The sequence below is a fragment of the Methanobacterium sp. genome (genome assembly GCA_030017655.1).
GTDB lineage: Archaea > Methanobacteriota > Methanobacteria > Methanobacteriales > Methanobacteriaceae > Methanobacterium_D.
This window is the reverse complement of record JASEIM010000005.1, coordinates 1-57,671: the sequence shown is the minus strand read 5'-3', so window position 1 is coordinate 57,671 and position 57,671 is coordinate 1. Positions and strand designations below refer to the sequence as shown.

Here is a 57,671-nt window from a genome sequence, read left to right as displayed (position 1 = left end):
GATCATAATCTCGGAGGTGGAAATGGAATGTACCCTTCCAGTATTGCAGATCTAAAGCAGGATTTAACATTTCAATTTCATTCGGGAAAAACCATGATGCATAAATGCCAGGCTCTGGTATAATGGGCCAGTACATATTATCAACAGTATTGTTGTTTGTTATATATGCAGGGTAAACGCCAAAAATCCCATTAGCAGCAACTTTGAAAGTAACTTCCTTTGTTTGTCCTGGTTGAATCTTCCATCCCCATTCACCGCCCAAATATGTGGGTGAATTTGATTTTATCATTCGCACTGCATCTGGTTCGGTCCAGAGAACTGTCCAATAAATGTTATCGCTCAATTGATTATTTGAATTGTATATCTGACTTATTTTGAAATATTGAACATGTTTATTGTTGTTTTTGATACGGAGATGGATGGTAGCAGTAAGGCCGGTCATACCCACATTACTTCTGGATCCATTAACCCATTGTTCTCCTGAAATTTCTCCTGATCCAGACCAGAGATCTCCCCCCGATCCAGACCAGATATCTGCACCATACACATTGTTAGTTTCGGAAGTGGTAAACGAAATTCCTAACAATGCCACTAAGAATATCATTCCAACACATACTTTATTTAGATCCATTGAAATCCCTTTTCCCCTTACTTATATTTTTATCCATATATGGCTTTAAGCTCTCTAATCATCCAATCTGGAGCTTGTTGGGTCGGGACAGTTAATATCACGTTATTCATGTTCCTTATAAGGAATATTGAATCTTCCCTTGGAACTTCTAGTAATAATAGGTACTGTGCATCAAGTTCTCCAAGATTTGAAGTTCTTTCGAAGTCAGATAATCTCCAACCATATTGTCTTAGATAGTTGCTTACCTCATTTTGATCCCAGTTTCTGGCAGATACTGCTCTTATGAGTTGCTCGACATCTTGATTGGCTGATTCACTCCGTGAATTACTTTGAATTAACTGATTGATGGCGATAGTTTGAGCATGTGTTTTATTGGCAGTTATGACACCACTATCTCTTGCCCTCAAGATTGCAAGAACGGTTGCGCCGCTTATTTGAGGTATACTCTCATTTGTTACCTGTGTTTCAGTCTGGTTAGTCTGGTTTTGAGTTTCTGGTTCTGTTGCATTCATTAGATATACATCAACACTATTACCAACATTAATCAGACCGCCTGCAGCTTGTAGTCTGGAAATAATTATTGGAATAGCAACTGTGTCTGGGGTTTTAATTACCATGTTGGACAGTACACTTGCATCTGCTTCATTTACAAGTTTTTGAGAATCAGCGACTTTTACTATTACGTTCTTTTTACCAGCAGCAGCGTAAGTTATCATAACTCTTCCATAGGGATCTTTTTTATCATTAATTTGTTGGTTTTGATATTCTCTCCAAGCCTGTGTTGCAGGACCCAATACATCAACTGCAAGTGCCTGATCTGGCGTAACTGCTCCATCTACTTCAGCTAAAAGTAATGTTTTCCGTGGATCTAATGCTAGAGGCCCAGTAAAATAGGTATTTACCTCATCAATCTTCATTTGTTTAGCATTTCCTAAAGCGTCCTGATAAGGTGCATAAACTAAGAAATAATACCCTGCGGCAACAATTATTATAAGTATAAGTCCAAAAACAGCTGCACCTATAAGTGTTCTTTGATCATCATCAGGAATTCTTCTTCCAAAGCCGCCTACCGCGGCACCCATTCCTGGCCTTTTACGTTCAGGTTTCTTTTCAGGAGGTCTTAGCCTTGGTTTACCCTCAACTTTAGGTGTGGGCTTAGGCATTGGTCGAGGCATTTTTCTTTCAGGGGGAGCTTTCTTATCTTCCTTTTCCGTATCTTTATCTTTTCTTACTCTACTTACCATGCCTTTAAGACGACCTTTAACTTCAGAATCGTCCTTTTTATTATTTTTACCCCTGAGGTCAGGAGTATCTTTATCATTTTTCTTTTTTCCACGTATTTTATCTAACATTTGGACCACTTCTAAAGAATCTGTTATATAATTCTATAATTGGTACAGCCAATAAGTATAGTAGCACGATAACAAATAAAAGCTTTACGGGAAAACTTGCAACATAGGATATAATTTTTTGAGGTAAAAGTGTTGCAATGAGTAATATACTACCCACTAAAAGTATTCTCATATCTCTAATTTTTGGATATTCGAATGTGCTTATCATTAGTAAAGATACAAGTATCATTATGAGCAGTGCCAAGTATTCTCTGAAAAAACCTGAAAGATAGAAAGTTCCAAGTATTAATGCAGCTGTAGGAATAGGTAAACCGATAAATTTATCTGTATATAAATCAGCTGTTACATTGAATCTAGATAGTCTCAATATCCCGCATATTACTACTAAAAGAGCTATAGCCATGTTAACATAGGTTATTCCGTATTGCATACATGATATGTAAAGCAGCATTCCGGGAGCGACTCCAAATGACACAATATCGGATAAAGAATCCATATTTCTTCCAAATCCAGATTCATCTTCTCTTTTTATTTTCCTTGCTACCCATCCATCAATAGAATCAAAAATGACTGCAATTAACATGAATTTAGCAGCTAAAACAAGATCACCCATTGAAGCCATAATAATAGATAAAAAACCGGAAGATGCATTTGCAATAGAAAATAAATCTGCAATTGAGGTATAAGATCTGATATTCATGTTATAACTCCAATTATCTAATGGATACTAAGTATTAAATATACTTTTAGTAAAAATAGCTTAATTAATTGCATATTATGGTGCTGCGTTCTTTATTCATTTTTCATCACAGCAATTATAGTTTCTGCAGCTTTTGGTTTATCTCCTTCTTTAACCAATAATTTACAATTTTTATGGGGTAATATCAGGTCTACGCGAGATCCAAATCTTATCATCCCTATTCTATCTCCTATCTGGACTTCATCGCCTACTTTAACATATTGCACTATACGTCTTGCCACAAAACCTGCAATTTGAATAACTCCAATTTTCCCATACTCTGAATCTATAACAATCAAATTCTTTTCATTCACGGTTTCTATGTCTCCAAGAGCCATTTTAAATTTTCCAGGACAATATTTTGTTTTTATAACTTTTCCAGAAACAGGAACTCTGTTGACATGGACATCAAATGGAGACATGAAGGTACTTACACGAATCCCTTTCTCACCTTTTTCAAGTAAATGTTCCATTAAAGGATCATCATGTTCAACAATCTCTATTTTGTCAATTTTTCCTTTCAATATTCTTCCATCTGCTGGAGCAACTATTACTCCCTTATCTTGAGGTACTTTTCTATTGGGGTCTCTAAAAAACTGCATAATAAAAGCAATAGCTGAAAATATTATGAAGCTAACTAGAGCATATCCAAATAGGAATGGTAAAACTGATAAGGTTAATAATATCCCTGCTTTTTTTAAAGTTCCTTTAACGAACATCCAATCACAATTTTAAATTTTAATAAATAGCTTGATTCTGTTTTAATAGTTTATATAATATATTTACTCAATATTATGGATTTTAATTAATTTTAAATATTTTATTATACATTAAAGATTTCATTAAGAAAATAAACCATTTAAACATATTTTTTTGTTAAATTAATCTATATAATATTTATTTTTGATTCATAATGAGATACATATTTTGAATTCCATATTAGCAATTTATAAAAGTTTATATAACTATCTATGTTAAATAATTGTCATAAATGTATAGATTTATTTCGATGTCTTTGTACAAAATTATATTATAATATATTGTATAAGACTTGAGATCAATATTAGAATAATTTGAAAAAAGGTAATCCTTAAATGTATCATGAAATGAAGACGTGTTACAGATGATAGAAAATAAAATTAAAACATTAAGAAAGGCTGCAAAAGTTTCAACAATGCAGGATTCAGACAAAATATGGTGTGTTATAGCAGGTAATGAAGATATGGTTAATACAATTGCATATGAATCCATATTAGATAAAGAAAGAGTAAAAATACTTTTTAGAGAGCATGTCACTTCAAGAGAATCATTTGTAACCAAAAAATTTGATTTTATAATGTTACACGGCGATACAGATAAAATACGAGATTTAAGCCTGATATCTAAAGAAAATGGTGGAGCTTACCTTAAAATAGCCCCTTATTATGCAAAAGAAGAATCAAATTTAATACTGGTTGTGGGGCCTGAAGATAATATTAAAAAGTTTTTGGGAGATGTTGAAAAAAGTACAGTTCAAGCATCCTTTATTTTAGAAGATAAAACTACTGGTTTTATAGAGTCTGATGTTTATATAACTAAATGGTTACCTATGTTTATCCGAAATATCACAGATCCATTGTTTAAAATGGCGGATGTTGCACTTTCTACGGTTTTATTATCCAGTGATGAAGAATATATGGAAAAAATCAAAGAAATTGCAGATTCAAATAAAATATTCGTAATAAGATTTAAAGATGTTATAAAGGAGGAATAAAATGCGTCTTTTTAGAAAAAAAGAAGAAGAAGAGGAAATTAGGAAGGAAGGAATTGCAAATACTTTAGGAATTGATTTAGGAACGCTTAACACTGTTGTAGCAAAACCATCCGGAGATAAATTTGATCTATACAAAATTCCATCTGTAGTGGCTGTAAAAAAAGAAGATCCATCTTATGTGCTCGCAGTTGGTGATGATGCAAAATCAATGCTTGGAAGAACTCCAGAAGATATTGTAGCAGTAAGGCCGCTAAGAAAGGGAGTTATTGAAAGTGTTGCACAGGCAGAAGCGCTTCTAATATATGCAATGGATAGAGGTTCAGGAGATTCAATGGATACTATTGATAGAATAGTTATTGGTATTCCTGGAGATGCATCAGAAGTTGAAAAGAATGCTGTTGAAGAAATAGGTAGAAAAGCAGGTGCAAGCTATGTTTTAGTTATAAGTGAAGGACTTGCAGCAGCAATAGGTGCAGGATTACCAATTGCAGAGGCATCAGGTACAATGGTAATCGATATTGGCGCTGGATCAAGTGATATTGTGGTTATATCTCTCGGTGGAATCACAGATATTGAGACGGTAAGACTCGGCGGGGATAATATTGATGATAACATTGTAGATAAAGTTAAAGAAATGTACAGTGTTGAAATAGGAATTCATGAGGCTGAAAAAGCTAAAATAGAAATTGGGATGGTTAATTCAGGTTCAGATATCGAGATTACAAAAACCACAGTAATTGGGAAAGATATGGAAACCAACAAACCAAAAGAAGTAGAGATTGATTCAAATCTGGTTGCAGAAGCTGCTGAACCAGTGGTAGCAAAACTTATTGAAGCACTGGCAGCTATACTTGAAAGAATGTCACCAGAACTTATTTCTGGTGTTTATAAGGAAACTGTAGTTGTGGGTGGAACTTCACAGCTAAAAGGCCTTAAAGAAAGAATATTCGATGAAGTAGGGATCCCTGTTGAAATTTCAGATGATCCCATGACTGTTGTTGCAAAGGGAGCTGCAATTGTTGCTGCAGAGCCAAGAGCACTTGAACCAGAAGTCCGTTTAAAAGCAATGAAATAAAATCTACTTATTTTTTAAAATAAGTAAACCAAATTCTTTTTTATTATATAAATCTTTTTTTTGAAACAATGAAAATTATAGGCATAGATGAGGCAGGGAGAGGGCCGGTAATTGGACCTCTTGTTGTATGCGGAGTTGCAATTGAAGAAGAAAGACTTGAAAAACTTGAAAAGCTTCAATTAAAAGATTCTAAACGTTTGACTCCCGGAAGAAGAAAAGTAATGGCAAGAAGAATAAATAAGATTGCTGAATGTCATACAGTTCATATTCAAGCCATCGACATAGATAATTTAAGGGCTAAAGATATTAATCTAAATGAAATTGAAAAAATAGCCATTAAAAAAGTAATTGGCATGTCCAATCCAGATACTGCATATATAGATTGTCTTGATGTTAAGCCTCAGAGATTTTGTGATGAAATGGAGAATTTCAGAAACGGTCTTAAGGTTATAGCAGAACATAAAGCTGAGGATAAATATCCAATTGTAGCCGCAGCCTCTATAGTTGCTAAAGTTGAGCGGGATATGGAAATTGAAAAAATAAGAAAGGAATACAGAGATGTAGGTTCTGGTTATCCTAGTGATCCTAAAACTATAGCATTTTTAAAACGTTTCTCTTATGAAAATTTGCCATACTTCGTTAGAAAATCATGGGCAACTGTAAAAAAGAATCAAAAATAATTTAATAATTAAACTGTAATCAATATATATTCAGATAAATATTATTTAAAGCAGTTAAAACAGTAAAAATATCAGATACTTATTGAGGTACCATGAACATTATAACCGCGAGGACTGATGCACAATGATATATGAGTTTCTAAGCAGTACTTTGGGCACTATACTGGAGATGTTTAAAAGCGGAGGAGTCATAACTTATATTATAGCTATTATAGGCATATATGGTTTCATAACTTCAATTGAGAAGATATTTTATTTACGAAAAATATCCAAAATTTCCCCTCCTCTTATTATGGGAACAGTAAATGATGCAATGGAAAAAGGAGGATCTCTTGAAGCCTTACGATCCATTGGTAAATATCATAATCCTATTTCTAAAATAATTTCAGAAGCCTTAAAAATCGGTTACAGAAACAAGATTGAAGTTGAAGATGCTATGGAACGTGTTTTCATTGTTGAAATAGGAAGCATGACCAAGGGTTTGGGCACCATAAAGATGATAATTGAAATAGCCCCGCTTTTAGGACTTATAGGAACAGTTCTCGGTATGTGGTACACATTTAAAGCGCTTGGTGTGGATGCAAGTCCCACTGCAATGGCGGGAGGGATTTATATTTCATTAATTACCACCATAGCAGGACTTACTGTGGCAATAATTTTACTTCCTCTTTATTCTAATATAACAAGCAGAATAGAAAATGAGATGGATAAAATAGAGATTGCCAAAAAAATGACCAACTGGAGAACTGCAGTAATGAGGATAAAAGTTGAAATTGAACCTGAAGGAGCAATTGATGCATTAAGGGAATCTGAAGGAATTGTAAAGGTTAAAGAAATTGATGATCCTGATGCAAATATATGGGTAGCTTTTAAACCCAGCATGCTTGAAAAAAGTATCTCCAATATTATTATGGAAAAATGCAATACCCGGGCGGAAATTATTGAAAGTAAATTGATGCAGTAAAGAAGTGATTCTATGACTCTTAATGTAAATAAATATAGGAGCAAATTACGCGAAAATAATCCCCGGTTCAACATGGTTCCATTTATTGATGTTGTTTTTACTATTTTAATATTTCTAATGGTTACAAGCAGTTTTTCTGCGACTGATTCATCCCAATCAGATTATGGAAAGCCCCAAATAACCGAAAGCAATGGGCCGACTGAATACTATTTAATCCCTGTAGCAGGGCTTAAAAAGGTCACGGTTAATGGACAGGATATGTCAGGCTACATAAAGGACGGGGCAATTGCAGTTCATACAGATGTAATTGATGGGGGCGAAATGATTATCAGACCAAAAAATGGAGAGATAATTATAACCACACCACTCGGATTTTCCCCAGATAAAGCTGTAAAAACTCCTGGTGACTAAAAATTTAAAATAAAGTTAGTTTAGCTCTTAGGTCATACAATGTTTTGAATCACTTTAATTAATATTATATTCAGAGGTGAAAAAATGTATCTTGGAAGAATATTAGCGGTAGGATGTACAGAAAAGGGAAATTTCGTTGCATACAGGGTTTCAAGCCGATCTTTCCCAAATAGGATGGTGAAAACTTTTGAAGATAGGGCAGCAATTGTACCTAAAGAAGGGCATGAGACTGATGTCTTTAAAAACCCTTATATTGCTTATAACTGTATAAGGATAGTTGATGATGTTGCAGTGGTCTCAAATGGGGCTCATACGGATATAATTGCAGAAAAAATTGCTTCTGGAATGGATATTAGGGATTCAATTGCATTAACATTACTTACTATGGATTATGAGAAAGATGATTTTAATACTCCTCGTATTGCCGGAGCAACAACTTTGGAAGGGGAGTCATATATAGGAATAGTTACTAAGGAAAGTGTCATTGTTGAGAAGGTTAATACTGGTGAATGCTCATATATCTCCACATATGAACATATAAAGCCCAATTATGTTGAATTTATTTGTAGCAATGCAGATGAGGCTGCTCAATTCATATTTGATGGTGGAGAATTTGAAAAATTCACCAACCCCGTTGATTCAGTGGCGGCATTTGCAGATAAAGAATGGAAGATTGCTTCCCTATAACTTTATCTTATCTTTTTAGGTGAATTAATGGAAATTAGACTTATTGGAATTAGAAGTATCCCTTTAATAAACGAAGGGGATGATATTGCAGATTTAATATTAAATGCAATAGATAAAGAGAATATTGAGATTGAAGACGGCGATGTTTTTGTAATAGCTGAAACTATAATTGCAAAAGCAGAAGGGAATATAGTTGATCTGGATTCCATTAAACCCAGTCTCAAAGCTAAGGAACTTGCAGATAAAACAGGAAAAGATCCACGCCTTGTTGAGGCTATAATTCAGGAATCAAACGAAATAATAAAAGTTGGGCCTGATTTTATAATTTCAGAAACAAAACATGGATTTGTATGTGCTAATGCAGGTATAGATGAATCAAATGTTGATGATGGGCTTGCAACTCCAATTCCTGCCGATCCTGATAGGAGTGCTGCTTTAACTAGGGAAAGTATAGAAAAAGCGACCAGTAAAGAGATTGTTGTTATAATATCTGATACTCAGGGAAGAGCCTTTAGAGAAGGAGCTATTGGAACTGCAGTTGGAATATCGGGCATGAATCCGTTATGGGATAGGAAAGGAGAAAAAGATCTTTATGGAAGAGAACTTCAAACAACAAGTATAGCAGTTGCAGATGAATTAGCGGGAGCAGCATCGATTTTAATGGGTCAGGCTGATGAGGGAATACCTGTTGTTTTAATAAAGGGTGTTGAATACACCAAAAGATTAAAAAATAATGAAGCCACTTCAAAGGATTTGGTAAGATCTAAAAAACACGACGTGTTTAGATAGCTTAATTTAATTAATATATTTAAGGGATTATATGATATCCATACTTTCTGGTGGAACAGGTACTCCAAAATTAATTCAGGGAATAATTAAGATCATTGATCCTGAAGATATTAATGTAATTGTAAATACTGTTGAAAATACATATATATCTGGAAATTACATAGCACCGGATATAGATACTGTGATGTATACCCTTGCAGGAATGATAAATGAAGAAACATGGTATGGCATCCATGATGATACATTCATAACACATGAAACATTAAAAAAAATTGGATATAATGAAATCTTAAGGATTGGAGATAAAGATAGGGCCTTTAAAATCCAAAAAACTTTATTAATGGATAAATATCCTCTTTCTAAGGTTGTAGATATCCAGAGAAAGAATTTAGGTATTAAATCGAAAATTATTCCCATGAGTGATGAGCAATCAAATATAAAGATCATTACAGATAAGGGCGAGATGAGTTTTCATAAATTTTTGGTTGAAGAAAAAGGAAATCCTGAAGTAGAAGATATTATATATAATGAAGTTGAACCATCAACTAATTTAATTAGAACAATTGAATCGTCAGATATGGTTATTATAGGGCCTTCTAATCCAATTACATCTATAGGGCCAATAATTTCAATGGAAGGAGTTAAAGAAGTCCTTAAAAAAGTATATGTTGTGGCGGTATCTCCTATTATTGGGAAGAATCCCGTAAGCGGTCCTGCTGCAAAATTTATGAATGCTAAGGGTTTTGAAGTATCCTGCACTGGAATTGCAAATATTTATCAGGAATTTATGGACAGGTTTATTATAGATAATGAAGATGAAGGATCCAAGAAAAAAATAGAAAAACTAATATCTGATGTTATGACAACAAACACAAACATGAAGACTATGGATGATAAAGTGATGTTAGCCAGAATTGTTTTGGGTGAAATTTTATGATACAGATGACTTTAATTCAGATTGATAATTATGGGCCCTGGACCGTTACTCCAACACCAAGGGCCGAAGCAGATTTACAGATTTTACAGGCAGAACTTTATGCAGATCTTCAGAGACAATTTGCAGCCAAAGGAGGACTAGTTTTTTTCACCCGCTTTGATAACATGCTTGCAATAACTAATAATGTCGAAATGGAAGATCACATGAGAATACAGCGTTCAATAGGTAATAGATATCCAATTACAGTAAGTATGGGTGTAGGGGCTGCTGAAACACCCTATGAAGCCCAAAGAGATGCTACAGCAGCACTTCAAAATTATGGTGGTGCACAATCCGAAGAACGTAGCGAGGTTCTGGCTATAGAGGGTCTTGTAAACAAAGAAGATAGCTTTGTTCAAATTGCACACATTGATATAAATGGAATTACTGATTCTTTAACTGACATTATTCCTGCTTATGATACTTCTTTTATTGTAAATAGAGTCCAGCACTTTTTAATGAAAAAATTAATAGAAAAAGGATCACTTCTCTTCTTTATAGGTGGAGATAATTTCATGTCCCCATGCAACGGACTTAAGCCTGAAGGACTTTTAAAAATAATTGAAGAAATTGAGGATGAAACAAACATAGCACTCAAAGCAGGGGTTGGAAAAGCTCCAACAGCCGAAAAAGCTGCTAATCTGGCAGATCTGGCTCTTGAAGAGATAAGGGGCGGGTTTACTTACGATCTTGTCCATGTTATGAAAGAATAAATATTTTACTTTATTTATATATAATTTCATAAACACTGATTTGAATTATTACCATTATTAAATATTTTAAGATCATGGGGTTGATTTATTGAAGTTTTAGCGCCAATGGCGGGAATAACAGACGGAACTTTTTGCAAAAAAATGAGCAAATACGGGTTTGATATGGTGACCATTGGGGGCTATAACGTAGATAAGGAAACTATAAATGCTGGTCAAAGTATTATTCGACGGGGCAGGCCGGAATTTGATATAAAAGAGGAAAATATCATTTCTACAATAAAAAGAGAATCGACTATTATTAAAGATGAATGGGAAGGGAAAGTTTCAGTAAATCTGCGTTCAACATCCCCAGATCAGGTCATTGAAATATCAAAAATTAATGAAATTGATGTGGTTGAAATAAATGCCCATTGTAGGCAGCCGGAAATAACAGATATAGGCTGTGGACAGGCTCTTTTACATGACATTGAAAAATTACATGATTTTACAAGAAATGTGGTTAAAAGAGCTCAAAGCAAAGTATCTGTTAAGATAAGAGCAAATATAGAAAATGTGGACGATATTGAAATTTCAAAGGTTATTGAAGAAGCTGGAGCAGATTATTTGCATGTAGATGCCATGAAGCCAGGATTTAACCATGCAGATCTTAATATTATCAAAAAGATTAAAGAAAACACGGAAATATTTTTAATAGGCAACAATTCTATCCGTGATCTTAAATCGGCGCAGGATATGATTTATGCAGGCGCAGATGGGATATCATTAGCCCGGGCTGCAATGAATGGTCGTCTTTCATTTGACCTATCCTTGGTGTAAATTATTTATAAAAATTTTTAATATAAAGGTCACGAACATATATAATTATAATATATTTATTTCAAAATAATTCCAAGGGTGATTTAATGTCTTTTATAGAATTAGAAAATGTCACTAAAACATTTAATGACGTAGCTGTTTTAAAAAATTTGAATATAACCATAAATGAAGGCAGTGTACTTGGTATTTTAGGTAGAAGCGGCGCTGGGAAATCCGTACTAATAAATATGCTCCGTGGAATGAAGGAATACAAGCCAGATAATGGTAAAGTAATTTATAATATTGCAATATGTCCAGAATGTGTTTTAGTTGACGCCCCATCAAAAGTAGGACAGAAATGTGCATGTGGGGGGGAATTCGAAGCAAAACGTGTTGATCTCTGGAATACAGATAGAAAAACATTTGCTGCAATTAGAAGAAGGATTTCTATCATGCTTCAACGGACATTTGCCCTCTATGAAGATGACAGCGTAATTGACAACGTTTTAAAGTCAATTGACCATCATGATGAAGAAGAAAGTATGTATATGGCTATAGATCTTCTTGAAATGACCCAGATGACCCATAGGATAACTCACATTGCAAGAGATTTGAGTGGTGGGGAAAAGCAAAGGGTGGTTCTAGCAAGACAAATAGCAAAAGAACCTATGATTTTTTTAGCAGATGAACCTACGGGTACTCTTGATCCTAAAACTGCAGAGCTTATACATCAGGCACTGCTAGAAGGTGTAAAAGAAAAAGGCACAACAATGATCATTACTTCTCACTGGCCAGAAGTTATGAGAAAACTTTCAGATTATGTAATTTGGTTAGAAAAAGGCGAAGTTATTGATGAAGGAGATCCAGAATCTGTTGTAAAAAGATTCTTAGATCAGGTACCTCTTCCTGAAAAAAGAAATGATTATCAGACAGGAGGGCCAATGATCAAGATGAACAATGTCAAAAAGCATTATTACTCCATAGAACGGGGTGTAGTGAAAGCTGTGGATGGCATAGACCTTTTAGTTGATGAAGGAGAGATTTTTGGTATTGTTGGTTTAAGTGGAGCTGGTAAAACAACTCTTTCAAGAATTCTTTATGGATTAACAGAACCAAGTACTGGTGATATAGTTGTAAAACTTGGGGATGATTGGGTGGATATGACAGAATCCGGTCCGTTTGGAAGAGGAAGAATTAAGCCTTATTTAGGCATTCTTCATCAAGAATACAGTCTTTATCCTCATAGAACTGTTCTGGGAAATTTAACTGAGGCAATAAGTTTAGAATTGCCTGCAGAATTTGCAAAAATGAAAGCAATATACGTACTTAGAGCGGTTGGTTTTGATGAAGAATATGCTGAAAGTCTTTTAACTAAATATCCTGATGAACTAAGTGGTGGAGAACGTCATAGAGTAGCTTTAGCTCAGGTTCTAATTAAAGAGCCAAATATAGTAATTCTTGATGAACCTACAGGAACAATGGACCCAATAACAAGAGTCCAGGTCACAGATTCCATAAGAAAGGCGAGAGACGAATTAAACCAGACTTTCCTTATAATATCACATGACATGGATTTTGTACTTGATGTTTGTGATAGGGCAGCCCTTATGAGAGGGGGGAAAATCTTAAAAGAAGGAGATCCAGAGTCTATAGTAGAAGATCTCACACCTACAGAGAAAAAAAAGATGCTTACTGAAGAATAAGACTCATCTTCAGTCATTTACAGTTATTTAAGTAATTCGGAGTTGAGAAAAATCGAAGCATAAAAAAAATCTTTGATTTTTGTTGCCTTCGAACATTTCATGTTTGGGGCAGAGAAAATCAGTTTCTCGTGCGTCAAAATTCTCTGAATTTTGACAGATTTTTTCGAAACCCAAATCGAACTGACAAAAACGAAGTTTTTGTCGGTTCAAAATTTTCAATTTTGAAAAATTTGGAGGTCTTCAAAACCAAAGGTTTTGGGACCACAAAAAATCAAAGATTTTTTGGAGGAATAAAATGGTATGGGAAGATTCACCATCACATGTATGCAGGGGAGGAGATAAAAGAGCCTTAACCTTTTGCTGTCCGCCAGTAAAACCCTGCCCAATTATTTACGCACTTGAAGAGGTAAATCTCAGTTCTCAAGAGTATATAGCTAAAAAAGAAGAGTTTGGAAAGAAAACAAGATTAGGTGAAGGGGAGGGAACATGTTTTGGTTCCCTGGTATGGTGCTGTAAGCCATCTAAACCATGCCCGTTGAGGGATATGGTCATGAGAAAAATAGGCATGAGTGTTGAAGAATATATGGAGCTTAAAAAGCAGTTATCTGAAGAACTGGTTGGATCAGCTCCTGCTGCTAATGAAGAGAGCGTAAAAGCGCTTGCAGATACATTTGATGTTCCAGAAGAAGAAGCAAAAGATGTTCTCCAGGAATGCGGTAATGATATAAGAATGGCCGCGAAAATTTTGAGGATGAAAGATCTGGAATCAAGCTAAATTTCATAAATCAATATAAAAGCTATTATTAGCTTTATTTTTATATTTTAAAATCATTATATTTTTAATAACAAGTATTTCAATAATTTATAAACAATGGAGCTTTAAAATGGGCTGGACACTTCTAATCCTGCAAATGAATAATAAGAATGTTTTAATTGTGGGTGCAGGGGAAGTTGGAGATAGAAGGGCCAGAAGATTTGCAGAAGCCGGAGCAAATGTTGTAATAATTGGAAGAAATATTTCAAAAGATCTTATTGAGCTTGGAGTAATTTCTAAGCCTCAAGAGGAAGTTAAAAAATGGGTAGATTGGTCAGATATTGTGATAGTGGCTACAAATAACCAGGAATTGAATGATCATGTTGCTGAGCTTGCTAAAGATAAACTTCTGAATCGGGCAGATTTTCCTGATAATGGTAATCTGATTGTTCCATCGTCATTTTCTATAGGGGATGTCCAAATATCCATTTTTACAGGTGGAAAGAGCCCTCTTATGGCAAAAGAGTTACGGAAAAGGATACAAAAGATAATAACTCTTGAAGATATCATGCAGCTGGAAATTCAGGATTTTACGAGGAATATTTTAAAAGAAAAAATTGAAGATCAAAAAAAACGTAGAACTTATCTATATGAAGTTCTAAATGATGAAATCATAGGGGAATATATAAAAGCGGGAAACATTGAGGATGCCAAAAAGCATGTCAGACAAAAATTAGATCTTTAGATTTTTCGCTGTAAATTCCTGGTTTTTGGAGTCTCTATATAATATTTGAGGGGATAATGTGATTCTAAATATCAGAATCGATCATACTACGGCCGATATCAGCAAAATAGAAAAGTCCACTCATGAAATGGACAAATTATTTGAAGATATTTCTAATAATCACCATATTCAGGAATATCTGGAGATAAAGACATGTAATCGGTCTGAATTATATCTAATTTTGAATGATTGTAATCTTGATGATTTTAATATTGAGAATTTTATAGTAGAAACTGACGACGATGCACTTAGACATCTTTTAAGGCTTTCTTGCGGATTAGAATCCATGATAATAGGTGAAGATCAAATATTGGGGCAGATAAAGGATGCTCGGAAAAAAAGTTTATCTGAAGGATATGCTGGGGATATTTTAAAAACCGTTTTTACAAAAGCCATTCATGTTGGTCAATCTGTAAGAAAAAGGACAAATATTAATAAAGGATCTATTTCTATAGGTTCTGCTGCTGTTGAACTTGCAGAATCAGTACATGGGGATTTAAAATGCAAAAAAGTCCTTGTGATAGGTGCGGGAAAAATGGGAACTCTCGTTGCAAAAGCACTGGTTGAAAAACACCTTAAAGCAATAGTTGTAGCGAACAGAACATATGATAGGGCAACATGTCTTGCAAGAGAACTTGGAGGGTCTGCAATACATTTTGACAGGCTCGATGAAGCTATGGCTGATGCAGACGTCATAATAAGTGCTACAGGTGCGCCTCACCACATTTTAACCTATGAAAAAGTGAAGAAGTCAGTTTCCCCCCAAAAATGTAATAAGATGGTGATGGTGGATATTGCAAATCCAAGGGATATTGAGGAAAATGTTAAGGAATTAGGAATTAAATTATTTAATATAGATGATTTAAGGGGTATAGCCGATAAAAATAGGAAAATGAGAGAATCTGAAGCTAAAGAAGCTGAAAAAATCATTGAGGAAGAATTGTTACTTTTAAAAAAATCATTGAAGCATCTTGAAGTCGAATCTCTTATTTCTGATATAAGGCAAAATGCTGAGAAAATAAGGGTACAGGAAACTGAAAAGGCAGTTAGAATGCTTGGAGACATGAACGGTAAAGAGAAAATCATTGATGACCTTACAAATGTAGTTGTTGATAAAATATTCTCTGATGTTATAAGAAATATTAAAAATGCAGCGGAAAATGATGATAAAAAATTGATTGAAACTGCAGAGTGCCTTTTTGCAAGAGAAAAAAGTAAATAATGTTATTTTTTAATTAATAAAAATATACTGATTATATGAATCAAAAAATTAAGCATCATTTAAAGTTCATAGATACTGTTGATGACAAAGTTAAGCAGAGTATAGAGGCAATTATAATCGTCCTGATTATAACTGATCTGTTTTTAATTATTTTAATGACATTTATTGACATGCCTCAGTCTATACGCAATCTAATAATAGAATTTGACCTTTTTGTTTGTATTATATTATTTTTTGAGTTCATGATTAAAATACGAAATGAAAAGAGTAAATTAAAGTATATACGCAAAAATTGGGTTGATATGGTTGCTATGGTACCTGTAGATTTCCTTGCTGTAATTGCTTCTGATTATATAGGCCTTATTAGATTTATAAGGATCATGAGATTAGCAAGACTTGCAAGGGTTTTTGTACTTATTAGAAAAGGTCAAAAAAACATTCTGGATTTCCTTCGAAAAACACAAATTGTTCATGGTGCAGTCATATTTTTATTTATTTTTGCAGCAGGAACAGTATCATTCTTTTTACTTGAACATGGCTCAAATGGCAGTGTTGACAGCTTTGATGATGCTTTATGGTATGTTATAGTTACAATTACCACTGTAGGTTATGGGGATATTAGTCCAGATTCAGTTGGAGGTAGAATTACTGGAGCAATTATAATGATTGCAGGTGTATTTTTTATGAGTTTATTAACGGCTTCATTGGCTTCTATTATGATTGAAAAAGAAACTAAAGAGGAATCTGACAAAACATTGGAAGAAATGAAATCTCAAATGGAAAATATGCGCCAGGAAATGCTGACAGAAATTAATGAATTAAAAGAGATAATTAAAAAAAGCAAATGATACTTAGGATTTCTATTATTTTTTAAATTGTTAGATTTAAGTTAATGAAAAACTTTTAAAGGCAAAGTATATATAACTATTGTTATATAACAATTGTAATTATAGATATATGATATGTTAAAGGCTAAACAGACCCTTATTTGGATTTTTGTTTTTAATTTATATACTTAAAGGGGCTATTATAATAAGATCAAATTTTCAATTTTATAATGTCACAGTTACATGCGAGGTAAAATAGAGATGAATACTCTTAAAATAGGTGAAAATACCTTTGAACTTGTAGAAAGCATTATTAAAGACTTAAAAGCGTCAGAAAATCTCGGACTTCTTAAATGTATTCAGTGTGGAATGTGTACATCAGTATGTCCAGCAGCAAGACACACAGACTACGATCCAAGAGAAATAGTTAAAAGAGTACTGGATAAAGATGAAAATTTAATTACAGATGATATAATCTGGAATTGTTTTTACTGTTACACCTGTCACAGCGTATGCCCGGTAAATAACAGTCCATGTGAATTAAATCAAATTTTAAGACAAAAAGCAATTGACCATGGAAGAGGAAAACCTAAAATAGCCCCTTTTTCGGCATATGGTGATTATTTCCTTGAATTTGGACTTGGAACAATTCCTGATGACTTTTCTGAGGATCTATTGAAGGATTATGGAAAGGAATGGCTTGAATTAAAGGTTAACCTGGATAATATAAGGGAAAAACTGGGTCTTGGATCCCTGTTATTAGCAGAAAAAGATGTAAGTGACATCAACAAAATTTTGGAGAAGACAGGGTTTACTAAAAGACTAGAAAGGGTAAGGCGATGTAAAAATGAAGAAAATACCAGATAAAAAGATTTTACTCTTCAAAAGCTGTCTTGTAAATGTTGAGTATCCGGGTGTAGAATCCTCAACAAAGTTTCTATTTGATAAACTGGGAATTGAATATAGTATAAGCGAAAGACAATCATGCTGTACTGGTTTAGGGCATTATGCCGATCTTTTTGACCAATTTTCAACCACTGCACTATCAGCAAGAAATTTTGGAATTGCAAGAGAAGAAGGACATGAAAATATTGCTACATTGTGCGCTACCTGTTATGCAATACTAAAAAAATCAGCAAATATCCTCAATAAAAAGGATCATATTAGAAATAGCGTAAACAAAATATTTGAAGATTCAGGGCTTTCTGATTTAAAATATAATTTGGAAAATATAGATTCAAGGGATAATATATTCCATACAACTGAAATTCTTTATAAAAAGGTAGATGAAATTCAGGATCTTGTGGAAGTAGATTTATCTAGCTTTAAAGTGGCTGCACATCATGCATGTCACTACTGTAAAGTTCATCAAAAAGATACAATTGGAAATGAAAGAGATCCAATGGTTTTAGAAACTCTTGCTAAAGCATGTGGCGTGGAAACCGTAGACTGGTATGATCGTAAAACCAGTACGTGTGGTAACGGTTTCAGGCAGCGTTATATGAATAAAGAGTTATCATTTTCTATAACTGCCGAAAAACTTTTAAGTTTAAAGGAGAATGAGGTTGATATTCTTCTTCTAATGTGTCCTAACTGCCAGCTGCAGTTTGACAGAAATCAAAAAGTAATTGGAAAATCATTAGGTGTAGAATTTAATATTATATGCCTTAATATTTCTCAATTTTTGGCTCTTGCACTTGGAGCTGACCCTTACACTGTTGTAGGAGTTCAAACACATACAGTTCCTGTAGAACGAATTTTAAAGGAAATAAAGCAGATTAATCCATGTTTATGAGGTATAAAATTGAATAACGGTCATTTTTCAAGATACGCTCCAAAAAGCAGCATTGATATAGGAGTTTTTCTATGTAAATGTGGGGGAAACATTTCTGACACTGTAGATATTGGGAGGCTTAAATCCTCAATAGATGCTAAAGTGGTGAAAGAATTTGAAAATCTTTGCTCTATAAAGTGTCAGAAGAATATAAGGGACATTATACTTGAGGAAGAATTAGATAGGGTGGTAATTGCAGCATGTTCACCAATTACCCACGAAAAAACCTTTAGAAATCATGTTGCCCCCTTAAATCCATATCTGCTTGAGATGGCAAATATAAGGGAACAGTGTTCATGGGTGCATTCAGACGTGGATAAGGCAACAGAAAAGGCAATATCCCTTACAAATGCGGCCATTGAAAGGGTCCAGTATGCCAGACCTCTGGATGCAATAGTTAGAAAAACAAAAAAAAGCGCAGCTGTAATTGGTGGAGGAATATCTGGAATAACTGCAGCGCTTTCACTGGCAAAACAGGGTATTAAAGTCCACATAATTGAAGAAAAGCCAACTGTTGGGGGAAACATGATAAAAATCGGTAAGGTTTTTTCCCCAGAAAAGCTTGCAGAAGAATGTGCATTATGTCTTTTTAATCCGCTGATAAATGAAGCCGTCCAGCATAAAAATATCACTATAATCACTAATGCAGAGCTTAAATCCTCCCAAAGAAAAGCTGGAAACTTCAGTTTGCTTGTTGAAAGAAAACCAAGTTTTGTTGATGAAGATAAATGTATAGCATGCGGTAACTGTGCTGAAGTTTGTCCTGTCGATGTTCCTAATGAATGGAATGAAAAATTGATGTTAAGAAAGGCGATTTATAAGCCATTTCCTCAATCAGTTCCAGATGTTTATACGATTGATGAAAAACATTGTATTAAATGTGGAAAATGTCAGAAAGTCTGTACAATGAGAGCTATTAATCTTAAAATGAAAGGTGAAATCATACCTCTTAATGTAGGATCAGTAGTTATAGCAACAGGACATAAAGGATTTGACCTTAAAAAACGTCCAGAATATGGATATGAAAGGTATGAAGATGTTATAACTCAAATGGAGCTTGCAAGGATAATGGGCGTTAATGGGCCTACTAATGGTAAACTGCTCAAACCATCAGATGGTAAAATTCCAAGAAGAGTGGTAATGGTTCAATGTGCTGGTTCCAGGGATGAAAAACCTGAAGGAAAAAGATATTGTTCAAAAGTCTGCTGCATGGTTGCGTTAAAGCATGCAAACTTTATCCGGCGCTATTATCCTGATACTGAAATAATCATCTGTTATACAGACATGAGAACCCCTGGAATGTACGAAAATTACTTCAGACATGTACAATCTAAGGAAATTAAACTGATAAGAGGGCGTCCTGGAGATATAGCAAAGATCGGTGATAATCTAGTTGTAAGAGTTGAAGACACTCTTCGCGGTGAACAAGTAGAGATTGAAACTGATATGGTTGTTTTATCAGAGGCAATGGAACCATCGGAAGGAACATTAAAAGTTGCAGAGAAATTAAATGTGGGTCTTACTGAAGATTTGTTCGTAAAAGAGAAACATCCAAAGATAAAACCGGTAACCACTGATGTTGAAGGAATTTATGTTTGTGGAACTGCACAGGGCCCAAAAGATATTACAGATAGTGTGTCTCAGGCAAATGCAGCTGCATCTAAAGTTTCGGAGATAATGAATGGCGGATTAGAGATAGAACCTACAATCGCCGTAGTTGATCATTATAAATGTGAAATGTGCGGCGAATGCGTGAAAGCATGTAAATATAAGGCTATTTATATGCATGATGAACGTATATCCGTTGATCCTATTGCCTGCACTGGTTGTGGAATATGTATTTCAAAATGTAAGAATGAAGCAGTTGAAGTAATGGGCCAAACAGATAGTCAAATATTTGCAATGATTTCAGGCATGCTAAAGGACAAAAAAGATGGTGAAAGAAGAATTCTTGCTTTTGTAGATTATATTGGTTATGTGGCCGCCGATAATATTGGAATAAATAGAATATCCTATCCAGAATCAGTTAGAATCATTAGAATACCATCGATAAATCGTTTAATGCCAAAACATATTTTGTATGCATTTGAAAATGGTGCAGATGGTATATTTTTAGGTGAATATCCTGATGATATAATGTATCCTGCTATACAAGAAAAAGTGGGAGAAATCAGGTCTGAAATTCTAAAAAATAGTATAGATCCGGATAGATTAATGTATTATAAGGTTTATGCCCCATACTTTAGGGGATTGGCATCTAAACTTGTAGAATTCGACAAGCAGGTAAGTAAGGCTCTTGATAAACTTGAACCTGTTTTATATAAGGCTTCTTCTAAGGACATTTAGTCTTTAAAATCAAAAAAATACTTTTTAAAATATTTATTTTTTATTTAAAATTTTATAAAGATAGAAATAAGTTGATTTTCTCTGATAATAGTAGAAATGCAAGTTTAGAGTTTGTTGGAGATATTAATGAATTTTTAAATGGGTTTTAAATATATTTTCTGGTAAAATCTTCACTTTTAAATACTCGGATTAACAATTGAATAGTAATAATAAATTAGTTATAAGTAATATATTTAAGAATTTAAAATAATTTCTTAAAGGGAAAACCATGAAGCATTTGAAACTTTTATCAGGATTAATAATAATATTTCTATTTTTTGGAGGATATGGACATACATTGGCCACAGAAGGGGATATTGAACCTTTTGGAAGATTATCATTTGTTAAGTTTCAGGATCCTGATATGTATCCGGGACATCTGCATTCCAGACTTTTAGCCCAATATGCGGAAGAAAGAGGGTCTAAATGTATATTAGTGCTTCATTATGCGGGAAGTTCGAAATACAGCCATTATATGGAAGGAAATGTAACAATAATACAACTGGGCTTTATTGATAAAAAAGGCTCGGATGTACCTATAGATTGGAGAGAAGTTATAAATGCGTTTATATTTGGACTTCCAGATGATAAAATGAGATTTAGGGCTGACGGAATTGAGTTTGATACTCTCGATGAAGCTTTAAATTATGTTTATGGCATTGCAAAGGAAAATGGGCAAAATAACTCTATTCCAATGGTTTATCATGGAACAGTACGTTCTGGAAGTCCCCTAGTGAATCAGGGATGCGGTTTTCCTCTTTATTATTATATAACATGGAAAAAATATGGTAGAATAGCAGCATATTATTACTTTATGCAAGGGGCTTTATTCCCTTTTTTTAATCTTCCAACATGGAAATATGAATTAAAACATGCATCGGAACTCCAGCGTTTATATAATAGAGGTGAGCTTAGTACTAGGGATTAATGCCCAATAAATAAATATGTTATTGATCAGGAGATATTATTGTAATAAGGGAATTCTTAAAATGTCATATAAAATAGCAATAGCCAGTAGTGATGGAAAATTCGTAAATCAGCATTTTGGCAGGGCACAGCAATTTTTGATAGTTGAACTTAAAGATGATGGGAGCTACGAATATTTGGAAACTCGACAGAACAAGCCAGCATGTGCCATTGATAGTCATGATTCTTTACTGGAAGATGCTGTAAATCTCATTTCAGATTGTGATGGGGTTCTGGTGAGCGATATAGGTCGGGGGGCTGCGGATATGCTTATTTCTCACGGAATTCAGCCTGTAATTATACCAATGTTAATAGAAGACGCCTTAAAGAAGGTATATGAATTAATTCAAAAAGAAAAAGAATATATTTTCTAATTTTAATTTAATATAACGATCGTTAATTTTATATACCAAATTAAATTAAAGAAACATAACTATAGTTATATCTTTGAGCATTCTCAGAAAATTTGTCTTATAACAATGTTATATAACTATAGTTATATACAATAAAAACAATATTAAAAATACATATAGTATTACAAGGTGAAATAGATGGTTAAAATACCAGAATTAAAAAGAGGAATAGCAAACGATGCTACAGAACTTATAGGAAATACTCCTCTGGTAAGGTTGAATAGAATTACAGAAGGTGCACAGGCAGAAGTTCTGGCAAAATTAGAATCATTCAACCCTTTAAGCAGTGTAAAGGATAGAATTGGAGTGGCGATGATTGAACAAGGCGAAAAGGAAGGATTTATAAATAAAGAAACAGTTTTAGTGGAGCCAACAAGCGGAAATACAGGTATAGCTCTTGCTTTTGTCGCAGCGGCTAAAGATTACAGATTAGTTCTCACCATGCCTGACACGATGTCCATGGAACGAAGAAAATTGCTCGCGCTTTTAGGTGCAGAAATTGTCTTAACTCCTGGTGCAAATGGAATGAAAGGTGCAGTTGCAAAGGCCGAAGAGCTTGTGGAAAAATTACCAAATGCAGTAATGCCTCAGCAATTTAAAAACAAGGCAAACCCCAAAATACATAGACAAACAACTGCAAATGAGATATGGAGAGATACAGACGGTAAAGTAGATATTTTGGTTGCAGGTATTGGTACCGGAGGGACTTTAACTGGTGTTGCACAGGTTCTGAAGGAAAAAAATCCTGATTTTAAGGCAATAGCTGTAGAACCAGAAGCATCACCCGTACTGTCTGGAGGACAGCCAGGATCCCATAAAATACAGGGAATAGGTGCAGGATTTATACCTGATGTACTGGAAATAGATTTAATAGATGAAATTATCAAGGTAAAAGATGAAAATGCAGCAGATACAATGGTTAGACTGGCAAGGGAAGAAGGAATTCTTGCAGGTATCTCATCAGGCGCTGCAGTTTATGCAGCCCTTGAAGTGGCGAAAAGAGAAGAAAATAAGGTTAAAAGAATTGTTGTTATTCTTCCAGATACAGGCGAGCGCTACCTAAGTATGGAATGGGTATTTGAAAAGGCATTCAACGAATATGCAACCGAAGAGTTTACAAATTAATTAAAAAATAGTAAATTGGGGCGAGCAAATGTTTGATCGAGTTAGAGAAGACATACAAATGGTAATGCTAAGAGATCCAGCAGCAAGAAGTAAATTAGAAATATTTCTAACATATCCTGGACTTCATGCTATCTGGCTTTATAGAATAGCGCACTGCTTATGGATTCGTAATCATGGGCTTTCAGCAGGATTAATTTCGGCTCTAGCTCGCTTCTTTACAGGAATAGAAATACATCCCGGTGCAAAAATTGGGAGAAGAGTTTTCATTGATCATGGAATGGGAGTAGTTATTGGAGAAACTGCAGAAATTGGAAACGATGTTTTAATTTATCAGGGTGTCGTTTTGGGTGGAACAAGCTTAGAAAAGAAAAAAAGGCACCCTACTATTGGTAATGGTATTGTAATTGGTGCAGGAGCTAAAATAATAGGAAATATTACAATAGGGGACTGTTCAAAAATAGGTGCAGGCTCAGTAGTCTTAAAATCAGCGCCAATGGGGTCTACAGTTGTTGGAATACCTGGAAGAAACGTGAAAGAGGAACGTAAATGCGCTATAGATTTAGATCATGGGGAGTTACCGGATCCTGTTGCAGAAATTATTAAAATTATTTTAGAGCGCCAGGATGAAATGGAAAGAAAGATTCAAGCTTTAGGAGTATCAACATCAGTAATTGAAATGAATGAACTATTTGAAAAAAAATCAGAAATCGAAGAGATATTTTCAGAAGGATCAGGCATTTAATTGATATTAATTTTAGAGGTTTAAAAGTGTTAAATTGTTAATTAAGTTTATTTAAAGATTTTTTTAATGAAATAAATTATATATAATTGATTTAATCAATGGATATTTGAGCAAAATAATATAAAGTTATATAACATAAGTTATATTACAAATTCATAAATTTCAGTAAATTTTTACAATTAAATATTATGAATCATCAAGTGTGATAGAATGAGACCACCATGTGAAATAGTTGTATGGTATGTAATCCCAACCATCAGATCAGAATTAGCAAAAGAACTTCTTAATTTAGGTATGAAACAAAAAGAAATCTCAAAGTTACTAGATATCACTCAACCAGCAGTATCACAGTATATAAGCGATAAGAGGGGTCATGGAATTAAATTTGATGCTCATACGCAAAGTATGATCCGGTTGCTTGCAAGAGATTTAATTGAGCAGGACTTAGGTCAAGGAGATATTATTCGAAAAGTATGCGACATATGTAAAAATATAAAAGCAGAAGAAATCATCTGTCAATTGCATAAAGAAAAAGATAATGTTCCTACAGGCTGCAATGCATGCATGGGTTCTAAAAGAAATGAAGAATTTATGGATTATTGCATTTAATTTTTATTTATCTTCTAAGTTGATGCCAAAGTCCCTTAATCGACTCCGTATTTCGTCTGCAAGCTCATAATTCTTATCTGCACGGAGTTTTTCCCTTACATCAATTAAAGTGTCCAGTAATTGGCTATTTGAGTCTCCTTTGCAGGATTCAACTGAAAAAATAAGTCCCAAGATATCTCCAAATTCATTAAATAGTAATTTTATTTCTTTAAGTATATTTTTGGAGATATTTTCTTCATTTATTCCTTTATTTATCTCTCTAATTAAATTAAAGAGAACCGAAATCGCAATAGGGGTGTTAAAATCATTATCCATTGCATCTAAAAATTCATTTTTTGTTTTTTCTAATAATTTAAGGTAATTTTTATCATTTTCATTTTTTTCAGTTAGGTCCATATCTAAAAGTTCATCTATGGTTTCTATCAATTTATAGATTCTTTTAATACTATTTTCTGATTGATGTAGGGCATTATCGCTAAAATCAATTGGACTTCTGTAATGAGTGGAAAGAACAAAAAATCTGAAGACCTGAGGGTCATATTCTTTAAGCAGTTCTTCGATTGTGATAAAATTTCCAAGAGATTTGGACATTTTCTCTCCGCTAACATTCAGGAAGCCTGTATGCATCCAGTATTTAACCATTGGCTTTTTACCAGTTGCAGATTCCATCTGTGCAATTTCTGCCTCGTGATGAGGGAATATGAGATCTAATCCTCCACCATGGATATCAAATTGCCCTCCAAAATAGGTTTCAGATATTGCAGTATCTTCGATATGCCATCCTGGCCTTCCAGGGCCCCATGGTGAGTCCCATGAGGGTTCATCATCCCTCTTTTTCCAGAGGGCAAAATCACCAGGATTTCTTTTTGTAGGATCTGGATTAACTCTGTGAACATTTAACTCTTCAATATTTCTGTTTGAAAGTTTTCCAAAGTCTTTAAACAGTGATTCATCAAAATATACTCCTGTAGGGGTTTCATAAGCAAAACCTTTATTCATGAGTGTCTGAATTTGATTAATAATTTCATTGAGGTGTTCCATGGCTCTTGCATAAAAATTAACGTTAGTCACATTCAATAATTCCATATCATGGAAATAGTGTTCCTCAAACTCTTTAGCAAGTTTTAATGGTTCGACTCCAAGTTCCCTTGCTCTTTTAATTATTTTGTCATCGATATCTGTAATATTTTGCAAATAAAAAACGCTGTATCCTTTATATTTGAGATATCTTGCAATGACATCAAAAGCAATATAAGTTCTCCCATGCCCTATATGTGATTTATCATAGACTGTTGGCCCACATACAAACATTTTAATCCTGTTTTCGTTTAAAGGTTTGAATTCTTCTTTTTTACGGGTCATGGTGTTGTATATTTTCATAGGGCCTCAAACTCATAATTTGTTCAAAATATCTTTAATTGCTATGTTAATTAGATTAAAAAAGTATATTATTTCATTAAACTTATTTATAAGGTTTTAAGTTCAATAATTTTAAGTATTAATACTTCAAATTTGGTTTAAGGCCGAGATTGGGATTTGAACCCAAGTATCGTGGTCTGCAGCCACGCACCTAGCCGCTCGGTCATCTCGGCAAAAGATTTTAATGCGTTAGTTATTAAATTAACAATTGTTATATATATAGTTTACTTACTATGACTATTTTGTAATTTGTCTTAGATTAGTATTACACATCCAATGGAATATTTCATGGTTTTAGATGTAATGGTACCTAATTGGTAAACTATAAATAATATGGGAGTAGTTAAATAATATAACAATTGTTATATAAATATCTAATATTTTTGGAGGGATTTAATGACAGAAAAGAAAAAAGAATATGGATTAAGTACATTAGGATTGCATGTAGGGCAGGAAGAACCTGATCCTGCAACAGGAGCAAGGGCAGTTCCTATCTATCAGACATCATCATATGTTTTTGAAGATTCGGACCACGCAGCAAATCTCTTTGCATTAAAAGAATTTGGTAACATTTACACCCGTATAATGAACCCCACAACTGACGTTTTTGAAAAGAGAATTGCAGCAATTGAAAGTGGAAATGGAGCTTTAGCAGTGGCTTCTGGCCAAGCTGCAAATACTTATGCATTATTAAATCTTAGTTCACCTGGTGATGAAATAGTTTCAGCAAATAACCTTTATGGTGGAACTTATCAACTTTTCAACTATACTTTCCCAGAATTAGGTAGAAAAGTGAATTTTGTAGAGTCTACTGATCTCGATGCAATTGAAAATTCAATTACAGATAAAACAAAAGCTATTTTTGCTGAATCAATAGGAAACCCAAAATTAGATGTACCGGATTACAAAGCAATTGCAGAAATTGCACACGATAACGGAATAGCATTTGTAGTGGATAATACAACCGGTGTAGGGCTTGTAAAACCCATCAAATATGGGGCGGACATTACAACTCTGTCTGCAACAAAATTCATAGGGGGACACGGCACATCCATTGGTGGAGTAATTGTTGATTCTGGAAACTTTGATTGGGATAACGGTAAATTTCCAACTTTAGACCAGCCAGATCCAAGTTATCATGGACTCAATTTCTGGGAAACATTTGGTGATTTTCCAGGACTTGGAAATGTGGCTTACATAATGAGGGCGAGAGTAAGACTTCTTAGGGATATTGGGGCTGCTTTAAGTCCTTTTAACGCGTTCCAATTTTTACAGGGTCTTGAAACATTAGATTTAAGGGTTAAAAAACACTCTGAAAATGCATTTGAAGTTGCAAAATTCCTTAAAGACCATCCTTCAGTAAATTGGGTAACATATCCTGGATTAAAAGATGATCCTGCCCATGGATTGGCATCTAAATATTTAAAAGGAGGATATGGGGCTTTAGTAGGATTTGGAATTAAAGGTGGCCTTGAATCTGGTAAAAAATTCATTGAAAACACTGAACTTCTCTCACATCTTGCAAATATTGGAGATGCAAAGAGTCTAGTTATTCATCCGGCTTCAACAACTCATCAGCAACTTACACTTGAGGAACAAGCACAAACTGGAGTTACAGAAGACTTTGTAAGACTTTCCATCGGTCTTGAAAACGTTGAAGATATTATAGCAGACATAGATCAGGCATTATCCAAAATATAATTAAAATTTTTCCTGATTTGTCCAAAGAATATTAAGAACCTTGGACAAACCAAATTAATATGGGATTTAAAAAAATGAAAAAGGAATCAGTTGGACTTGTAGATACAAAATACTATAACCTTTCCGATGATTTAAAACTGGTAGGTGGGGGCAGACTTAAAGAAGTTACAATAGCCTATGAAACTTACGGTAAATTAAATAAGGAAAAAAGTAATGCAATTTTAGTCTGTCATGCACTTTCTGGTGATGCTCATGTTGCTGGATGGCATGAAGGAGACAAAAAACCTGGCTGGTGGGACATTATAGTAGGGCCAGGAAAATGTCTGGATACAGAAAAATATTTTATAATCTGTTCTAATGTTATTGGAGGATGTAAAGGTTCAACTGGTCCTTATTCTATTAATCCTGAAACTGGTAAGCCCTATGGATTAGATTTTCCAATAATTACAATTTCTGATATGGTAAATGCCCAGAAAAAGTTAATAGATCATCTTGGCATTAATCAACTTTTTGCAGTTGTTGGTGGTTCAATGGGCGGAATGCAGGTTCTTCAATGGTGCGTGTCTTATCCAGATATGGTTAGATTGGCAATTCCGATAGCTACTACAGCACATTCTGCTCCACAGCAAATTGCTTTTAATGAAGTTGGCAGGCAGGCAATTATATCTGATCCAAAATGGAATGAGGGATCTTATTACTCTGGGGACATTCCTAAGGATGGTTTAAGCCTTGCTAGGATGATAGGACACATCACATATCTTAGTTATGAGTCAATGTATCAAAAATTTGGGAGAAGACTTCAGGATAAAGAAAAATATGGATTTGATTTTTCACTTGATTTTCAGGTGGAAAGTTACCTTCATTACCAGGGAGAATCTTTTGTTAAAAGATTCGATGCTAATTCTTACCTTTATATAACGAAAGCCATGGATTATTTTGACCTTACAAAGAATGGATCTCTTGCTGAAGGATTTAAAGATGTAAAGGCGAAATTCCTGGTAATTTCTGTTAATTCTGATTGGCTTTACCCACCAGCACAATCAAAAGAGATTGTAATGGCATTAACTGCAAATAATATAGAAGTACGCTATCATGAGCTTAAATCACCCTATGGCCATGATGCTTTCCTTCTGGAAGAAGGTCAGTTAAATTATATCATAAGCGGATTTCTCTCAGATATTCTTGTTGAAGATGTAATGACAGGTGAAGTGACTAAAATCAGTGAAGAAGCAAGTATTGATGAAGCAGCTAAAATGATGCTTGAAAATAAAGTCACACATTTGCCTGTAGTTGCTGATGGTGATAAATTAATAGGTATAGTAACTGCATGGGATATTTCCAAGGCGGTTGCCTTAAAATGCAGTAAATTAGATGAAATAATGACAAAAGAAGTTCTAGTGTCTAATCCTGATGATATAATAGAGATAGCAGCAGAGAAAATGAACAAATACAATATTTCATCCCTTCCTGTTGTAGATGACAACCAAAGAGTTATTGGAATTATAACAACTGACCATATAAGCACTCTAATAACACGAGATTAATGGAAAAAACTTATCATAATTAATGTTCATATATTAATTTGCTGTGGAAAAATAGTTTATGAGGTTTAGAAAAACCAAGATTTTTGAAACAAAAATAGGAAAAATTGAGGTGAATCAATGATTTATATGGATCATTCGGCTACATCACCAGTTGATAGGGAAGTATTTGATGCCATGAAGCCTTATTTTGTCGATGAATTCGGAAATGCTTCAACTTTATACTCGCTGGGAAGAGAAGCAAGTAAAGCTATGGAAAATGCCAGGGCACAGGTTGCATCACTCATTGGAGCAAAAGCTGAAGAAATTATTTTTACAAGTGGCGGAACAGAGTCAGATAATATAGCCATTAAAGGTACAGCTTACAGATTAAAAGATAAAGGAAATCACATAATTACAAGTGCTATAGAACATCCTGCAGTTGATGAAACGTGTAAATATCTGGAAAAAAATGGTTTTGATGTCACGTATCTCCCTGTTTATGAAGAAGGAATTGTTAGAGTATCTGATTTAGAAAATGCAATAACTGATAAAACCATTCTTATTACAATAATGCACGCTAACAATGAAATTGGGACAATCCAGCCAATTGCAGAAATTGGTAAAATAGCAAGGAAAAAGAAGATTTATTTCCATACAGACGCTGTTCAAACAGTTGGTAAAATCCCTGTAAATGTCGAAGAACTTAATGTTGACATGCTTTCACTCTCAGCGCATAAAGTTTACGGCCCAAAGGGTATTGGAGCTTTATATATTAAAAAAGGAGTTAGATTGGAGCCAATAATCCATGGCGGGGGACATGAAAGAGGTATAAGGCCAGGAACAGAAAATGTCTCAGGGATTGTTGGGCTTGGCAAAGCATGTGAACTTGCTCAAAATAATCTTCTGGATAATGCGAAATATATAACAAATTTAAGGGACAAATTAATAGATGGAGTACTGAATTCAGTGGAACAATCATATTTAAATGGACATAGAACAAAAAGACTTCCAAATAATGTAAATTTCAGATTTACCGGTATTGAAGGGGAATCATTAGTATTGCACCTTGATTCCAAAGGAATAGCAGCTTCAACAGGTTCTGCATGCTCATCAAAGAAATTAGAACCATCACATGTCTTAACTGCACTTGGCTTGGAACATGTTGATGCACATGGATCGCTACGTTTAACTCTTGGAAAAGAAAACACAGAAGAAGACGTGGATCATGCAATAGAATCCATTAAAGAAGTAGTTGGAACACTTAGAAAACTTTCTCCTCTCTGGTGTGCAATACCCGGAGCAGAAAGAAATGAATAAAATAATTTAGCTATAATTAGAGGTTGAGTATATGTATAGCGATAAAGTAATGGAACATTTTCAAAACCCAAGAAATGTTGGCGAAATAGAGGATGCAGACGGCATTGGAACAGTAGGGAACCCGGTTTGTGGAGATTTAATGACAATTTACATTAAAGTAAAAGACGATGTGATTGAAGACATTAAATTTAAAACATTCGGCTGCGGCGCTGCCATTGCAACAAGCAGCATGGTTACAGAAATGGCAATGGGAAAAACTCTTGAGGAAGCCATGAAAATAACAAGAAATGATGTAGCAGAAAACCTTGAAGGTCTTCCCCCAGTTAAAATGCACTGTTCAAACCTTGCAGCTGATGCATTACATGCTGCTATTGATAATTACAGGGAAAAGAAAGGAGAAAAACCAAAAGAACATATTGTATGTTCCTCCTGTGAAGAGGAATAAAAATTTATTTTTTAATATTGAATAGTATATTTTGAAAAAAAATTTCAATATTTTTTTCTATTTTTAACGAAATAAAGGCTTTTAATAATGAGTGTTGTAAATTCGGAGTGGATTAGAAGCTTGTCACTTTCTAAAAATTGGAAATTAGAATAAGGTGTTTAAACCAAATTCTATTTAAGACAAAGTTTTTTTAACTCATTTAAATTCTTTGCAGCACTATCAAGTCTGATGTGGATTTAAAGAAATTTCTTCAAAAATTATGATTCAACCATAACTATTTGATTTTAATATATTTTTCAGGATGTTCTTCAAAGAGTTTTTTACTGCAAACTGAGCAGAAATAGTATATTTTGCCTTTGTATCCAGTTAAAAATCTTGCTTTGCGTGCATGTACTTCTTTTCTGAAAACTGGATCTAATAACATTTACACCACCATCATTTAAGTAATGTAGAGCTAAAATTTTATCTTGATTTGCTGTCCAACTCATCATTTAAAAGTAATAGGCATGAATAATAATGATCTAATTGAACTGAATGTTATTGATCTAAATGTAATGGTCTTAAGGCTTTTAAGGTATTTTAAGGATTTTGATGAGTCTGCTTTGCAAAATAAATTCATGACTCTTATTTTTATCTTCCGGTAATCACCCCTCAATAACTTAACTATTGTTAATTTATAACTATTGTTATGATTTTGGGAGAATAAATAAATTTTGGTAGTTATCTGGATTCAGCTAATTAGTCAAAGGTAAAAAATTAAATTTAAAAAATATTCATTTTGAAATAAGAAAAAGCTGCTTTTATATTAATTCTATTTTATCTCCTGTTTTTACTTTTCCACCTTTTATTACTCTTGTAAAAATTCCTTCTTTTGGCATTATACAATCTCCAGCTTGATGATAAATTGTACAACGAGCATGGCATTCTTTACCAATCTGAGTTACTTCAAGGATAGTATTTTCACCAACAAGCATTTTGCTACCAACAGGTAAATTCACAAGGTCAATTCCTTCGGTGGTAAGATTTTCTGCAAAGTCCCCAGGGTTCACATTTAAGCCAAGATCCCTCATCTTATTGATACTTTCGATAGCAAGTAAGCTAATTTGGCGATGTGTGTCACTGTTACTATGGGCATCACCAATAATGCCGTAATATTCTTTAAGAAATGCATATCCCACATTTATTTTTTTGGTTTGTTTTTTTTACTTGCACAAACAGCAATGATTTTAGCTACCATAAAAATCGTCTTAAATGTTATATTATAAAAATAAAAAAATTATTAATTATTTGCTCGCAATTATTGCTTCACCAGCTTTTATGTCCCCATTACTTTGCAATTTCTCATAAATTAATTCAGCAACTTTTTCGCCGGATAAGAGCATGCCTCCAAATGTAGGGCCCATTCTTGGCTGACCAAAGGTGGTAGCAACTGACATTCCAGCAACAAAAAGCCCTGGGAATACTTCTTTTGTGTGTTCAACAATAGCATCTTCAGATTTTTCGACCCACATTCCGCCAAATCCTTTGATATCTACAAGTCCACGTTCTTCTAGTGATTTTACAACAACTGCATCGTGTCCAGTTGCGTCTATAACTATTTTTGATTCGATTGCAACAGGATCAACACAAGTTATGGCTCTTGGAAGGGCTGATACTGGTGTCCAGTTCATAACAATACCACTGACACGATCATCACGTAAAACAACGTCATCGAACTTGGTCATGTTAATTACTTTAGCACCGACGTCCATTGCACCTGCTATAAGCTTAGAACAAGCATGAGGCCCATTTGCAACAAATAATCCTTCTGTAACCTCTTCATAAGGCACTCTAATTTCATCAAGTATCTTTTGTCCTGGAGCTCTTACTGTAAGTTTATTCATTAAGTAACCGCCTATCCAGAAACCGCCACCAAGATAATTGTTGCTTTCTATTATAAGTGTTTTAACGCCTTTTTCTGCGAGTTTTTTTGCAGCTACGAGTCCACTTGGACCTGCTCCAACTATAATTACATCACTTTCAATGTATTCTATGAATTCATTGGCAAAGCCTTCGACAATGGCCTTTGTTACTTCTTTTTCAGATATTTTTGAAAACTTTTCCATTTTAATCCCCAGTTCATTTCTTAACAATAGTTATATAACGATTGTTACTTATAAAGATTATGTCTTTAATCTCAAAAATTAGAAAATGCTTCTTTTGGTACTTTTATGAATTCTTTAATATCCAAAGATTTATATAACTATTGTTATATAACAATTGTAATATATTTATAAAATTATGAAGTGAAATTATATGACTTTTGACATTGCAGTAATTGGAACTGGCGCCGGCGGGGCAACCATAGCAAAGGAACTTTCGCAAAAAGGGTTCAAAGTCCTGATTTTAGAGAAAGGAAAGCGTCAAAAAACAGGCACATCTTTAACTTATCTCAAAAATATTCAAATTAATTTAAAAGTTAATTTAACTAAGGAGAATAAGGAAAAATACGATTTCCTCAGATTTCCTGCAGAATTAATGTATATGGAATGTGTAGGGGGTACAACTCCCGTTTCTCTTGCAAATGCATGCTATGCGTGTAGTACTTGTTATTCAAACTCTGCAACAAAACAATTCAACATTCATGATATTGATCTTTTTAAAGAATTAATTGAAGCAAGTACAGATCTAAAAGTTAGCCCCTTCCCTCGGGATTTAATGGGGCCTGCAACACGAAAAATAGTAAAAGCTGGAGAAAGTCTTGGTTATTTTATGGAGCCTATGCCTAAATTCATAGATTTTTCTAAATGTAATAACTGTGGATTATGCATTGAAGGATGTAAACTCGATGCAAAATGGGATGCAACTCATTTTATAAATGAATCTCAGGATAATGGAACAACACTCATTTCTGATTTTAGAGTTACAAAAATTCTCCATAAAAATAATAAAGTTACAGGAATAGAAGGCTTATTTGGAGATAAAACAAAATCATTTGAAGTGAAAACTGTTATACTTGCTGCAGGGGCATTAAATACTCCGCAAATACTAAAGAATTCTGGAATTAAAGAAAATGTAGGTGAAGGGTTATTTTGCGATCTTTTTATAACAGTTGGAGGTTTTTTGAAAGATGCAAACCTTAACAAGGAAATTCCAATGGGCGTTAAATCTGAATTTGGCCCATATTTTATATCACCTCATTTTTCTAATAAACTTGTATCTCTTTTAGAAGATAAAGGATTTAATGCAAATCCTGAAGATATAATGGGCCTAATGGTAAAAATAGCTGATGAATCCAATGGAAAGATCATCACTGATAAATCTATTGAAAAACCACTTACTGAAAGAGATATTGAATTATTAAAAAGGGGATACGAAAAAAGCGTTAAATTACTCATTGAAGTTGGCGTAGATCCTTCATCTATTGTTTCAACATCAATAAGGGGAGCACATCCTGGTGGAACTGCTGCAATTGGTAGAGTAGTCGATAATAACCTTGAAACTCAAATAAAAGGATTGTACGTAGCTGATGCAAGCATAATTCCACAAGCTCCGGGTAGACCTCCAATTTTAACTATAATCGCACTCGCAAAAAAACTTGCTAAAAATATTTCAAAGGACTTTGGTGATAAATATGGAAAGTAGATATGCAAGACAAGAAATCTTACAAAATATAGGTGATTATGGCCAGAAAAAACTGGCTAAAAGCCATGTTATCATTATTGGATGTGGAGCACTGGGAACAGTTGCTGCAAATAATCTTACACGTGCTGGAATTGGAAAAATATCAATATTAGATAGAGATTTTGTTGAACTAAATAACCTTCAAAGACAGCTATTATTCGACGAAAAAGATGTAGGAGAACCAAAAGCGATAGCTGCAACCCGAAAACTTGAATCTATTAATTCTGAAATAGAAATCATCCCTCTTGTTAAAGATTTAAATCATACAAATGTTGAAGAAATAATAAAAGATGCTGATCTTGTTTTAGACGGAACAGATAACATCCAAACAAGAATGCTCATAAATGATGTATGTGTGAGGGAAAAAATTCCATGGATATACACTGGTGCAATTGGAACATCAGGAATGACCATGAACATTTTACCTGGCGCTGCATGTATTAGGTGCCTTTATCCAAGCATTCCCAAACCGGGTGCACTGCCAACATGTGATACGATGGGTGTATTAAATACCATAACAGTGATTATGGGGTCAATGGCAAGTACTCAGGCTATAAAAATACTTCTTGGAGAAGCAAAGCCTGAAAATGAGCATGATAGCAGTCTTATAGTTTATGATACATGGAGCAATTCATTTGATAATATAATTGTCAGAAAGAATGAAAAATGTGAATGTTGTAGTAATGGAAATTTTGACTTTTTAAATTCTGAAGATAGGGAAGTTATAACATCTCTTTGCGGTAAAAATGCTATCCAGATAACTCCTGCAAATGCAAAAGAAATAAACTTAAGAGAGCTTGCATCTAAACTGGAACATTTAGGTAGTGTTAAGTGTGCAGATTTTATTTTACTTTTTAAGATGGAAAAAAATGAAATATCTGTATTTAGGGATGGAAGGGCAATAATTAAAGGAACCAATGATAAAAATGTTGCAAAATCAATTTATGCGAGGTATATTGGAACATAAATTTGTTTTGATAGAATTGTAAATGGATAAATCCATATTTAAATAGATGAGGTTCGAGATGAAAACACTTAAATTAGATGAGAAAACATTTAAACTTGCAGAGAGAATTAAAAAAGACTTAAAAGCATCAGAAAACCTTGAAGTTCTTAAATGCAGTCAGTGTGGAATGTGCACATCAATATGTCCAGCAGCAAGACATACAGACTACGATCCAAGAGAAATAGTTAAAAGAGTGCTGGACAATGATGAAACTTTAATTACAGATGATATAATCTGGAATTGCTTTTACTGTTATACATGCCACAGCATTTGTCCTGTAAATAACAGCCCATGTGAAGCTAATCAAATTTTAAGACAAAAAGCAATTGACCATGGAAGAGGAAAACCTAAAATAGCCCCTTTTTCGGCATATGGTGATAGTTTCATTGAATTCGGACTTGGAGCAATTCCAAGTGACTTTTTCGATGATTTAATAAAAGAATACGGAAAAGAATGGCTTGAATTAAAAGTTAATTTAGAAGATATTAGAGAAGAACTAAATCTAGGGCCTATGTTATTACCAGAAAAAGATGTAAGTGACATTAACAAAATTTTGGAGAAGACAGGGTTTACTAAAAGACTAAAAAGAATAAAGGAATGTAGATATAAATAATTAAAATCATTTTTTAGATGGAATCATAATGTGAAGATTCTGGATGAATTTCTTCAATAAATCGAGTGTCAAAGATGTCTTCTTCTTTTAAACCGCTATTTATATAACCTAAATTTTTTAATACAGGTACAAATTTAAGTGTGGATTTAATATACTCTTTTGGAACACTTGCACAATATTTTGGGGATACATTATATGTTTTAAGCACAAAATCTTTACTAAGGACTTCAATTTCATCTACAGCTATATCTGCTGCATTATCAGGTTCATTTCTTATTAAATTAGAAGCATCTTCGTGTGCTTTAAGAAAATCAATTATAAATTCAGGATATTCATCAATTATTTCATTTCTTGCTACTATTCCATAGCTTGGGTTATATGGCCAGAGATTAGTTGGAGGAATGACAATATGAAAAGCCAACTTTTTTAAAGTAAGGATTGCAAAGGATGGTGTTCCAACACTGGCAGCTATTTCTCCATCAAATATAGCATCAGACATAAAATCTGCCCATGAATAATTTTTAATTTCAATATCAAGGTCTTTAGTAAATTCACGTATGATCACATCATGAATACATCCTTTTGATGGAGCTCCAATAGATTTACCTTCAAATTGCCTTAATACTTCTTTGATATTTCCTAGTTCATCGAAGGTTTTATATGAGTTAGAAGCAACCATAACTGTTCCTTCTACATGCCCTCCTCCAACGCATTTAACTTTTAAACCGTTTTCAATCCCAATCATGATTGGGGGAAGGCCAATGTATCCTAGATCGATATCATTTGAAACAAATGCATCCTTCATTGCAGGTCCTGTGGAAAATAGGGTCCATTCTAGATTATAATCACTTAAATTTCTTAAAGGCTCGTTTTTCAGTATAAATGAAGTGTGGTATATTGTAGATAGGTAACCTATGCGAATAAAAATTCCTCCTAGTTTTATCATATAACAATTGTTATAACCAGTTTTATCAAATTTCAGTTTCACAATGAAATTAAAAAAATTTGATTTTAGAAAGTAAAAAAGAGTTGTTTAGGTGTTGCGTTTTATCCCCCAGCAATAGTCTGGAAAAATACAACTTCATCTCCACTTCCCACTTCTGCTTCTAAGCCTCCAATAGCATCTAAATCTTCGCCATTTACAAGTATTTTCATGTAATCTCTTAAATTTCCTTCTTTATCAAACAGTGCATCTTTAAATTCATTTCCATATTTTTGAGTAAGAACATCAATTAAATTATCTACATTTCCAGTGTATTCAATATTTACAGATCTTTCCTTTGTAATATCTCTAAACCGTGCTAAAAATTTCAATTCAACCATAATAACTCTCCAATATAGTTTAATATTAAAATATCCTTTATTAATTTTTTAATTTAAATTTAAGTTGATAATAATTCATTTTGAAATTTCATTTGAAAAGCGATGTTTTTATAACTATTGTTATATATTAAGTTACTTATATCTTTTGTCAAAAAAATGTCTCAATTATAAAGAAAATTAAATTGGTGATGAATTATCCTGATTCATTTAGTCTAATAGAAGAAAACACTTTTTTCGTCTCCTCATCAAAATTAATTTTTTCTAGTACTTCTAAAAATTTGTCAAGTTTTGCATTTGTCTCTGGATATTTTGGAACAGCGCTGCATCCAGCGGCTGGCAGTATGGAAATGTCAAAGGTTCCTATTTTCTTTCCTATTTCTTCAATCTCACTTTTATCAAGCCCAATTAAAGGACTTAATATGGGCATATTTGTGGAATATCTTGTTGCAAGGATATTAGGGAGTGTTTGGGATGCAACCTGTCCTAAACTACTTCCATCAATGATTGCAAGAGCATTTTCCTGTTTTGCAAGTTTTTCAGCGATTTTGTACATCCCGCTTTTACATAAAACACACGTTAACCGGGGATTTGCCTTTTCGATGCAGTTTTTAAGATATTCTCCATAATTTGCTTCAAAAAACTTGAGTTTTGAAGGGGAATATTCTTCGAGTTTCTCAACAATTTTATGCACTTTTTCATTGGATTTGGAAGTATAAGGGTAATTGTTGAAATTGAGAACTATAATTTCACAGCCTCGTTTCATCATTAAAAACGCGGCAACAGGCGAATCAATGCCTCCAGATACAAGTGCAATTACTTTTCCCTGAGTTCCTACTGGAAGACCGCCTAATCCGGAAATTTTTTCATGGTAAATGTAGGTTTTATTTTCCCTAACTTCTACAAAAAGCTCAAAGTCAGGATTACTTAAATTAACCGGTGCATTGGTATTTTTAATTACTACTGAGCCGCAGAAACCTGCCATTTCCTGACTTGTGAATTCATGAGTTCCTACTCTTCGGCATCTTACTGCAAATGTATTTTTATCTGAAAATAAACCTTCAGATACTAATTTATCTACATATTTATCAATTGTTTGCTCTATACTGCTAAAATCAGTTTCTGTGGATACTGCAGGAGAAAATGATACTATTCCTATTGTTTTACCTAACACTTCCAATGCTTCATCAAAATTTTCAGGATATAGAAATATTCTACCCTGATTTATTTCTATTTCACATTTTAGTTTACTTTCTATATTTCTTATCAATTTATTTTCAAATCTTCGCCTTACTTTTGGGCTTTTAACTCCAATTTCTCCGTATCTTACAATTATAAGTTCATAATCCATTTAATTGCTCCTTTAATCCATTTTTTAATTTATTAATGAAATTTATTTTAATTAAGTCATTTTCTGCTGGTTTAATATTATATTTTAAAGTGCTTTATTAAAATTGCTTTAATTTTTAAATCCATTCTTGGTTCTTTATATATTTAAATAAAAATAGATTGATCATACATTATCAAAAATAAAAAAATTAATTCCTGTAGATTAATGCACCAAACCTTGCAGAAAACATGAGAATATAGGGTGCAACTATAAGTTGTGCTATGGTAAAACCAATTATATTAAAGGAACCTATTATTTCCTCTAATATAGGACCTCCAATATCCCACCCCTACAATTACAAACAAATATCCAATCATCAACCTCTTTAAACCTATTTGCCTAATTTTTTTAGTTATTTCAAAAAAACTAAATGCATCTTTGAAAGAACCTCCATTAAAAGCCATATGGGGAATAGCAACTGTAAAAATTATATCTGCAATAAATCCCAATAAAAGTCCAACAATTAAAAACAAAATAATAACATCATCATGAAGAGATGGCATTCCTAAATTTATCTCGGAAATAACGCTATCTAAAATGGAAATAAAGAGAACTGCAGGTATTAAAAAGTAAATAAATCCAATAATTATTTCATTCAGCCCATGTTTAAACATATGGATAAATTCATTGAATTCTGGAGGTTTTTCAATTCTCTGCACGCTTTTTTCAATGACTTTAAAGGTATAACCAGCTTCCAGAATTGTAAAAACAAGTACTATTATAAAAAACAGCAGTATAACCAGTATTAAAGCAAAGTGGCCAAAAATATCGTCAAGATAACCGAAAAAATCATTGTATCGACTAAACAGAAAACTACTTATAAAAATCATCAATCCTAGTAAAAAGAAGGGTTTTAATCCAGAAAATGGATATTTAGCAGCATCATATATAATTTCATATATTTTCATTCTTTAATTCTTATGATAATTAGATTAATTTAATATCTTATGCAGTGTTGGAATTTATGGTGTTTAAATGTTTTTATAATATCAAAAATCAACATACTATTAAATTAATTCAGTTATTAACATTTTAATAACTTAAAATGTAAAAATAAACCAAAAAATGAATCATATAAAGAATTTGAATACAAAATTAAATAATAGAACTAAAAAAATTAAATAGAATACTTTTTTTAAGCATTCAGATCCCATTAATCATGCAAACATATTTTTTGGCTCGTTTTTCTCGTTTTTGTGTAACTTCAAAGCATATTCCATATGCTCCCAGGTTACAGTATCCATATCATCAGAAATTGCCTTATGGAGGGCTGTTTTTAATAATCTCTCCTTAATATCCCTTCCAGACATTCCTTTACTTGCATTTGCCAATCTTTCAATGTTCACATCCACTTTAATGGGCATGGTTTTTATATAATTTTCAAGCATTATTTGTCTTTGCCCTTTATCCGGGATTTCAAACTCGATTTCCTCTTCAAAACGGCTTCTTATAGCAAAATCAAGTAAATAAGGGTTATTTGTTGCTCCTATTGTCACAACTCCATAATTCTGGTCTATTCCATCCATTTCAGTAAGGAGGGCATTTACAACCTCTGAAACATCCCCACGAAGTGATTGATATTTCCTGTCCAGCCCTATTGCATCCATTTCATCTATAAATATTACAGAAGGGGCAGATTGTGCTGCTGTTTCGAAAAGTTCATGTATTTGCCTTGCGCCATCACCAACATGTTCTCCTATAAGCCTTGTTGCTTTAACAAGGAATAGTGGAACTTTAAGTTCATTTGTAAGGGATTTTGCAAGCATTGTTTTCCCTGTACCTGGTTTTCCATGGAAAAGAACATTACGGGGTGCCCATTCTTTGAATTTCTCCGGTTCCTGTAAATATTTCATTATTATCTTACATTTTGTCTTTGCGCGTTCCTGACCAACAACATCTTCCATTTTAAGGTTGCTCTCAATTTTATTGAATTTTTTAATTTCCTCATTTTCAATCAGGACTATGGAAGTATTTGCAGTTATCTGGGAGTTATTAGGATGGGCTTTTATAATTTTGAATGCGAAATCAGGCAGTAATTTTTGATCAAAAAGAAAAGAACCTTCATTAACAGTGTATCCTTCCCACTGTTCCCTTGCGTAAAGTTCAAAAAGTTCTTTATCAAATATCTCTATTTTAGGATTTTCAACAAGATTGCAAAGGAAAGGATAACCAATAGACTCTAATGCAACTACTTTAGCCTCTTTTATAGGTCCGCCTTTATTTTGCGATGTTTTTTTCTCCATAATATATGAATCGGGTGCCATATTGTTAAATTTCACTAATACACCTTCCAGCGTTGATTATGTAAATAAAATTTAAATTAAAAAATCGTAGGTAATTAAATTTATTTTTATACATTTTCATGTTATCATATATACTATTATGGATAAAAACTTTGGCATTGATATAAATCCCTTTAAAAAGAGGAATATCCTTAAATTAAATATTTCAAGAATTGATTATAAAATTTAGATTGTTTTTTAGTTCGTCATATTACGGGGTTTAAAGAAGTAAAATAAGAAAAACTGTAAATCCCAAGAATTTTTTTTAAGCTTTTATTTGTCTATTGTTAATTCTTAGTTTTTTTATGCTTGTTCCAATTACAGCCCCAAAAATACCTAATAATACTATTGGGATAATAAGCCAAATTGTGTCTTCAATTACATAAAATATGTTGTACGGTACTTTATCTATGATAATCCAACTTAAATAATCGTATAATTGAAATATAATTAATCCTATTAGAGTAGCTAAAGCTCCATTTATAATGCCCACTCTATAATTTGACTTATTAATAAAAGCAGTGCTAAATCCTCCTATTAAGGGTATTAAAGCATATAATCCCAATAATAAGGGGAAAAGTTCTAAATTTCCATCTAAAGGTAAAAAAACCCTTCAAGAGATATAATAAATCCAATTAATGTTATTATACTTCCAATAACAATAGATTTCCAATTAATTAATTTAAATTCTTGATTTTCAATGCTTTCTTCCATAATACTTCTTTTCTAAAACTACCATAAAAAACTAACCCAAACCAACCCACGATCAGGAAAAAAATGTTAAAAATACGACGATATTTTAAAAATTACTTCTCATTTAATATTTTTTGATATTCTTTCTTCATTTCCTTTGAATCTATATCTAAGTATGGTGTTTCACAGATAAAAGTAACATTAAAACCATTTTCTGAAACGAGTTCTAATATAGGGGTGAGTGGAGGCCCGAAATTTTCATCTGCAAGCACATGATGTTTTCTCTCACCAGCGTCATTGTATTCAATTTTTGTAAAATGGGAATGAAGAGTTTTAATGCCCAATTCGCCCTCTATTCTATCAAATATTTTTGCATAATCATCTTTAGTTTTAATACTTCCTCCAGACCGTGCATGCATATGCGCAAAGTCCACTGTAGGTGCAAAATTATCAAATGTCTGACATATATCAATAATTTCATCAAGTGAACCAAACTGTGATTTTTTGCCGGTTGTTTCAGGCGCAAATGTATAATTCTTAATTCCATCACTCTCTATTTTCTCTAAAAGTTCTGCAATAGCTTCTTTACACTTTTTCATAGCCTCATCTGGAGAATATTTAGTATAAAAACCCATATGAAAAACTATTCTGTAAGCATTCAACCAGTCTGCTGCTTTTGCTGATTGAACAAGCCGTTCTATGGACTTTTTAATAGTATCGTCCTTCTGGGAGCATAAATTTATATAATAAGGGGCATGAATGGAAACTAGAATATCATTTTTTTCTGCATTATCTTTAAGTTCCAAACCGGACTGTTTTGATATTCTAACGCCATAAGTGGCTTGATATTCAAAGGCATCAAGCCCTATTTTTTTAATATAATCGCAAACTTCTGTTGTTTTACCTTTGTATCCAATAGGTCTTCCTGCAGGGCCAAATCGTATGTCTGATGTCATTTTATCACTGTTTTTTTAAGCTATTCTATTTTTAATATGGTATTTTTTGCATAACCTATTTGCTTTTTCAGCGAGTTCTCTCTGGTATTTTGGATCTGGATAAAATTTTTCTCCAAAAAGTTTTTTAGTTTTTTCTAAAAGTTCAGGAAAATATTTTTCGACTGTTTTATAGTAAACAGTCTTACAATCAGTTGGTCCATCCCCAAATAAGGTTAAACCAGCGGTTAAAATGGAGTCAGCACCGTAATTTTTGGCTAACACCACCATTTTTTCTATCTGTTTTTCAGAATCAGATAGAAATGGTAAAACAGGCATAAAACATACTCCTGTCCTGAAACCTAGGGCTTTAAACTTTTTCATGGTTTCTAATCTTTCTTTTGGTGTTGGGGCGTTTGGTTCAAATATTCTGGCCAGTTTTTCATCTGGAGTGGAGAAAGAAAATGAAATTATGGCTCCACCTCTTAATTTGGGTTTTAAGTCAGGAGGTAAAATAGCATTTTCGTTAATCTTTTTTAAAATATCTATATCTCTTAAAACTAATGTGGATCTGGTTAAAATACTAACTGGGAATCTAAATCGTGCTATTATTTTAAGCAGGCTTCTCGTTAATTTTATTTCTTTTTCAACTTCGTTATATGGCTCGGTAGATGATGCAATGCCAATAAACCCGTATTCTTTATTTTTTGCCCTTCTTTTCAGCTGTTTTTTCAAAATTTCTGCGGCATTTGATTTAACTTCGAGTTTGTGTGTTGTATCTCCCCCGTAATGACTTCCTCTAATGTAGCAGTAAAGACAATTATACGAGCATCCAAGATAAGGATTAAGTGAGTAATCTACTAAAAACCATGAATCACGCTTTTTAGCTTTATTTAAAATAGATTTTACCTCAACTTCGTTTACGGGTTTTCCAGCAGATTTTTTTCCAAAAAAATCATCTAAAGATATCTCTTCTCTAATTTTATCAAGCAACCACAAACTTACTTAGAAATTAAGACTTAATTTAAAATGTTTAGCTCAATAGATTCTTGTATAAGCTTTTTAATGTATTCAACATCAATATCAGATTCAGATTTAATTTTAATATGTCTTAATTTTTTTCCAGTACCTTCAAGACGATTTTCAGGGTCTTGAAACTCGGTACCTCTCCAGAATTCGATATTAATATGAGCTTTGTGAATAAGGATGGCGCATACATATCCTTCCTTTTCATATACAAGATTTTTCCATTTTATGACTTCATTCATATCTGGAAACATCTCTAAAATGAGATTACGCAGCTTCAGGGCAACTTTATTCATTTTTGGATTGTCTTTATCCAAATATTCATCTATATCTACTCTTTCAGGCATTATTTCACTTTTTTATTGATAAAATTGACTTAATTATATCCTAATTATGCTATTTTAGTACATTAATATATTAATTTAACCTATTAATTGAGTTTTAAACAATTCAGTATGGATCCCAGTCTTTAACTTCCTTATACTCGGGAAAGTCTCCATAATTATATGCATTGAACATTTTGCCCCAGGAAGTCTTTTTGAATTCAGTTATCTTTTTCTTTCCCAATGTTGGATACCAGAGTTTGTCGTGATAAAATTCAGATGCAAAGATGAAAGATTTAAACAGGGGAGAATTGAAGAGCAGCTGGTGAAGCCACCCTATATTCATGGTTTTTTTCCTGATCCTTTGATCCCATTTGATTATTGGACTTCTTTTCGTTTCAAAACCGAAATTTATTCTTTTAATGTCTTCAATATTGCCCTCTATTTCAATCTGGTCAACATCTCCTATTCCTAATCCTTTATCATGGGCCATTTTAATGTAATCTATTTTCAAAGGGTCAAATCCCATAATATTAGCTGCAATGGCATCAATTGCAACCTGATCTTCACTTGCAAGGATTATATTGCCAATAAAAGGTTCCATTGTCCGTGGCCCTGCTCCATTTCCACAAACCCCGCCATCCATCACTGCAAATATTCCTTTATGAATCTCTTTTTGAATAGAAAGCAGATCAACCAGGACTTCATGTATCTTTTTATGTGCATGGTGCCTGTATTTAGGAATTAAACCACCAAAAGCGTTTTTCATAGCTCCTGTGGTTGTTGTATGGCCGTGTGTTTTAACTGTAGGAAAATGAATCACATTGGAATCATAAAACATCTTTGGAACCCAAACTTCGCCGAATATTTCATTCATTGCAAGCATTTCAGACTTGGGCTTATGAGAAATCCATTCAACATCTGTTAGAGGTTTAAAGTCTACTTCATGGCTATTTAGGAGTGGCAGCCATTTGTTGTAGTACGCTCCTTTCCATGGGTGTGTAACAACTGTTTGATTCTCCACAGCCACAATATTCTTGTAATTATCAGTTTTTAGGGTATTTAACACACCTTCTAATTGCCATGGGGGGGTTGAACATGCCGGATAATAGAGCGTCCATGAAAGATTAAGTTTTAAAATTGTTTTCTCTTCCTTTTTCAAGGATTTTTTGTACTCTGCTAAATTCATCAGGGTATAATAATCATTAACTACGGTTTCAGGTGATGTTTTCATCGCTGCGACTTTTGACATCAGTTCACCTCTCTATCAATTTTAGTTGTTTCTAAAATAATTCTCTTTTTAAAAATTAGATATACACTGAATCCTAAAATTGCACCGTACCAAAGCGTACCGAATCTTATTATTATGGCCGTACCAATTGATACAGCCGAATTTAGTCCAAAATACTGAAGCAGACCGGTTATTGTGCCTTCAGCAATACCAAGACCTCCCGGAATCATACTTACAGCTCCTGCTAAGGATGCAAAGCTGAATACAAATGTTGATAAAATAATATTAATAGATTCTCCAAATCCTATTATAACATAATAGAGGGCAAGACATTCAAAAAACCATGCAAATGCGCTAACGAAAGACATGAAAACAAGTCCTTTAGGTGCCATTGTTTTTTCAAATGTTCTATGCATTGTTTTAATATCTCCAGAATATTTTCCTGCTCTTTTTTCGAGTATTGAAATTATTTTATTTGAAATCCATTTAGATTTAACTGCCATAAAAAATCCGGCAAATATTATAATCAAAATTATTAGAATGGATATCCCTTCTTTATAATAAAGAATTCCAAGTAAAGATAGGATTATTAGGCCTATTAAGTCTGTAAAACGGTCAATTATCACCACGGGGACAGTTTTACCTAAGCTTTCGCCATTTATATCCTTAATAAGCCATCCTTTCCAGATTTCCCCCACTTTTGCAGGGGTTATAATCATTCCAAGACCGCTGAAGAATACAAATAAGTTATCTTTCATGTTTAATTTGACCCCTGCAGTCTTAAGGAAAAAATTCCACTTATAAAATCTGATGAAATAAGCAATGGTGGTTAAAATTATCATTAAGGGAATAAATATTAATTTAAAATTTTTCATTGCTGATATTAATGTTTCCCAGTCGGCATATATGCACATTATAAGGTAAACTGCAACTGCAAAGAGAATTATCAGCCAGATCTTGTTTTTCGCCATAACTTAAGCACCTTTGTTATTCCATGGTTTAAAAAAATGGATCTCTTTCCAAATACTTTTAAATCGTTCTTTAATATAGCATTCCTTAAATCACAGGATTCTAAAATGACTCCTGCTTTACCTATTTCATATGGAAAATGGGCATCACTACCTCCAACTGCGGATAAATTGTGTTTTTTCGCATATGATGCCGCTCTTTCATTATATTTTTGATGGATGCATCGTGAATTAAATACTTCGATTGTATCTATGTATTTAGCATCTTCATTTTTAATGCGAAATGTTGATTTCCTTAATTTATCAAATGGATGTGGAGCAATCACTAAACCTCCCTGATCTCTGATTTCATCGCTAACATCATGAAATTCCTTTGATTTAATGTCTTCAGATAAAAAGAGTCCAGTTATTTCTCCTCTTGTAGTGGATACCTCTGAACCAATTAAAATCTTAAAATCTTCAGTCTCGTATTCTTTTGTCTTTAAACCACCTTTAATAGTATCATGATCCGTAATTGCAATTCCATCAAGTCCTTTTTTAATTGCAATCTTTACTATTTTTTTAGGATCAAGAATCCCATCACGAGAATACTTTGAATGAATGTGTAAATCATATTTCATAATTTAGTTCCTGTATTTTTATTAATCCAATATTTGCATCTTTTAAGATTATGGGAAATTAGTTAAAAACTCTTTATTTATTCCTAAAATTTGAAAATCACACTTCCGTAAAGTACGAATACAGCCAGGAGCACCCATAAAATAATGCTAAATAACATCCCTCTATCTTTAAAAAGCATTTCAGGCTCTCCACCAAAATTTTCTTTATGTACAAGATATATATATCTAAAAAGGCCGTAGAATGCAAAGGGAATTGTAAGCATTATAAATATTTTACCTGTAAAAAAGGTATAAAGGGAATATGACATAATTAAAGCACTTGTAGTTATATTGATCATCTGATCAAGCATTTCAGTTGAATATCCATCCAGAATTTTTCTATGATTCTCTGCATTTCCTCCAAGTATGATTAATTCATGTCTGCGCTTTCCAATTGCTAAAAATAACGCAAGCAGGAACGCACATATTATAAGCCATGGAGAAACCAGCACATCAATTGCAAGACATCCTGCAATTGCCCTTATTACAAAACCAGTGGAAATAATCATTATATCCACTATAATAAAATGTTTTAAGAACAGCGAATAAATCAATATTAACAGGAAGAATGTTAATGCTGAAATAAAGAACAATATATTAATTAAATAAGCAACAAATAAAGCCAGAATGATAAATATCGCTGCAAATACTAAAGCGTAATTTGGATTTAATCTTTCTGATGCAATGGGCCTCATCCTCTTTTGTGGATGGTTTTTATCCTTTTCAATATCGATAATATCATTCAATATATATATGCTGCCAGAAAGTGCGCAAAAAACTGCAAATGCACCAATTGCGCCAATCCATAGATTTAAATTTAAAAGATTAAATGAGAAAACAATTCCAACAAATATAACCAGATTTTTATACCATTGCCTTGGCCGCATTGAAATAATAAGTTCTTTTATCATTAAAATCACTGTAAATCATTGAAATATTCAAGATATATCCAATAATTCCACATTAATTCTTTGAATATATGTTAATTCCATCTAATAAAATCTATTAAAAAAGAGCAGATAATTCTATTATCAATCAATATCTTAAAATTTATTTATAAATAGAAAATTGATGGGATTCTTTAATTAAAGAATACCCATGGATTTGTTTGTTTTTTCAATGGATTTTTGAGGATCATCTTCCATTTCAAGCATGGCTCTTATTGCATCCACATTTTCTGGTACAACATCAGATTCCTGGTGAATTGCCTGCATATAATAGAGTTCTCCATCTACAATATTTAATGACTCTTCCCATACCCCAATTTCAAATAGATCGTTTCTTGAACGTCCTAATTCTTTTGCATATTCCATAAATTCGGCGGTTGAACCAAGACCTTCACTTGCTTTAAGTATAAGGACTCTGGAGGTGTTATTTAGAGTTTCTTTAATATCATCAACACTAACTTTAGATTCAAGTTCAACCATCAAATTGTGCTGGTGCATTAATGTTGTAGGTACTAATAAAGCTATCGTGGTTATATCAAGGCCATACATAACTGTTTTAACATCAGGTCCATGGTGTGAAGGTACTGTTGGGGGATTAGGAACAACAGCATTTATTGGGCCTTTTTTAACCTGCCTTGGGTCGGCACCTCTTCTTACCATCACTGCCCTTACTTTTTTAATTCCGCAGAGGTCATCTATTGGTTTAAGAGTCCTACAAAGTCCTGTTGTATTACATGACACAACTCTGGCATAATCTTTACCTATAACATCTTTATAGTTTGAGAATGAATTAAATGAAAGCCCTATTGCATCGTGTTTTTCTCCACCTTCAAAAATTGCTTTTAATCCTATTTTTTCGTAAATATTTTCCTTATTTTTTGCACCGATACCTTCAGGCGTACAGTCAACAACAATATCCAACTTTTCGAATAATTCGTCTGCAGTTCCTGTTACTTTGATCCCTGCTTCTTCAAAGGCGCTTTCTCTTTCAGGGACACTTATATAAAGATCATAACCTTTTTCGACAGCCATTCGGGCTTCAAAGTCAGGACTCCGCTTGGTAACTCCCACAATTTTCATATCATCCTGCGCAGAAACAGCGTCTGCAACTCTTTTACCAATTGTTCCGTAACCATTTATACCAACAGATTTCAAAAGATCAACTCCTATTCAAATATTAATCTTTAACTTTTAATTATAATATAAATTTTATCGCTATATAAATAAAGTTATTTCCATCAATGCCATTTTAAGCAGATTGTTGAAATATGGAAAAGCTATTAATACTGGAATGCATTTTAATATAAATTTCCGAGGCTTAAGCCTTTTATTTTTGATAATATTTTTATTTTGATGCTTTCTAATGAATATTATTTTAATTTCATTTCTCTGCAAGTTCTGTAATAATACCTTCTAAAAATACTCTTGTTGATATCTCAAATAGGGTTCCAAAGGGTGTTAATGGTTCATATTCTCCGGATACTCTCCTTTCGATATAATTCTTGGTTTTTGCTTTTATTCTACCAGGTATTACAATTACAAGGTCTGAGATTTGGGCAAGCGGCGAATCAGAAAAAGAAGTTATGGATATAATATCGGCACCAAGCTCATGTGCCTTTTTTGTAATGGTCAAGGTTGGTTCAGTTTCTCCAGATCCAGATATTGCTAAAAGAACATGTGTCTTCTCAATTCCAGGTACAACTGTTTCGCTTACTACATAGACATTCCGACGGATTTCACTTAATCTTGAAGCAAAAGACTTTCCAACAAGTTCTGATTCTCCATAACCGCATATAAATATCTTTGGAGCATTAATTAAGTAACTTTCCATGAGTTTAACGGCTTCATCATCAATATCCAGAGATTTAATATGGGATGTAATTTCTTCAATCACTATTCTTAACATAAAAACACCAGTTATATAGTTAATATATTCCTTGCATTATATATTACTTTTGATTTTTTTAATGCTTTAAATGGAAAAATAATGGTTTTTATCCTTTATATATAATTAAATAGTCCTTAAATGCGCTATTAGATTTAATTTATTTAAATTAAATAATTAAAATAGCATGGGATGTGTTTTATGGATTTATTGTAAAAGATAGGCAATATACTAATGTAATTTGTATATTAGATATATAAATAAAAATAGTAGTTAAAATATTTGATTTAATGGGTTTAAAAAATAAAAAAGTAGGAAATTGAAAATTTCCTTTTACATAGCATCCAGTTTCTCTGGTAAATATGTATCAACTACATATTCAAGACCATATTTAGAAAATGACTGCTGTTCTGCTTTTTTACCGATTTTAAGCATTTTCTTAATTTCAGTTTTCCAGTATTCATCCCTATAACGAGGATCTTTAAGCAGTTCTTTAAGTCTTAAAACATCAATATCCTTCAATGGATCAGTTGGAAGGTCATAATTAATTATATCACTTGCTGTTACTCCTAAAAACTTAGCATCAGGCGTTGCTAAGTCGTGATTAACGTGAGCAAGCTTTGCACTTCCAGATATTATAACCATGGCGATGTGGAATCCCCATGGATCTCCGTCGTTACAGATGTAAACAGGTAAATTGAGCTCGGTGTTAACACGTTTTAAGAATCTTCTTGTTGCTCTTGCTGCCTGGCCTTTAAGTCCAACAATAAGGGTATCGAATTTATCATAAGCCTTCTCTTGAACTAATCTGTGGAACATCCCCATTGTTTCTACTGCAATTACTCTTTGCACGTCGTGATCTACAAATTCAGTATCGTCAATGGTTGGAGATATTGTGTAACCTGATTTACCTGATTTTAGGGCATTAATTTCAACATCATCCTCTTTAAGAACGATATTACCATAAACTGAAGCTCCATCTTCTTCTGGCATTAATCCAAGGTCTTCTCTTGACATTCCCAGTGTAACTTCAAGGTCTTCACCAACAATGTTTGATTCCTGCTGATCTCCAAAATCAACATCCCAGCTTTCTGAAATATAATAAAGCTCCCTCAAAGTCGCTGTTTTATTTGTTCTTATAAGATCTTTACAGAAATTGGCTGTATAGACCATTTGAGCTATCTTTTTAATTTGTTTAACATTACCAAGTGATCTTTTACCGTATCTATCTCCTAAAACATAGTATCTCTTGGCTTCATCATAAACCAAATTAGAAGTACCTCTGGAAGGCACTTTGATTGAAGGAACGTTAGCATTATTAACGTCTTCTATAATTTGTGCTCCTAATCCCTTGAGCTTGTTTATTGCGACATCTCTTCTATTTAGCATGAATATCCTCCAGTATCTTTGGTTTCCTTGTTACTTTTGCTAATACGTCATCATATTCAGGAACATCTTTCTCAGCAAGCATTGCTGCTTCTCTTAATATTACTGGCACATAAGTTTCAAATATTTTTGAACGCATGGCTTCTTCTTTAGCGGCTCTTTTTGCATTCAGATACTTCTGCAAGCTTCTTGCAATTTTCATTGTGGCTTGCCTTACTTCCTGCATAATTTCTTCTTCAGGAGCAACACTCTGCTTTCCTGTAGACATGTAAGGAACATGGGTGGATATGATATTTGCAAATACAGTTATTGGGGCATTTTCAAGGTCTCTTATCCCATAACGTTTCCAATCTATGCTTTTAAGAGCTTCTGTTATACCACAGCTTCCCTGATCGAAAGTTAGGGGAACTCTGTTTGCAAAACGCATTATTTCTGCTTTTTTCTGCTCTCCAACAACTCTTCCTGATTTTCCACCGTAGGCAATTCCTGCCTCAATAATAAAGGATACTCCTCCTTTATATGTTTTAGGTTTTCTGGTGATTGTTTTTACATATTCAGGTTCTAATATTTCTCTCATACCTTTTTCGATCTGTTCTTCACCGATTGGGATTAATCCTGCTGTGGGAGGTGCCATAAAATCCATTTTCTGGAATAATTCCACGATTTGTTCTGCTTCTTCCCATTTCATGTCTTTAGGGCGCTTGTTAAAGTCAATTCCAGTTATTTTTTCAATTTCATCAATTCTTTTATTTGACATTCTTGAAAGGGAACTGGTTAGTAAGCTTCTAAATCTTCTTTTATCTGTATGCTTTGCCATAAAGATTAAATCATCTGCTGTTACTCCTTTTGGGTGAGGAAGCACTTCTTTAGGCATTGGGGGGATTTCATCTGTTGCCCTATCAAATATGAATTTATGACCTGTTGGATCTCTGAATATAATTTTAGCGTGTGGATTTGCAATCATAGTCCTTCTTATGTATTCAAATGCTCCCTGTTCACTTAAAGAATAGGAAACTTCTTTGAAGTGAAGTTCCATGCTTACGCCAGTTTCCTCAAGATCAATTTCTTTTTTATCTAAGATAAGCCCTTGATTAGTCTTTACATCCATTTTGAATGTCATTTCAACTCCTTTAATCTTATCTCCTTCTTTATACCCTGAGGTGATTTTTACAGGCATTCCGGTTGTCATTTGTGATAATAAAACACATCCACTACAACCTAATCCTTGCTGTCCTCTTGATTGAATACTTCTAAACTTAGAACCAGCAAACATGGTACAGAATACCTTAGTTACAAAATTTTCAGGGATACCAGGTCCATTGTCCTTAAGATATAAAATATAATGATCCTTGTTAACTCTTTTAAGGTCTATTGTTATTTCTGGTAGAATCCCTGCTTCTTCAGCAGCATCAAGACTGTTTGTAATCAATTCGTGGAATACTATTGTTAATGATCTTATTTTACCAGAAAAACCAAGCATCTGTTTGTTTCTTCTGAAAAATTCAGATGCTGTAAGCTCTTTAAACTCTTCAAAAAGTTCAGATGCCTCTCTTTCTGCAGATACTACGGTTTCAATAGACATTTCTTTTTCCAAAGATTTTTCTCTTTCCAAAGTTAGCCTCCTTTATTCCATAATTTTTTTAAGCGTAATTTTAATCTTTAATTACAATATTTTCAAATTCCTTCCTTTTAAGTTCCTGTTTTTTTCTTTCTAAAAATGAATAGACAGTTTTATGCCTTACACCATCTAAAATCATTTCAACAGCTTCTTTTGCAATCTGTATCCTTTCCATATCTCCAATAAGTGCTACAGTCTTACCATACACAGACACATCAACATTGGTCATTTCTTTAATTATTTCCTTAGTTCTGCCTTCTCTACCAATTATCCTACCCTTTTGTCTTAAAATTGCTTTTTTTGATTTCCCAACAAAATCCGGTAAGTTGATTATTTCTAAAATAAAGTCATCATTAATTAGTTTTAGAGCTGTTTCTGGGCTAAAACCTCTACCTATTGCTTTCACAATATATCTGGTTTTCCATACACCAAGTGGATCTTCCATGTCTTCAGTTGGAACAATGGTGATGCTGCCAGTTTCACTTTCAATATCCAGCTCAGTCTGTGTCATATTTTCAACATGTTCTTTCGTAACGCCGTCTTTTCCAATTAGGACTCCAATTCTTTCCTTTGGAATCTTAAGATATTCAGTGTTAGGCACTTTTTCACCTCAAAATTTAATATGTAATTCAGAAAATACGAAGCATGCAAACACGAAGTGTTTGCGCATGCAAATCGAAAGATTTGCAGTTCAGGAAACCTAGGTTTCCTTCAAGGTCAAATGAAATTTGACAATATTTTCTTCAACTTAAATAATATTTCAATATGCGATGTAATATACTTTTCTATCCTTATAAATCCTTAATCGCGCTTTTTATTTCTTCATTAGATATATTGATCTTTAATTTCTTAAAATCTTTTACGATGTTATCTATATCTCTATTTAAGAGCTCGTTAGAGATTGGATGATCACGAGTCATACCTTGTGAAATGTCGATAATTACAGGATCTCCATCTTGAATTAGAATGTTGTAACTTGAAAGATCACCATGTACAAGCCCTGCTTCTTGATATAAAAGTTTCATATTGTTAATTACTTTATTTAGAAGTTCTTCAGGGTCTTGAATTTCGGAATGCCTCATGGGAAGCGCTGCATCTCCTTCTTCATCTCCAATAAATTCCATTACAAGTACATTATTTTTTGCAATAAGGGGCTTTGGGACATTTACTCCGGCTTCATAGGCTCTTTGAAGATTTCTAAATTCTTTTGTAACCCATGCATTTACAAGCTGGCGTTTATTACCAGTTCGAACATTGAATCTGGGATCCCCTTGTATATAGTTCTGCATTTTCTTAAAATCAGAAGTTGTAACTCTGTATATTTTAACTGCTACAAAGTTATCATCTTCGTCCAAGCCTTTAAACACATTTGCCTCTTTTCCAGTGCTTATTGCACCATTTAAGCGGTGAATATAACCAGTATTTGCCAGTTTATACAGTGTTTTCAAGGTTATGCTATCAAATACCTCACTACCAACCCTTTTATCTTCAACGCTTTTAATTCTCTTTTCAGATAGCATTTTTCTTAAAATGTCATCTGCTTTTGATATTTTAGAGCCCATAATTAACTCACACTAATTTCTTGGCTTATCCTTAAAATTAAAACATTATCAAAACGATTAAAATTATTAAAATTTAATAATCATTTAAGAATTTTAAAATTTAAATGATTATAGGTTTAAATAACCTCTACGTTCAAGCCAGTTTGCCTCTGTTCTTGTATATCTCCAGATAACGTCAGCTTTTTCATCACTCTGGAAATCCCATGGTTTTACAAGAACTACATCCCCTTCACGGATCCAGATCCTTTTTTTCATTTTTCCAGGGATTCTGGCAAGTCTGATTTTACCATCATCGCATCTTACTTTTAGTTTTCCATGCCCTAATATTTGCTCAACAACACCAGCTATTTCCCCTTTTCGTGGAGATCTAACTCTCCTCATTTCTTGAGTCCCTTGTCCTTGTTTACCTTGTCCTCTTCTCAAATACTCTCCTCCATTATGTTTTAGAAAGTTATAAATATCTTCTATTTTATAGTATTTAGTTTAAAAGATCGCAGTAACTAAGATAAACAACTTATATAAATGTATTAATATTGAAAAAGTGTCAAATATATTACGCTGTTTTTCAGTAAATGAAACCTTTTTAATAAACTAAATTACTTTTTTCAAGTATTGGGATATATATTCTTAATCAGTTATAATACTTTTGCAAAAATGAAGAATGATCACTAAATTAAAATTGGTTTAATTCCATTATAAATTGAATTCCCCATTAAAAGAAGTTTTTTATTTATTATCAGTAATAATCCATGTATAAAAGCAAATAAGGAATCTTTTGAGGGATTTTAATTTTTATATTAGCATATGTCTAACTTTTGTGTTTGATAGGGTTTGTATTCTTAGCATCTAAATGATAAAAATAAAAAACTGCAGCTCAATAATACCTTATTTTTTCACATATACAGAAATTATATTTTTAACAATTTAAAATAAATTAAATAAAAAAATATTTTAAACTTAAAACATATTTTTGTTAGCATGCTTAATAAATCGTCATATCATATTTCTTTATAAATAAATGTTTAAAACAGTATTTAAATAATTTAGAAGATTTAAATGTGATTTAAATGGGAAAAGAATTTTTAAAAATAATGGATTCTGATGAAGTCAATGAAATAATTAATAATATCAAGATTAAAAAAGAAATTGAGAAAATAAAATTAGAAAAGGCCTACAGGAGAGTTCTTGCTGAAGATATGCATGCAGCAATTGACCTTCCGCCTTTTAATAGAGCATCAATGGATGGATATGCTGTAAAAGTGGAGGATACATTTGGTGCATCTGAAGATAATCCTGCGGTATTGAAACTTATAGAAACGGTTAGGGCTGGGGGATCAGCTTCCAGAAAAGTTGAAAAAGGAACATGTATTGAAATCAGTACAGGAGCTCCAGTTCCAGAAGGTGCAAATGGAATAGTAATGGTTGAATTTACAGAAAATAAGGATGGAAATATTTATATTTATAAGAGCGCAGCCCATAATCAGTATATTGCTCCAAAGGGTTCTGATATTTCCAGAGATAAAATCCTCTTAAAAGCAGGAACACTACTTACACATGATAAAATAGGTGTATTGGGTGCAATAGGTATTACAAATGTGCCGGTATTTAAAAAACCTAAGATTGCAGTGATATCAACGGGAGATGAGATAGTTAAACCAGGAAACGAACTAAAATACGGTAAAATATATGATATAAACTCTTTAACCATTTCAAATGCTGTGAAAACCTGTGGATGCACGCCAGTATATTCGGACATTGCAAAAGATAATTATGAAGATCTTAAATGTAAAATAGAAGAACATTTGGATGCTGATGTTATAATAACTTCTGGTGGGACTTCTGCAGGTACAGGGGATGTTCTGAGGGCCGTACTGGATGATATTGGAGAAGTTTTTGTACACGGAATTGCGGTAAAACCAGGTAAACCCACTATAGTTGGTGTAGTAAATGGGAAAACTATTTTTGGCCTTCCAGGATATCCTGTAGCTGCATTAATGGTATTCCATGTTTTTGTTTCTTCATTTTTACGAAAGATGGCATCTATGCCTGATGATATAAAATCTGATCCATTAAAACTTAAGATTTCAAGAAGATTTCATTCTTCAAGGGGAAGGCACCAATATGCTTTTGTAAAAATAGAAAATAATATTGCATACCCCATATTAAAAGATTCGGGGGCAATAACGGCAGTTGCAGAAGCTGATGGTTATTTTGAAGTGCCTAAAAATGTAGAAATAGTTGAAGAAGGATCTGAGATTGAAGTGATTCCTTTAGAAATTATTTAGTTTGGTTTAAAATATTTATAATGGGATTTCCATTCCATTTATTTCATTTTCTATTTCTAAATCACTTTTTTTACCGCTATTGGTGATTGCAAAAGTTTTAATTACATTTCCACCTTTTTCTTTAGTCATTTTGCTCATTAGATTAAGTACATCCTCATAATTTGCTCCGCCTAAGGTTACGAAGAGAATGATATTTTTTCCAGCAATTTTAAAGTTTTGTATCATTGTGTTGAATGCAGGTGTCGGTCTACTGCCCCAAACAGGGGTTCCAAAGCATAGTATGTCATAATTTGTAGTATCAACATTGCTGGGTTCTATATTGGTGATTTTTGAACCTCTTGCATCAAATGCAGCCCTCATAAAATTTAGTATTCCCATCCTATTTTTAAGATCTTTAATTTCAATTAAATCTCCTGATATTTTATTTGCAAGCGCATTTGCAGCTATTTTCGTCTTCCCAGTTCTTGAATAATACATTACAGCAGATTTCAATTTAACAACTCCTAAAATTTTAAATTTTTACACTTTTATTATATAGACATTTGATT

The 57,671-nt window shown here is 33.2% G+C and carries 59 protein-coding genes and 1 tRNA gene (1 of these 60 running past the window's edge); 31 read left to right on the top strand and 29 right to left on the bottom strand.

Translation table 11 applies throughout. The features are described 5' to 3' along the window. The 4 genes from QMD61_03685 to QMD61_03670 all read right to left on the bottom strand — a co-directional run. A protein-coding gene (locus QMD61_03685; GenBank protein MDI6723729.1) for a hypothetical protein crosses the window boundary here: on the bottom strand, window positions 1-631 show its 5' portion. Its footprint begins 374 nt before the window's first position; only the first 631 of its 1,005 coding nucleotides appear in the window; the start codon lies at window positions 629-631; its stop codon lies beyond the left edge, outside the window. A 29-nt stretch (window positions 632-660) separates the two neighbouring features. Then, the gene (locus tag QMD61_03680; protein MDI6723728.1) at window positions 661-1,983 is read right to left on the bottom strand and encodes a DUF515 domain-containing protein; all 1,323 of its coding nucleotides are present in this window, start codon (window positions 1,981-1,983) and stop codon (window positions 661-663) included. Continuing rightward, window positions 1,973-2,683: an archaetidylserine synthase gene (locus QMD61_03675; protein ID MDI6723727.1), complete on the bottom strand. Its 711-nt coding sequence runs from the start codon at window positions 2,681-2,683 to the stop codon at window positions 1,973-1,975. Before QMD61_03675 ends, QMD61_03680 begins: the two co-directional genes overlap by 11 nt. Window positions 2,684-2,775: 92 nt before the next feature. Then, the gene (locus QMD61_03670) at window positions 2,776-3,441 is read right to left on the bottom strand and encodes an archaetidylserine decarboxylase (GenBank protein MDI6723726.1); all 666 of its coding nucleotides are present in this window, start codon (window positions 3,439-3,441) and stop codon (window positions 2,776-2,778) included. Between the two features lie 404 nt (window positions 3,442-3,845). Between QMD61_03670 and QMD61_03665 the strand changes: the two genes are divergently transcribed. The 23 genes from QMD61_03665 (at window position 3,846) to QMD61_03555 (ending at window position 24,929) form a co-directional block, all read left to right on the top strand. After that, window positions 3,846-4,475 (top strand): hypothetical protein, encoded by a 630-nt coding sequence (locus QMD61_03665; GenBank protein ID MDI6723725.1) that lies wholly within the window; start codon window positions 3,846-3,848, stop codon window positions 4,473-4,475. Window position 4,476: 1 nt separating this feature from the next. After that, entirely contained in the window at window positions 4,477-5,550 is a 1,074-nt protein-coding gene (locus tag QMD61_03660; GenBank protein MDI6723724.1) for a rod shape-determining protein, read from the top strand. Window positions 5,551-5,618: 68 nt separating this feature from the next. Next, window positions 5,619-6,230: a ribonuclease HII gene (gene rnhB, locus QMD61_03655; GenBank protein MDI6723723.1), complete on the top strand. Its 612-nt coding sequence runs from the start codon at window positions 5,619-5,621 to the stop codon at window positions 6,228-6,230. 124 nt (window positions 6,231-6,354) lie between these two features. Continuing rightward, window positions 6,355-7,194: a MotA/TolQ/ExbB proton channel family protein gene (locus QMD61_03650; protein MDI6723722.1), complete on the top strand. Its 840-nt coding sequence runs from the start codon at window positions 6,355-6,357 to the stop codon at window positions 7,192-7,194. 12 nt (window positions 7,195-7,206) lie between these two features. Next, complete coding sequence (locus QMD61_03645; protein MDI6723721.1) at window positions 7,207-7,605, top strand: biopolymer transporter ExbD; 399 nt, start codon at window positions 7,207-7,209, stop codon at window positions 7,603-7,605. Window positions 7,606-7,689: 84 nt separating this feature from the next. Then, the gene (locus QMD61_03640) at window positions 7,690-8,292 is read left to right on the top strand and encodes an IMP cyclohydrolase (GenBank protein MDI6723720.1); all 603 of its coding nucleotides are present in this window, start codon (window positions 7,690-7,692) and stop codon (window positions 8,290-8,292) included. Window positions 8,293-8,319: 27 nt separating this feature from the next. Beyond that, on the top strand, window positions 8,320-9,081 hold the full coding sequence (locus QMD61_03635; GenBank protein MDI6723719.1) for a coenzyme F420-0:L-glutamate ligase: 762 nt from the start codon (window positions 8,320-8,322) through the stop codon (window positions 9,079-9,081). Window positions 9,082-9,112: 31 nt separating this feature from the next. Further along, on the top strand, window positions 9,113-10,018 hold the full coding sequence (gene cofD, locus QMD61_03630) for a 2-phospho-L-lactate transferase (protein MDI6723718.1): 906 nt from the start codon (window positions 9,113-9,115) through the stop codon (window positions 10,016-10,018). Further along, window positions 10,015-10,770 carry a GTP cyclohydrolase IIa gene (locus QMD61_03625; GenBank protein MDI6723717.1) on the top strand — a complete coding sequence of 252 codons (756 nt, stop codon included), beginning with the start codon at window positions 10,015-10,017 and terminating at the stop codon, window positions 10,768-10,770. The genes cofD and QMD61_03625 overlap by 4 nt, the downstream gene beginning before the upstream one ends. A 105-nt stretch (window positions 10,771-10,875) precedes the next feature. Then, on the top strand, window positions 10,876-11,586 hold the full coding sequence (locus QMD61_03620; GenBank protein ID MDI6723716.1) for a tRNA-dihydrouridine synthase: 711 nt from the start codon (window positions 10,876-10,878) through the stop codon (window positions 11,584-11,586). 86 nt (window positions 11,587-11,672) lie between these two features. Further along, the gene (atwA, locus tag QMD61_03615; GenBank protein MDI6723715.1) at window positions 11,673-13,268 is read left to right on the top strand and encodes a methyl coenzyme M reductase system, component A2; all 1,596 of its coding nucleotides are present in this window, start codon (window positions 11,673-11,675) and stop codon (window positions 13,266-13,268) included. Window positions 13,269-13,563: 295 nt separating this feature from the next. After that, on the top strand, window positions 13,564-14,043 hold the full coding sequence (locus QMD61_03610) for a methanogenesis marker 9 domain-containing protein (GenBank protein MDI6723714.1): 480 nt from the start codon (window positions 13,564-13,566) through the stop codon (window positions 14,041-14,043). 109 nt (window positions 14,044-14,152) lie between these two features. Further along, window positions 14,153-14,767, top strand: a complete 615-nt coding sequence (locus tag QMD61_03605) for a bifunctional precorrin-2 dehydrogenase/sirohydrochlorin ferrochelatase (GenBank protein MDI6723713.1) — start codon at window positions 14,153-14,155, stop codon at window positions 14,765-14,767. Between the two features lie 58 nt (window positions 14,768-14,825). Continuing rightward, window positions 14,826-16,028 carry a glutamyl-tRNA reductase gene (gene hemA, locus QMD61_03600; protein ID MDI6723712.1) on the top strand — a complete coding sequence of 401 codons (1,203 nt, stop codon included), beginning with the start codon at window positions 14,826-14,828 and terminating at the stop codon, window positions 16,026-16,028. A gap of 35 nt (window positions 16,029-16,063) precedes the next feature. Next, complete coding sequence (locus QMD61_03595) at window positions 16,064-16,876, top strand: ion transporter (GenBank protein MDI6723711.1); 813 nt, start codon at window positions 16,064-16,066, stop codon at window positions 16,874-16,876. A 240-nt stretch (window positions 16,877-17,116) separates the two neighbouring features. Next, entirely contained in the window at window positions 17,117-17,722 is a 606-nt protein-coding gene (locus tag QMD61_03590) for a 4Fe-4S dicluster domain-containing protein (protein MDI6723710.1), read from the top strand. Next, the gene (locus QMD61_03585; protein ID MDI6723709.1) at window positions 17,703-18,650 is read left to right on the top strand and encodes a CoB--CoM heterodisulfide reductase iron-sulfur subunit B family protein; all 948 of its coding nucleotides are present in this window, start codon (window positions 17,703-17,705) and stop codon (window positions 18,648-18,650) included. Before QMD61_03590 ends, QMD61_03585 begins: the two co-directional genes overlap by 20 nt. Before the next feature lie 9 nt (window positions 18,651-18,659). Further along, window positions 18,660-21,035, top strand: coding sequence for an FAD-dependent oxidoreductase (locus QMD61_03580; GenBank protein MDI6723708.1), 2,376 nt, complete (start codon window positions 18,660-18,662; stop codon window positions 21,033-21,035). Window positions 21,036-21,303: 268 nt separating this feature from the next. Next, on the top strand, window positions 21,304-22,002 hold the full coding sequence (locus tag QMD61_03575) for a hypothetical protein (protein ID MDI6723707.1): 699 nt from the start codon (window positions 21,304-21,306) through the stop codon (window positions 22,000-22,002). Between the two features lie 61 nt (window positions 22,003-22,063). Continuing rightward, entirely contained in the window at window positions 22,064-22,414 is a 351-nt protein-coding gene (locus tag QMD61_03570; protein ID MDI6723706.1) for a NifB/NifX family molybdenum-iron cluster-binding protein, read from the top strand. Between the two features lie 177 nt (window positions 22,415-22,591). Further along, window positions 22,592-23,578: a cysteine synthase A gene (gene cysK, locus QMD61_03565; GenBank protein ID MDI6723705.1), complete on the top strand. Its 987-nt coding sequence runs from the start codon at window positions 22,592-22,594 to the stop codon at window positions 23,576-23,578. 28 nt (window positions 23,579-23,606) lie between these two features. Continuing rightward, window positions 23,607-24,320, top strand: coding sequence for a serine O-acetyltransferase (cysE, locus tag QMD61_03560; GenBank protein ID MDI6723704.1), 714 nt, complete (start codon window positions 23,607-23,609; stop codon window positions 24,318-24,320). Between the two features lie 210 nt (window positions 24,321-24,530). Beyond that, complete coding sequence (locus tag QMD61_03555; protein ID MDI6723703.1) at window positions 24,531-24,929, top strand: helix-turn-helix domain-containing protein; 399 nt, start codon at window positions 24,531-24,533, stop codon at window positions 24,927-24,929. Window positions 24,930-24,932: 3 nt separating this feature from the next. On the opposite strand, the gene cysS is transcribed toward QMD61_03555, so the two are convergent. Continuing rightward, window positions 24,933-26,309 (bottom strand): cysteine--tRNA ligase, encoded by a 1,377-nt coding sequence (gene cysS / locus QMD61_03550; protein ID MDI6723702.1) that lies wholly within the window; start codon window positions 26,307-26,309, stop codon window positions 24,933-24,935. Between the two features lie 141 nt (window positions 26,310-26,450). Then, window positions 26,451-26,521 (bottom strand) — tRNA-Cys (locus QMD61_03545). Between the two features lie 223 nt (window positions 26,522-26,744). On the opposite strand from QMD61_03545, the gene QMD61_03540 reads away from it, so the two are divergent. The 4 genes from QMD61_03540 (at window position 26,745) to nifU (ending at window position 31,334) form a co-directional block, all read left to right on the top strand. Further along, window positions 26,745-28,049, top strand: a complete 1,305-nt coding sequence (locus QMD61_03540; protein MDI6723701.1) for an O-acetylhomoserine aminocarboxypropyltransferase/cysteine synthase — start codon at window positions 26,745-26,747, stop codon at window positions 28,047-28,049. A gap of 74 nt (window positions 28,050-28,123) precedes the next feature. Next, entirely contained in the window at window positions 28,124-29,593 is a 1,470-nt protein-coding gene (locus QMD61_03535) for a homoserine O-acetyltransferase (GenBank protein MDI6723700.1), read from the top strand. A gap of 120 nt (window positions 29,594-29,713) precedes the next feature. Beyond that, on the top strand, window positions 29,714-30,889 hold the full coding sequence (gene nifS, locus QMD61_03530) for a cysteine desulfurase NifS (protein MDI6723699.1): 1,176 nt from the start codon (window positions 29,714-29,716) through the stop codon (window positions 30,887-30,889). A 31-nt stretch (window positions 30,890-30,920) separates the two neighbouring features. Then, window positions 30,921-31,334, top strand: a complete 414-nt coding sequence (gene nifU, locus QMD61_03525) for a Fe-S cluster assembly scaffold protein NifU (protein MDI6723698.1) — start codon at window positions 30,921-30,923, stop codon at window positions 31,332-31,334. A 274-nt stretch (window positions 31,335-31,608) separates the two neighbouring features. On the opposite strand, the gene QMD61_03520 is transcribed toward nifU, so the two are convergent. The 3 genes from QMD61_03520 to QMD61_03510 all read right to left on the bottom strand — a co-directional run bounded on the left by QMD61_03520 (window position 31,609) and on the right by QMD61_03510 (window position 33,439). Then, window positions 31,609-31,758, bottom strand: coding sequence for a YHS domain-containing protein (locus tag QMD61_03520; protein ID MDI6723697.1), 150 nt, complete (start codon window positions 31,756-31,758; stop codon window positions 31,609-31,611). 376 nt (window positions 31,759-32,134) lie between these two features. Next, window positions 32,135-32,512, bottom strand: coding sequence for an MOSC domain-containing protein (locus QMD61_03515; GenBank protein ID MDI6723696.1), 378 nt, complete (start codon window positions 32,510-32,512; stop codon window positions 32,135-32,137). 105 nt (window positions 32,513-32,617) lie between these two features. Continuing rightward, complete coding sequence (locus tag QMD61_03510; protein MDI6723695.1) at window positions 32,618-33,439, bottom strand: sulfide-dependent adenosine diphosphate thiazole synthase; 822 nt, start codon at window positions 33,437-33,439, stop codon at window positions 32,618-32,620. Between the two features lie 190 nt (window positions 33,440-33,629). Here QMD61_03510 and QMD61_03505 point away from each other — a divergent pair, with 190 nt between their 5' ends. The 3 genes from QMD61_03505 to QMD61_03495 are packed head-to-tail and all read left to right on the top strand — an operon-like array spanning window position 33,630 to window position 36,616. Further along, entirely contained in the window at window positions 33,630-34,958 is a 1,329-nt protein-coding gene (locus tag QMD61_03505) for a GMC family oxidoreductase N-terminal domain-containing protein (protein MDI6723694.1), read from the top strand. Beyond that, complete coding sequence (locus tag QMD61_03500; protein MDI6723693.1) at window positions 34,948-35,964, top strand: ThiF family adenylyltransferase; 1,017 nt, start codon at window positions 34,948-34,950, stop codon at window positions 35,962-35,964. The genes QMD61_03505 and QMD61_03500 overlap by 11 nt, the downstream gene beginning before the upstream one ends. A gap of 58 nt (window positions 35,965-36,022) precedes the next feature. After that, the gene (locus tag QMD61_03495; GenBank protein MDI6723692.1) at window positions 36,023-36,616 is read left to right on the top strand and encodes a 4Fe-4S dicluster domain-containing protein; all 594 of its coding nucleotides are present in this window, start codon (window positions 36,023-36,025) and stop codon (window positions 36,614-36,616) included. 13 nt (window positions 36,617-36,629) lie between these two features. Here the strand turns inward: QMD61_03495 and QMD61_03490 are convergent, their stop codons facing one another. From QMD61_03490 to eif1A, 19 genes are all read right to left on the bottom strand, one after another. Continuing rightward, a complete protein-coding gene (locus QMD61_03490) occupies window positions 36,630-37,562 on the bottom strand; it encodes an ABC transporter substrate-binding protein (protein MDI6723691.1) in 933 nt (310 codons plus the stop codon). A gap of 101 nt (window positions 37,563-37,663) precedes the next feature. Then, the gene (locus QMD61_03485; protein MDI6723690.1) at window positions 37,664-37,939 is read right to left on the bottom strand and encodes a MoaD family protein; all 276 of its coding nucleotides are present in this window, start codon (window positions 37,937-37,939) and stop codon (window positions 37,664-37,666) included. A gap of 193 nt (window positions 37,940-38,132) precedes the next feature. Next, on the bottom strand, window positions 38,133-39,287 hold the full coding sequence (gene thiI / locus QMD61_03480; GenBank protein MDI6723689.1) for a tRNA uracil 4-sulfurtransferase ThiI: 1,155 nt from the start codon (window positions 39,285-39,287) through the stop codon (window positions 38,133-38,135). Between the two features lie 278 nt (window positions 39,288-39,565). Next, the gene (locus tag QMD61_03475; protein ID MDI6723688.1) at window positions 39,566-40,234 is read right to left on the bottom strand and encodes a DUF4013 domain-containing protein; all 669 of its coding nucleotides are present in this window, start codon (window positions 40,232-40,234) and stop codon (window positions 39,566-39,568) included. A 249-nt stretch (window positions 40,235-40,483) separates the two neighbouring features. Beyond that, complete coding sequence (locus QMD61_03470; GenBank protein MDI6723687.1) at window positions 40,484-41,605, bottom strand: AAA family ATPase; 1,122 nt, start codon at window positions 41,603-41,605, stop codon at window positions 40,484-40,486. 809 nt (window positions 41,606-42,414) lie between these two features. Further along, window positions 42,415-43,257 carry a TIM barrel protein gene (locus tag QMD61_03465; protein ID MDI6723686.1) on the bottom strand — a complete coding sequence of 281 codons (843 nt, stop codon included), beginning with the start codon at window positions 43,255-43,257 and terminating at the stop codon, window positions 42,415-42,417. Between the two features lie 15 nt (window positions 43,258-43,272). Further along, the gene (locus tag QMD61_03460) at window positions 43,273-44,226 is read right to left on the bottom strand and encodes a radical SAM protein (GenBank protein MDI6723685.1); all 954 of its coding nucleotides are present in this window, start codon (window positions 44,224-44,226) and stop codon (window positions 43,273-43,275) included. Window positions 44,227-44,252: 26 nt separating this feature from the next. Then, window positions 44,253-44,606 (bottom strand): DUF1801 domain-containing protein, encoded by a 354-nt coding sequence (locus QMD61_03455; protein MDI6723684.1) that lies wholly within the window; start codon window positions 44,604-44,606, stop codon window positions 44,253-44,255. Window positions 44,607-44,709: 103 nt separating this feature from the next. After that, entirely contained in the window at window positions 44,710-45,834 is a 1,125-nt protein-coding gene (locus tag QMD61_03450; protein ID MDI6723683.1) for a DUF362 domain-containing protein, read from the bottom strand. Beyond that, window positions 45,834-46,784, bottom strand: a complete 951-nt coding sequence (locus QMD61_03445) for a lysylphosphatidylglycerol synthase transmembrane domain-containing protein (GenBank protein MDI6723682.1) — start codon at window positions 46,782-46,784, stop codon at window positions 45,834-45,836. The genes QMD61_03450 and QMD61_03445 overlap by 1 nt, the downstream gene beginning before the upstream one ends. Beyond that, window positions 46,760-47,401, bottom strand: coding sequence for a PHP domain-containing protein (locus QMD61_03440; GenBank protein ID MDI6723681.1), 642 nt, complete (start codon window positions 47,399-47,401; stop codon window positions 46,760-46,762). The genes QMD61_03445 and QMD61_03440 overlap by 25 nt, the downstream gene beginning before the upstream one ends. 83 nt (window positions 47,402-47,484) lie before the next feature. Continuing rightward, a complete protein-coding gene (locus QMD61_03435; protein ID MDI6723680.1) occupies window positions 47,485-48,351 on the bottom strand; it encodes a decaprenyl-phosphate phosphoribosyltransferase in 867 nt (288 codons plus the stop codon). 174 nt (window positions 48,352-48,525) lie between these two features. Then, window positions 48,526-49,542: a phosphorylating glyceraldehyde-3-phosphate dehydrogenase gene (locus QMD61_03430; protein ID MDI6723679.1), complete on the bottom strand. Its 1,017-nt coding sequence runs from the start codon at window positions 49,540-49,542 to the stop codon at window positions 48,526-48,528. A 226-nt stretch (window positions 49,543-49,768) separates the two neighbouring features. Beyond that, the gene (locus tag QMD61_03425; protein MDI6723678.1) at window positions 49,769-50,293 is read right to left on the bottom strand and encodes an SIS domain-containing protein; all 525 of its coding nucleotides are present in this window, start codon (window positions 50,291-50,293) and stop codon (window positions 49,769-49,771) included. Window positions 50,294-50,605: 312 nt separating this feature from the next. After that, window positions 50,606-51,661, bottom strand: a complete 1,056-nt coding sequence (locus QMD61_03420) for a DNA topoisomerase IV subunit A (protein MDI6723677.1) — start codon at window positions 51,659-51,661, stop codon at window positions 50,606-50,608. Beyond that, window positions 51,651-53,240 carry a DNA topoisomerase VI subunit B gene (gene top6B, locus QMD61_03415; protein ID MDI6723676.1) on the bottom strand — a complete coding sequence of 530 codons (1,590 nt, stop codon included), beginning with the start codon at window positions 53,238-53,240 and terminating at the stop codon, window positions 51,651-51,653. The genes QMD61_03420 and top6B overlap by 11 nt, the downstream gene beginning before the upstream one ends. A gap of 70 nt (window positions 53,241-53,310) precedes the next feature. Beyond that, the gene (locus QMD61_03410) at window positions 53,311-53,877 is read right to left on the bottom strand and encodes a KH domain-containing protein (protein MDI6723675.1); all 567 of its coding nucleotides are present in this window, start codon (window positions 53,875-53,877) and stop codon (window positions 53,311-53,313) included. Between the two features lie 190 nt (window positions 53,878-54,067). Further along, window positions 54,068-54,838: a serine protein kinase RIO gene (locus QMD61_03405; GenBank protein ID MDI6723674.1), complete on the bottom strand. Its 771-nt coding sequence runs from the start codon at window positions 54,836-54,838 to the stop codon at window positions 54,068-54,070. A 108-nt stretch (window positions 54,839-54,946) separates the two neighbouring features. Beyond that, window positions 54,947-55,261 carry a translation initiation factor eIF-1A gene (gene eif1A / locus QMD61_03400; GenBank protein ID MDI6723673.1) on the bottom strand — a complete coding sequence of 105 codons (315 nt, stop codon included), beginning with the start codon at window positions 55,259-55,261 and terminating at the stop codon, window positions 54,947-54,949. A gap of 644 nt (window positions 55,262-55,905) precedes the next feature. On the opposite strand from eif1A, the gene QMD61_03395 reads away from it, so the two are divergent. After that, window positions 55,906-57,123: a molybdopterin-binding protein gene (locus QMD61_03395; protein MDI6723672.1), complete on the top strand. Its 1,218-nt coding sequence runs from the start codon at window positions 55,906-55,908 to the stop codon at window positions 57,121-57,123. Between the two features lie 15 nt (window positions 57,124-57,138). Here the strand turns inward: QMD61_03395 and QMD61_03390 are convergent, their stop codons facing one another. Next, window positions 57,139-57,615: a flavodoxin gene (locus QMD61_03390; protein ID MDI6723671.1), complete on the bottom strand. Its 477-nt coding sequence runs from the start codon at window positions 57,613-57,615 to the stop codon at window positions 57,139-57,141. Between the last annotated feature and the right edge of the window lie 56 nt (window positions 57,616-57,671).

Coding starts and splice junctions, on each gene's coding strand:
- QMD61_03680 (MDI6723728.1), bottom strand. CDS start 1,983: ATGTTAGATAAAATACGTGGAAAAAAGAAAAATGATAAAGATACTCCT.
- QMD61_03675 (MDI6723727.1), bottom strand. CDS start 2,683: ATGAATATCAGATCTTATACCTCAATTGCAGATTTATTTTCTATTGCA.
- QMD61_03670 (MDI6723726.1), bottom strand. CDS start 3,441: ATGTTCGTTAAAGGAACTTTAAAAAAAGCAGGGATATTATTAACCTTA.
- QMD61_03665 (MDI6723725.1), top strand. CDS start 3,846: ATGATAGAAAATAAAATTAAAACATTAAGAAAGGCTGCAAAAGTTTCA.
- QMD61_03660 (MDI6723724.1), top strand. CDS start 4,477: ATGCGTCTTTTTAGAAAAAAAGAAGAAGAAGAGGAAATTAGGAAGGAA.
- rnhB (MDI6723723.1), top strand. CDS start 5,619: ATGAAAATTATAGGCATAGATGAGGCAGGGAGAGGGCCGGTAATTGGA.
- QMD61_03650 (MDI6723722.1), top strand. CDS start 6,355: ATGATATATGAGTTTCTAAGCAGTACTTTGGGCACTATACTGGAGATG.
- QMD61_03645 (MDI6723721.1), top strand. CDS start 7,207: ATGACTCTTAATGTAAATAAATATAGGAGCAAATTACGCGAAAATAAT.
- QMD61_03640 (MDI6723720.1), top strand. CDS start 7,690: ATGTATCTTGGAAGAATATTAGCGGTAGGATGTACAGAAAAGGGAAAT.
- QMD61_03635 (MDI6723719.1), top strand. CDS start 8,320: ATGGAAATTAGACTTATTGGAATTAGAAGTATCCCTTTAATAAACGAA.
- cofD (MDI6723718.1), top strand. CDS start 9,113: ATGATATCCATACTTTCTGGTGGAACAGGTACTCCAAAATTAATTCAG.
- QMD61_03625 (MDI6723717.1), top strand. CDS start 10,015: ATGATACAGATGACTTTAATTCAGATTGATAATTATGGGCCCTGGACC.
- QMD61_03620 (MDI6723716.1), top strand. CDS start 10,876: ATGGCGGGAATAACAGACGGAACTTTTTGCAAAAAAATGAGCAAATAC.
- atwA (MDI6723715.1), top strand. CDS start 11,673: ATGTCTTTTATAGAATTAGAAAATGTCACTAAAACATTTAATGACGTA.
- QMD61_03610 (MDI6723714.1), top strand. CDS start 13,564: ATGGTATGGGAAGATTCACCATCACATGTATGCAGGGGAGGAGATAAA.
- QMD61_03605 (MDI6723713.1), top strand. CDS start 14,153: ATGGGCTGGACACTTCTAATCCTGCAAATGAATAATAAGAATGTTTTA.
- QMD61_03595 (MDI6723711.1), top strand. CDS start 16,064: ATGAATCAAAAAATTAAGCATCATTTAAAGTTCATAGATACTGTTGAT.
- QMD61_03590 (MDI6723710.1), top strand. CDS start 17,117: ATGAATACTCTTAAAATAGGTGAAAATACCTTTGAACTTGTAGAAAGC.
- QMD61_03585 (MDI6723709.1), top strand. CDS start 17,703: ATGAAGAAAATACCAGATAAAAAGATTTTACTCTTCAAAAGCTGTCTT.
- QMD61_03575 (MDI6723707.1), top strand. CDS start 21,304: ATGAAGCATTTGAAACTTTTATCAGGATTAATAATAATATTTCTATTT.
- QMD61_03570 (MDI6723706.1), top strand. CDS start 22,064: ATGTCATATAAAATAGCAATAGCCAGTAGTGATGGAAAATTCGTAAAT.
- cysK (MDI6723705.1), top strand. CDS start 22,592: ATGGTTAAAATACCAGAATTAAAAAGAGGAATAGCAAACGATGCTACA.
- cysE (MDI6723704.1), top strand. CDS start 23,607: ATGTTTGATCGAGTTAGAGAAGACATACAAATGGTAATGCTAAGAGAT.
- QMD61_03555 (MDI6723703.1), top strand. CDS start 24,531: ATGAGACCACCATGTGAAATAGTTGTATGGTATGTAATCCCAACCATC.
- cysS (MDI6723702.1), bottom strand. CDS start 26,309: ATGAAAATATACAACACCATGACCCGTAAAAAAGAAGAATTCAAACCT.
- QMD61_03540 (MDI6723701.1), top strand. CDS start 26,745: ATGACAGAAAAGAAAAAAGAATATGGATTAAGTACATTAGGATTGCAT.
- QMD61_03535 (MDI6723700.1), top strand. CDS start 28,124: ATGAAAAAGGAATCAGTTGGACTTGTAGATACAAAATACTATAACCTT.
- nifU (MDI6723698.1), top strand. CDS start 30,921: ATGTATAGCGATAAAGTAATGGAACATTTTCAAAACCCAAGAAATGTT.
- QMD61_03520 (MDI6723697.1), bottom strand. CDS start 31,758: ATGTTATTAGATCCAGTTTTCAGAAAAGAAGTACATGCACGCAAAGCA.
- QMD61_03510 (MDI6723695.1), bottom strand. CDS start 33,439: ATGGAAAAGTTTTCAAAAATATCTGAAAAAGAAGTAACAAAGGCCATT.
- QMD61_03505 (MDI6723694.1), top strand. CDS start 33,630: ATGACTTTTGACATTGCAGTAATTGGAACTGGCGCCGGCGGGGCAACC.
- QMD61_03500 (MDI6723693.1), top strand. CDS start 34,948: ATGGAAAGTAGATATGCAAGACAAGAAATCTTACAAAATATAGGTGAT.
- QMD61_03495 (MDI6723692.1), top strand. CDS start 36,023: ATGAAAACACTTAAATTAGATGAGAAAACATTTAAACTTGCAGAGAGA.
- QMD61_03490 (MDI6723691.1), bottom strand. CDS start 37,562: ATGATAAAACTAGGAGGAATTTTTATTCGCATAGGTTACCTATCTACA.
- QMD61_03485 (MDI6723690.1), bottom strand. CDS start 37,939: ATGGTTGAATTGAAATTTTTAGCACGGTTTAGAGATATTACAAAGGAA.
- thiI (MDI6723689.1), bottom strand. CDS start 39,287: ATGGATTATGAACTTATAATTGTAAGATACGGAGAAATTGGAGTTAAA.
- QMD61_03475 (MDI6723688.1), bottom strand. CDS start 40,234: ATGAAAATATATGAAATTATATATGATGCTGCTAAATATCCATTTTCT.
- QMD61_03465 (MDI6723686.1), bottom strand. CDS start 43,257: ATGACATCAGACATACGATTTGGCCCTGCAGGAAGACCTATTGGATAC.
- QMD61_03455 (MDI6723684.1), bottom strand. CDS start 44,606: ATGCCTGAAAGAGTAGATATAGATGAATATTTGGATAAAGACAATCCA.
- QMD61_03450 (MDI6723683.1), bottom strand. CDS start 45,834: ATGTCAAAAGTCGCAGCGATGAAAACATCACCTGAAACCGTAGTTAAT.
- QMD61_03445 (MDI6723682.1), bottom strand. CDS start 46,784: ATGGCGAAAAACAAGATCTGGCTGATAATTCTCTTTGCAGTTGCAGTT.
- QMD61_03440 (MDI6723681.1), bottom strand. CDS start 47,401: ATGAAATATGATTTACACATTCATTCAAAGTATTCTCGTGATGGGATT.
- QMD61_03435 (MDI6723680.1), bottom strand. CDS start 48,351: ATGATAAAAGAACTTATTATTTCAATGCGGCCAAGGCAATGGTATAAA.
- QMD61_03425 (MDI6723678.1), bottom strand. CDS start 50,293: ATGTTAAGAATAGTGATTGAAGAAATTACATCCCATATTAAATCTCTG.
- QMD61_03420 (MDI6723677.1), bottom strand. CDS start 51,661: ATGCTAAATAGAAGAGATGTCGCAATAAACAAGCTCAAGGGATTAGGA.
- top6B (MDI6723676.1), bottom strand. CDS start 53,240: ATGTCTATTGAAACCGTAGTATCTGCAGAAAGAGAGGCATCTGAACTT.
- QMD61_03405 (MDI6723674.1), bottom strand. CDS start 54,838: ATGGGCTCTAAAATATCAAAAGCAGATGACATTTTAAGAAAAATGCTA.
- QMD61_03395 (MDI6723672.1), top strand. CDS start 55,906: ATGGGAAAAGAATTTTTAAAAATAATGGATTCTGATGAAGTCAATGAA.